Origin of the sequence: uncultured Jannaschia sp., from assembly GCF_947503795.1 — a bacterium.
Lineage (GTDB): Bacteria > Pseudomonadota > Alphaproteobacteria > Rhodobacterales > Rhodobacteraceae > Jannaschia.
Map to the genome: position 1 here is coordinate 610,794 of NZ_CANNEZ010000001.1, position 54,545 is coordinate 665,338.

Sequence of the window (54,545 nt, forward strand, 5' to 3'; positions counted from 1 at the left end):
TGAACGAGACGGGCGACGACGTGGGCGACCGGATGGTCGGCTTCGCGGGCGACGACATCTTCGTGATGGGCGACGCCGACCTCGCGGCGGGCGGGCCCGGCGCAGATATCTTCGCGGCGGGTGACTGGATCGAGACCGAGAACGCCACCACGGTGACCGATTTCGAGGCGGGCACGGACCTGATCAAGCTCTTCCATGAAGGCGGCACCGCGCCCGCCGTGACGGCCAATGTGGTCGGCGCGGACGTGCAGGTGAGCTTCGGCGATCAGGTGGTCATGACCGTTCTCGGCACGACCGACACGGCCGCGGTGCTGGCCGCGATCGAGGTGATCGACGGGACCTCGGCGGCGGCCATGCCGACCGCCACGGCCTTTGCGCCGCCAGCGCCGGTCCTGCCGCTCCCCTGACGGCCCGATCTCTGCTGCGCAGTCCACGCCCCCGGCCCATATGCCGGGGGCGTCGTGCGTTCGGGAACCGTCTGTCGCGCGGAACGTTACCGGAACATCCACATCCGAGGAGGATCCGATGACGCAGATGACCGACACCCCGAAGCAGGACGCGCCCGGCAACGCGGACAAGGATCCCGACGATTGGGTCACCGGCGACGAGGCGATGACCGGCGCGCAGGCCAGCTATCTCAAGACGCTGTCGGAAGAGGCGGGCGAGCCGTTCGATCCGGGTCTCAGCAAGGCCGATGCGTCCAAGCGGATCGACGCGCTGCAGGCCGAGACGGGGCGCGGCGCCTGACAGCCGGCCCGCGTAGCGGGGTCGGTGGGCGATGTCCTGCCGACCCGTCCGCCACCGGTCCGCGGGGGCAGCGACGCCCCTTGAACGCGCGCCTTCCGGTTCCCAGATCAGTCGCGTCGGAGGCCGGTTCCGGGTCCGACGTCGAACGCCCCGTCCGCGCATCGGAGGGGCACAACCTGTATCGCTTCACGTGAGGATGCACATGCGTACCTATGATTTCACCCCGCTCTACCGTGCCAGCGTCGGTTTCGACCGCATGGCCAATCTCGTCGACCGCGCCATGACGGCGGATACGGCGACGACCTATCCCCCCTACAATATCGAGAAGCTGGGCGACGACGCCTACCGCATCTCCATCGCCGTCGCGGGCTTCACCGCCGACGATCTGAACATCGAGGCGCGGGAAAACGCGCTGACGATCACCGCCAAGAAGGCGGGCGAGACCGATGGCCGCACCTACCTGCATCGCGGCATCGCGACGCGCGCCTTCGAGAAGACCTTCCAGCTGGCCGATCATGTCCATGTGACCGGCGCCAGCCATGCCGACGGCATGCTGCATGTCGAGCTGGAGCGTCAGGTGCCCGAGGCGCTCAAGCCGCGCCGCATCGAGATCGCGCCCGGAGCCAAGTCCGACGCGATCGAAGGGACGTCCGAGACCGTCGAGGTGTAATCCTTCCCCGAGACTGTGCCTTGAGGTTACGGACCGGCGCGCGCCCCCAGACGGGGGCGCGCGCTTTTTCATGGGATCAGGTGCGGCGGAGCATCTGCATCACGGCGACCATGACGATCCCGTAGACGACGTGCCCGACCAGCGCGACCCAGGTGATCCCCGTAAAGTTCAGGAAGAACGGCAGGCCCGCGATCGCGGTGATGCCGCCGATGGCGAAGACCCAGAGGCCGAAGCCGTAGATCGCCGACGGGACGAACCAGTGCATGTCGCCCACGATCCGCGTCCAGACCGGCTTGAAGATGAACAGCCATCCGATCGGGTAGCCGATCAGGCCGACGAGATAGAAATGCACGAAATAGCCCGCGAAGTCGCCATTGGGCAGGCCGAACGTGCCCAGGAGACTCTTGGCCAGGCCATGCGGCGACAGGTTCGCAAAGCCGAGCCCCGGACTGATGAGCTGCCCCCAGAGATCGAAGGCGCAGGTTGCGACGAACCCGGATATGAACATCAGCCCGAGGGTCTGCGCGTTCAGCCCCGGCCGGGCAGGTGTGGTGTCGGTCATGTCGTGCTCCGTGTGTTGCTGCGATCCGGGTGTGACACGTTGTCCCGCCGCGTGGCGACACACGTTCACCCCACGCGGCCTCACGAGATCGGGGGCAAATGTTTCAGTCGTTCGGCGTCAGAACCACTGGCCCGGCTCCATCAACCCGAGATCCATCATCTGCTGCGCCCGCCATTCGAAGCGGACCGATCCGTCCCAGCGAAAGCCCTTGATCGCGGCGCGCGAGCCGGGGTTCGTGGCCAGAGCCTTGGCCGCCCTGAAGGATGCGACCGTGGCCGTCATCGAATGGTGCCACGGGCAGGCATAGGTATTCATCTCCTCGACCGAAAGCGTGTGGTCGGGCCGCAGCACAAGGTCGGGCCGCGCCCGGAACAGCGCCGCACGGTCGATGCGGCGGCGGTCGGCCGGGACATGCTCGTCGAACCGCCAGCGCAGACCGCCGAAGAAGTCGAGCTGCCGCTCCTTCGGGCCGCTGTCGTCGTGGCTGTCGCGGCGGAGCGCGAAATACCCCGCCTCGTCCATCCATGCATCCTCGCGGTCCACGCCGACGGACCCTTCGTCGAGCGTGCCGCCATAGAGATCGATGACGAAGCACAGGATCGCGTCGCGCCGTTCCTCGGTGCAGAAGGCCATCGCCTCGCCGATCCGGCGTGTCTCGGCAAACGGATGGAACAGGTATTCGGCGTTGTAGGCATAGCCCGTCCAGGCCCCCGCCGGTCGCGCCCGGATCAGCGCGTTGACGCAGACCGTGGTCATCGCCGTCGGGCGGCGATCCAGCGAGAGGCGGTGAACCCCCTCCGGCAGCGGATCGGGCAGGGCGATCCCGGGGGGCACGGCCAGCACGATTGCCCCGAACCCCGCTGCGAGGTGATGCTGGATCGTACTTCCGATCTCGACCTCGTCCTCGCAGATCAGCATCAGCGCGGGGCCGGCCCCCAGCGCGCCGCCGCGCGCGGCGAGATCCTCGATCGAGGTGAAGTCCATGCGGCCCGTCCCGTGTTTCGCGGCACATTCGTGCAAGCCCCGCCCCCGCGCAACACCCCCGCGTTGTGGGCCGGGCCGCGCTGCGCTATTGCCGCCACGCATGCCCGCCCCCGGAGATCCGTGATGACCGCGCCGAAGAAGCTGCACGTCAAGACCTATGGCTGTCAGATGAATGTCTATGACAGCGAACGCATGGCCGAGGCGCTGGCCCCGTCCGGCTACGAGGTGACGGACCGGCCCGAAGATGCGGACCTGATCCTGCTGAACACCTGCCACATCCGCGAGAAGGCCGCCGAGAAGGTCTATTCCGACCTCGGCCGCCTGCGCCCGCTACGGGACGCAAAGCCCGGCCTCAAGATCGGCGTCGCGGGCTGCGTGGCTCAGGCCGAGGGCGCCGAGATCGTGGCCCGCCAGCCGCTCGTCGACCTCGTGGTCGGGCCGCAGACCTATCACCGCCTGCCGGACATGGTGCGCGCGGTCGAGGGCGGGGCGACCGCCATCGACACGGACATGCCCGAGGAGGACAAGTTCGACCACCTGCCCACGATGCGCACGCCCTCCGCACGGCCGAGCGCCTTCCTGACCGTGCAAGAGGGTTGCGACAAGTTCTGCGCCTTCTGCGTCGTGCCCTACACGCGCGGGGCCGAGGTCTCGCGCCCCGTGGACCGGCTTCTGGGCGAGGCGCGGGCCCTCGTGGCGCGCGGCGCCCGCGAGATCACGCTCTTGGGCCAGAACGTCAACGGCTACCACGGCGACGGGCCCGGCGGCGTCTGGAGCCTTGCCCGCCTGATCCGCGCGTTGGCGGGGATCGACGGGCTGGACCGCATCCGCTTCACGACCTCGCACCCGAACGACATGACGGATGACCTGATCGCGGCCCATGGCGAGGTGCCCGAGCTGATGCCTTACCTGCATCTGCCGGTGCAGTCGGGCTCGGACCGGATCCTGAAGGCGATGAACCGCAAGCATACGGCCGCGAGCTACGTCGCCATCGTCGAGCGCCTGCGCGCCGCGCGGCCGGATCTCGCGCTGTCGGGGGATTTCATCGTGGGCTTCCCTGGCGAGACTGAAGCCGATTTCGAGGCGACGCTCGATCTGGTGCGGCGCGTGCGCTACGCCGCCGCCTACACCTTCCGCTACTCGGCGCGGCCGGGCACACCCGCCGCCGAGAAGGACGCGCCCGAGCAGACCGTCGCCGTCGAGCGTCTGCACCGGCTCCAGGCCCTGATCGCCGAACAGCAGGCCGAGGCGCAGGCCGCGATGGTAGGCCGCGAGACGACGGTCCTGTTCGAGAAGGCGGGCCGCGAGCCGGGCCAGTTGGTCGGCAAGTCCGAGCACCTGATGGCCGTCCATGCCGACGCGCCGGACGCACTGCTGGGGCGGATTGCCCGCGTGCGGATCACCGAATCGAAGGCGAATTCACTGGCGGCGGTCCTCGTCTGACCTGCTCGGGGCCCGCGCCGCGTCGCGGGTTCGGAACCAATCGACGCCCGACGGCGGCAGCGTTTCGCAGATTGCGGGTTGATTAACGTTTTGTTCACACATTGCTTTCCCGGCTCGGCGAAGGCGGCCATAGTCGAACCGTTCTGTCTTGGTCCGCCCTGCCGGCGGCCTGTATCCCGTTCGGAGTCTGCCCCATGTCCGTCTGTTTTCCCGTTCCCACCCTCGCCGCGGCCATCGGTGCGCTGTGCCTGTCTTTCGCCGCCGCGCCGCAGGCCGGGGCGACGGGCCATGCCCGTGCGGCAAAGGCCCCCGTCTCGATCCAGGTCAGCTGCGCGCGCTACGCCCTGCCGGGCGTGATCTGGGACCGCCCGATGGGTGTGTTCCTCGATGACCTGACGAAGGCGGGCTACAGCTCGGACCGGGCCTGGGCGATCGGAAACCGGATCTGCCGCGACGAGCGCTATGTCGGCAACACTGCCGCGATGGGGCAGGCGATGCAGTACATCCTCGCGACCGAGCCGCCGCTGCGCCGCCGTTGATTCCGGCGCATGCGACGGGTTTTGGGGTTTGCACCCCCGGCATCTTTGCTAGTGTTTCCCAAGGGCCGCCTGCCAGCGCCCGGTATCTGCCGGATCTGCCGAAGGCTCGTGCCCGTGACCCAGGGTTTCACAAGGGGGGCCGCCGCGTGTCTCGTCACGGATCTTCAACCATCAGGACGGTCGCCGCCGTTCTCGTCGCCGCCGTCGCGACGCTCACGGCCCCGGCATCCGCACAGAATGTCGGCGACGTGGGCCAGGACGGCAGCGGCAATGTCTGGACCTTCATGCCCGGCCCCAACGGCGAAGGCATCTGGCGGCGGGGCCGCATCGCGCCCGGCGGCACCGAACGGCGCATCCTCGCGGAACGCTACACCCCGACGATCTGGATCGATCCGGACGGGTGCGAGCACTGGGTCATGGATGACGGTGTCGAGGGATACATGACGCCGCATCTGCGCGGCAACGGCAGGCCCGTCTGCGCCGGCGCGCCGAAGGGGCATTGAGCATGAAGACCACGCATTTCCTCGGGCTCGCCGCCTGTATCGGCGTCCTCGCCGCCTGCGACACCGACAACAGCCGCGACAAGACGGTCGATGGCCAGCTGATCGGCCGCTCCTCGCTGCAGGAGCTGACGCCCGGCATCTGGGTCGATCCGCGCGGCTGCCAGGCCTGGCTGATTGACGACGGGGTCGAAGGCTACCTGTCGACGCGCTACGACCCACAAACCGGCCTCCCTGTTTGCAACGAAGCCGTGGCACCCCCGGAATACGTGACCGGCCCGTTTCGGGCGGGTTCGGATATCAACGACCCGATTTGATCATGCGCCGGACGCCTGAAATCGGGGCCGCGGCGGAGACGTCGCGGCCCTGTCACGTTCGGGGTATCGGATCGCGGCGCGACACCCCATATCACCAGCCTGCCCCTGACGAGGAATGACATTTGGCCCCGACCGCCTCTCCCGAGACCGCGCTGGCGATCCAGCTCGACTTTCCCGACAATCGCCTGATGATCGACCTCGTCGGTCCCGGCGGCGCCCACCTGGCCCAGGTCGAGCAATTGCTCGGGGTCCAGATCGTCAATCGCGGCAACACGCTCGTGGTTCATGGCGAAGCCGCGTCCGAGGGCGAGCGGGTGCTCAATGCGCTCTATGCCCGGCTGGAAGCGGGCAAGCAGGTCGACATGGGGGCCATCGACGCGCTGATCCGTCTGCGGGCGGATGACGGCGAGGCCCGTCCGGGCGATCAGGAAGAGATGTTCCCGCCGACCCCCGGTCTCGAGATCCGCACTCGCAAGAAGACCATGGAGCCCCGCACCGAGGCGCAGAAGGCCTATACGCGCGCGCTTCTCGAGCATGAGCTGACCTTCGGGATCGGACCCGCGGGCACCGGCAAGACCTATATCGCGGTCGCGGTCGCGGTGTCGAAGTTCATCCAGGGCGAGGTCGACAAGATCATCCTGACCCGCCCGGCGGTCGAGGCGGGCGAGAAGCTGGGCTTCCTGCCGGGGACGCAGGACGAGAAGGTCGACCCCTACATGCAGCCGCTCTACGACGCGTTGGCCGATTTCCTGCCGGGCAAGCAGCTTCAGAAGCTGCGCGAGGAAAAGCGGGTCGAGATCGCGCCGCTGGCCTTCATGCGCGGGCGGACGCTTTCGAATGCCTTCGTGATCCTCGACGAGGCGCAGAACGCGACCACCATGCAGATGAAGATGTTCCTGACCCGACTGGGGCAGGGGAGCCGGATGGCGATCACCGGCGACCGCAGCCAGGTCGACCTGCCGCGCGGCGTCCAATCGGGTCTGCGCGACGCCGAGCACATCCTCGACGGCGTGTCCGGCATCAGCTTCAACTACTTCACCGCCACCGACGTGGTGCGCCATCCGCTCGTGGCCAAGATCATCACCGCCTACGAGGCGGATGACACCCGACGCGAGGCGGCCCGCGCCCTGCGCGAGACGTCGGGACGCGAATGATCGGCGCGCTGGTCGCCGGCGCCATCGCGGCGATCTGGGCCGCGGTCCATGTCGTGATCGGCGGGCGCCAGGTGGCACGCCCCCTGCGCGAGGATCGTACCCTGCCGCCGATCGTCCGAGAGACGATGTGGATGTGCTGGCACATGGTGACGGCGGCGCTCGTCTCGATGGCGGCGCTGCTCCTCTGGGGCGGCTGGTCGGGCCGGGCGGATCTGGTGCTGGCCGGGACGCTGCTTGCGGCGGCCGTGTCGGTGGCCGGCATTGTGGCGATACCGGTCCTGGGCACGACGATCCGCCGCCTGCCGCAAGGCCTGCTCTTCCTGCCCGTCGTGGCCCTGGGCGTACTGGCGCTCGTCGGATGAGCGGGTTCGACCCCGCCGCGCAGGACGCCGAGACCAAGCGGCAATGGGCTGCGTTCTCGGCCGACCCCCGAATGCCCGCCGCCGCGCGGCTGGATCTGCATTTCGTGCCCGGCCCGGAGGCGGATGCGACCGAATTCATCGGCTGGCTCGAGGATCGGGGCTTCGAGATCGAGCATTACGAGGCGGACGAGGACAGCGGCGAGGCCGAGGTGATCGAGGCCCAGACGCCGACAATGGACCTGACGCTGGACGCGATCCGTGCCGAGGAGGTGCGGACGACCGAGGCCGCGCTCCGCTATGGCTGGGTGCCGACGGGGTGGGGGTTCATGGTCGAATGAGCGTCGATGTGCTTGTCGAGGACCCGCGCTGGACTGATCTGGAGCGGCTGGCTGGTATCGCGGTGCCCGCAGCACTGACGGCCGGCGGCCTAGACCCCGACGCCCATGAGGTGGCCGTCCTGGGCTGCAACGACGCGCGCATCGCTGACCTCAACGCCGATTTCCGGGGCAAGCCGGTGCCGACCAACGTGCTGAGTTGGCCGTCGGAGGAGCGTCATCCCGACCGCGCGCCACGCGACCCCGAACTGGGCGATATCGCGATCGCCTTCGAGACCTGCAGGCGCGAGGCGGAGGCGCAGGGCAAGTCCTTCGACGCCCATGTCACCCATCTTCTGGTGCATGCGGTGCTGCACCTTCTGGGCCACGATCACGAGGATGACGACGAGGCCCGGCGCATGGAAGCGGCGGAGGTTCGCATCCTAGCCGAATTGGGCCTTCCCGATCCCTATGCAGACGATATATTGAACCCAGTCGGCGGTTGAGCCGACCTTGATGGAGGGCCGACGGGTCCAATGGACAACGACGGATCGTCTAGCGCCGCGCCCGGCGCGCAGGACGACACTCAGAGCGACGCCGAACCCGCCAATATGAGCGGCCGCCCCGGCTTCTTTGCCCGCGTATTCGGCGGGTTGACCCCCGATCCCCGGAGCGATGCCGACGACGGCGCGGAGGCGGCGACGCCGATGCCGGGCCTCCTCAACCTGCGTCTCAAGCGGCTGGACGACGTGCTGATCCCGCGCGCCGAAGTCGTGGCCGTGCCCGTCGATATCTCGCTGCCCGATCTGGTGGCACGGTTTCGCGACAGCGGCCTGACCCGGATTCCGGTCTTCGAGGGGACGCTGGACGACCCGGTCGGCATGATCCACCTCAAGGATCTGGCGCTGAACCACGGGTTCAACGGCGACCGCGAGAAGCCCTTCGACATGCGGCCGCTGCTGCGCACCCTGATCTACGCGCCGCCCTCGATGCCGATCGGCGTGCTGCTGACCAAGATGCAGACCCAGCGCATCCATATGGCGTTGGTGATCGACGAATACGGCGGCGTGGACGGGCTGGTGACGCTCGAGGACCTGATCGAACAGGTGCTGGGCGAGATCGAGGACGAACACGACCAGGACGAGGGCAAGTTCTGGCGGCAGGAGAAATCCGGCTGCTACCTCGCGATGGCGCGGACGCCCATCGACGACTTCCAGGACGAGATCGGCTTCAAGCTGGTCGCTCCGGAGGACGAGGAGGAGATCGACACGCTGGGGGGTCTCGTCTTCATGCTCGCCGGACGCGTGCCCGAGCGGGGCGAGGTCATTCCCCATCCCTCGGGCGCCGAGATCGAGGTGGTCGACGCCGATCCCCGCCGCATCAAGCGCCTGCGCCTTCGGATGCCCGCCGCCGCCTGATGCTCGTTCTACGCTCGATGGTGCCCGTCGCGGCTGGTCTGGTCGCGGCCCTCGGGCAGGCGCCGTGGTCACTCTGGTGGGTGGCGATCCCGGCCTATCTGCTCGGGGTGTCGGCCATCGCGCAGCTCCGCTGGCCCTTCCTTGCCGGGCTCGCCTTCGGCTCCGCGCATTTCGCCATCGCCCTTCTCTGGATCACCGAGCCATTCCAGGTGGACGCGGCGGCGACCGCTTGGCTGGCGCCGGTGGCGCTGGGTGGTGTCGCGCTTGGCTTCGGGCTGATGTGGGGCATCGCCGGCTGGTTCGGCGCGCGCGTCCTCGGCGGGCCGGTCGGCGTGGCGGTGGCGCTCGCGGCGGTCGAGCTTCTGCGGTCCTACCTCCTGACCGGATTTCCGTGGGCGCTGCCGGGCCATGTGCTGATCGGCTCGCCCGCGCTGCCCGCCGCCGCCCTGATGGGCGCGCACGGGCTGGGGATCGCCATTCTCCTCGGCGCCGGCCTGATCGCGACGCGGCGGGCGGTCGCGATCGCGCTGGGCCTGGCACTCTGGGTGCTCCCCTTCGGGGTCGCGGCGGTCCTGCCGCCCGCGCCGGAGACGGCGGCGGACGCGCCCGTTATTCGGCTGGTGCAGCCGAACGCGCCCCAACACCTGAAATGGGACCCGGACTGGGTCGGCACCTTCTTCCGCCGTGGCCTCGAGGAGACGGCATCCGCCGGCGAGATCGACGCGGTCGTCTGGCCCGAGACCGCGCTGCCGCAGCTGCTTCGCTACAGCGAGGACGTGCGCCCGATGATCGCATCGGCCGCTGGCGGCCTGCCGGTCGTGGTGGGCGCGCAGCGCTACGACGCGGACGGCGCGCCCCGCAACACCATGGTCCTGCTCGACGGGGCGGGCGAGGTGACGCTGACCTATGACAAGCACAGGCTCGTGCCGTTCGGGGAGTTCCTGCCGGCCGCCGCGCTCTTCGACGTGATCGGCATCGGGCCGCTGGCCGCGCGGCTGGCGGGGGTCTACGCGCCCGGTCCGGGTCCGATCACCTTCGATCTGCCCGGCGTCGGATCGGTCATCCCCATGATCTGCTACGAGGCGATCTTCCCGCAGGACCTTCGGCGCGTCGATCGGCCCGCCGCGATCCTGCACCTGACCAACGATGCGTGGTTCGGCACCCGCTTCGGGCCGCAGCAGCACCTGGCCCTTGCCCGGCTGCGCGCCGCCGAAAGCGGGCTGCCGTTGCTCCGGGCGGCCAATACCGGCGTCTCGGCCGCGATCGACGCGCGCGGGCGCCTGCTCGCGGCGTTGCCTCTGGGCGAGGCGGGCCATCTCGACGTGGCGCTGCCGGGCGAGCTGCCGCCGACGCCCTACATGGCCACCGGCGACTGGGCGCCGCTTCTGTTGCTCGTGGCCCTCGCGGGCGCGCTTTTCACCGTTCGACGCCGGAATGCGGTTGAACGGACGGGGGAACGCACATAGCGGTGTGCTCCACTGCCCCAACGGCTTCCTGACGGGGCGCGCCTAGAATACCGGAGCACCCCAATGTCATCGCGCAAGAACTTCTCCTTCACCTCGGAATCCGTCTCCGAGGGCCACCCGGACAAGGTCTGCGACCGGATTTCGGATGCCGTCCTCGACGCCTTCCTCGCCGAAGAGCCCGAGGCGCGCGTCGCCTGCGAGACCTTCGCCACCTCGGGCATGGTCGTGGTCGGCGGCGAGGTCGGTCTCTCGGACCAGGAGCGGCTCAAGGACTACATGGGCCGCATCTCGGGCATCGCGCGCGACTGCATCAAGGACATCGGCTACGAGCAGGAGAAGTTCCACTGGAACACCTGCCACGTCATGAACTTCCTGCACGAACAGTCCGCCCATATCGCGCAGGGCGTGGACGCGAAGGCCGACAAGGACGAGGGCGCGGGCGATCAGGGCATCATGTTCGGCTATGCCGTCGACGAGACGCCCGAGCTGATGCCAGCCCCGATCCAGTACAGCCATGCGATCCTGCGGCGGCTGGCCGAGGTCCGCAAGGACGGGACCGAGACCGCCCTGCGCCCCGACGCGAAGTCCCAGCTGACGCTCCGCTACGAGGACGGCAAGCCGGTCGAGGTCACGTCCATCGTGCTCTCGACGCAGCACGAGAGCGAGGACCAGAGCTCGGACGACATCCGGGCCATCGTCGAGCCGTATATCCGCGAAGTCCTGCCGTCGGGCTGGATCACCGAGGGGACCGAATGGTGGGTCAACCCGACCGGCACCTTCGTCATCGGCGGGCCGGATGGCGACGCGGGCCTGACGGGGCGCAAGATCATCGTCGACACATATGGCGGGGCCGCGCCCCACGGTGGCGGCGCATTCTCGGGCAAGGATCCGACCAAGGTCGACCGCTCGGCGGCCTATGCGGCGCGATACCTGGCCAAGAACGTCGTGGCCGCCGGGCTGGCCACGCGCTGCACGCTGCAGCTGAGCTATGCGATCGGGGTGGCCAAGCCGCTTTCGATCTATGTCGATACCCACGGCACCGGCGAGACGCCCGAGGCCGAGATCGAGCGCGCCGTCGCATCCGTCATGGACCTGACGCCGCGCGGCATCCGCGAGCATCTGGGTCTCAACAAGCCGATCTACCAGCGGACGGCGGCCTATGGCCATTTCGGGCGTTCGCCCGATGCCGATGGTGGCTTTTCGTGGGAGCGGGTGGACCTGGCGGATGCGCTGAAGGGCGCGCTCTGACGCACGGACCCTTCGGGCCGGATCAGGTGGCGGGCGCCGCCTGATCCCCGGCCTGCCAGCGATGTAGCACGTCCGACCCGAGCGCGCGCACGTCCCGAAGCCGCAGGCGCGGCGCATCGGCCAGCGCGCTGAGGCCCATCGCCCCGAGCGCGGGCACGCCCTCGGCGCCGATCGCGGCGCCGGCGGTGTAGACGTCCAGCCGATCCACCAGCCCGGCCGCCAGGAGCGACGCGGCGAGGGAGCCGCCCCCCTCACAATAGACGCGCGTGAGCCCCCGGTCGCCCAGCACCCGCAGCGCCGTCTCCAGCTCGATCTGCCCGCCCGCGCCGGTGGGGCAGGGCAGAAGCGTCGCCCGATCCTCAAGCGCGCGCATCGCCTCGGCGGGGGCGGCCCCGTGCAACAGCCAGACCGGCGCCCCCGTCCCGTCGAAAAGCCGCGCGCCCGCGGGCAGTGACAGCCGCCGCGACAGCACCACGCGCACCGGTTGCGGCAGGGTCCCCATGCCGCGCACGTCGAGCCTCGGGTCGTCGGCGCGCACCGTTCCCGCACCCACCAGCACGGCGTCGTGACACGCGCGCTGGGCGTGGACATGGGCGCGGGCGACCGGCCCGGTGATCCACCGGCTCTCGCCGCTGGCCGTCGCGATCCGCCCGTCGAGCGTGGCCGCGAGCTTCAGCGTCACCATCGGGCGGCCCCGCCTGATCCGGCTGAGGAACCCGGCCTGCTGGGCGGCCGCCGCGGCTTCGCGCACCCCGAGCGTCACCGCGATCCCGGCCGCGCGCAGCCGCGCGATCCCGCCACCATCTACGCGCGGATCGGGATCCTGCTGGGCGATGACGACCCGCGCGATCCCGGCGGCGATCAGGGCCTCGGCGCAAGGCGGGGTTCGGCCATGATGGGCACAGGGTTCAAGCGTCACGTAAGCCGTGGCGCCCCGCGCTTCGTCCCCGGCCTGCGCCAGCGCGACGGTTTCGCCATGGGGCCGGCCGCCATCCGCAGTGACGCCCCGACCGACGACGCGGCCCCGGGCGACGATCACGCAGCCGACCGCCGGGTTCGGCCAGACGCGCCCGAGGCCCCGCGCGGCCAGGGCCAGCGCGGCGTCCATCCAGGCGGCGTCGCCCCTCATGCGTCGGTGTCGGGCGGGCGCAGCTTCTCGACGAAATCCTCGAAATCGTCGGCGGCCTGGAAATTCTTGTAGACGCTGGCGAAGCGCACATAGGCGACGGTGTCGATCCGGGCGAGGCTCTCCATCACGATCTCGCCGATGGATTTCGACGGGATATCCGTCTCGCCCATGCTTTCCAGCCGCCGCACGATCCCCGAGATCATCTGGTCAATCCGCTCGGGGTCGACCGGGCGCTTCTGCATCGAGATGCGGATCGAGCGCTCCAGCTTGTCGCGGTCGAACTCCTCGCGCTTGCCGTTGGTCTTGATGACCACGAGGTCGCGCAGTTGCACCCGCTCGTAGGTGGTGAACCGGCCGCCGCAGGCCGGGCAGAAGCGCCGCCGCCGGATGGCGACGTGATCCTCGGCCGGGCGGGAATCCTTCACCTGGGTGTCGACATTTCCGCAGAACGGGCAGCGCATGGGCGTCTCCTTCGGCGACCCCGAGATGTGGGGGGCGCGACCAGCATTGGATGCGGCGCCACTCTGCCCCCCCATCGGTTGTGAGGCAAGGCGTCAGTCTGCCCGGAAATGCAGCACGACTTCGCGCCGATGCGGCCGGTCGCGATGTTCCCAGAGATAGATCCCCTGCCATGTCCCGAGGCGCATCCGTCCCGCCGTGACCGGGATCTGGAGCGAGACCGGCAGGAGGGACGCCTTGATATGCCCCGGCATGTCGTCGGGCCCCTCGTAGGTATGGGTCAGGTCTGCCATCGCCGGGTCGGTGGTCGGTGGCACGGTCCGGTGCAGCCAGGTCTGGAGGTCGGTCTGCACCTCGGGGTCGGCATTCTCCTGGATGAGGATCGAGCAGGAGGTGTGTCGCACGAACAGGGTCAGGAGGCCGTCACGCTCCGGAAGCCAATCCGCCACGCGGTCGGTAAACTCGGTCAGCCCGGGACCGGTCGTGGCGATCGACAGCACGGTCTGCATCAGGCGGGCGCCAAGGTGCCGTGGTACCGGATGACGCGGCCGAGACCCGGGGCGCGGCCCGAGACATCGAACCGGACGCCGTCCCCCTCGACCGTTTCCATACCCCCGCCCCGCCCGGCGAGCCATGCCGGGGCGATGACCGCCCCGAGGCCCGCGCCGACGATCCGGAGGTGCAGCCCGCCGGGGACGGGTTCGGGCCGCATCCGGACGCGGAGCGCCCCGATCCGTTCGAGCACGGTGCCGTCGGGCCCGGGGCCGAGATACGACCGAAAGACGTGGGGCCCGAAGCGCCGCGTCCAGACCTCGCCCGTCCCGTCCGGTTGGATCTCGAGGCTGAACGGGACGGTGCCGGCCTCGGACGGCAGGCCGATCGCTAAGGCCAGGCGCCGGGCGACCGCGCGCCCCGTCTCGACCGTTACCGTCCCGCGCCAGAGCCCGCCCGCGCCGTGCAGCGCGCGCAGTGGCGCCGGCAGACCGTCGAAGGCCGGTCCCATCCCGCGCGCGATCAACCCCGTCACGCGGCCCGGTCCAGGTCGAGGAACCGCGCGCGGACATCGGGCGCCGGGATCATGCACAGGTCCGTCCGTCCGAAGATGCGATACCGGTTGCGGGCGATCGCGTGGTAGAGCCCAGATCTCAGCGGCTCGGGCACGAAGCGCGCCGCCGCCAGCGCCCGCCACGGCCCGCCGAGCGCCGACATCGCGGCCGCGAAGGCGTCGAGGCGCTCGTGGATGCGCCCGTCCACGATCACGAGGTTCGTCTCGAAGGCGTCGGTCGGCAGCCCGAGGTCGCGGTAGAGCGCCTGCCCCAGCGCCGACTGCGCCGTCACGAAGTGGAAGCGCCCCGCCGCATCGTGACGCAGCACGAAGCGGAAGAACCCCGAGCAGAGCACGCAGACCCCGTCGAAGACGACCACGTCGCGGTCGCCGAGCGCCGCGCGCACCGGGGCGGAGAGGATTTGGACGTCGCGGGTCACGGAGGGCGAGCCTAGGCATCGGCGGAGCCAGGGTCCAGAACCCTCCGCCATGCCGGGCGCGTTGACGCAGCGCGGGCGAGGGCGCAGGCTGACGGCCTCCAAGAAACAAAGGACGAGTCCCATGAGCATCGCACGCGTGACCGAGATTTCCGCCACCTCCGACGTCAGCTTCGACGACGCCGTCGCCCAAGGCGTCGCCCGCGCCAACGAGACGCTGCGCAACGTGCAAAGTGCGTGGGTGAAAGAACAATATGTCCGGGTATCCGATGGCAAGGTCGATCACTACCAGGTCAACATGATGGTGACCTTCATCCTCGAGGACTGATCGTCGCAGGTCGCGCGGGCCGGGGAACCGATCCCCCGGCCCGACGGGTTGCACCCCTGACGATCGCGGCCGTGCTGGCCGTATCGAAGGGAGGACGACCATGCGGACGACCCGAACCGGCCCCACCCGCCCCAATTCCGATGACGCGCGGCCGGTCCCGGCCGAGAGCGATATCGGTACGACCTACGACCCCAATTCGGTAACCAAAGGCGCGGCGGGCGCGCCCGCGAACCGGCAATCGCCGCAGCCCGACGACGGCCCGACGACCCGGCCCGATCCCGATCCGGGTGCGCGGACGGACCCGGCCTACAAACCCGACCGCACGCCGGACCGTCGTCATGTCGGGACGCCGGATCGCTAGGGGCGCGGCCGGGGTCTAGCCCTTCGCGCGCGCCGTCTCGGTCGGTCGCTTGCCATCCGGTCGCGCGAAGATCGTATGGAAGCTTTCCCGCAGCGCGGTCATCACGGTCTGCACGCGGCGCAGTTCCACGGTGTCGGGATGAGCGTGGAGATACATCACACGGCGCAGATGCACGGCATTCGGCCCGACGCTTTCGAGTTCGGCGCAATTCTCCGCCAGGCAGATCGGCAGGATCGCACGCCCGAGGCCGGCCCGCGCGGCGTCGAGCACGTCGCGCGCATCGGTGGAGGTCAGGCGGATCCGCTCCTCGTCGGTTGCACGGATGCGCTGGTGCCACCTGAGCGGGGCACGGCGGGGACTATCCTCGTCGAAGAAGGACACCCAGGGCAGGCGGTCCGGATCGGTACCCCGTGCCGCGTAGACCGCGTAGTCGACCTCACCCAACGGGACGGCGAATTCGCCGGGCCGCGGCGCGCGCTCGAACCAGACCGCAAGCGTCGCCTCGCCGCGCATGGGCGACCGCGGCTCGTGCGCGATGAGGCGCAGGTCGATGCCCGGATTGGCCCCGAGAAGATCCGGCAGCACCGAGCGCGTCAGCGCGTTCAGAACCCACGGATTCCCGAGAAGGCGCAGTAGGCCGCGCGGCCCCGACGCGGTCTCGGCCACGTCGTCGCCAAGCCGCGCCACCCTGCGTTCGATTTCATGCGCGTGATCCAGTGCCCGTTGCCCCGCCTCGGTCGGCGAGAGGCCGCTGCGGCTGCGCACGAAAAGCGGAAGCCCGAGTTGTCCTTCCAGCATCGAGAGACGGCGGCTGGCCGTCGACTGGTCGATATCCAGAAGCAGCGCCGCCCGCGACAGCGAGCCCGTCCGCGCGATGGCGAGTGCAACCTTTAGGTTGTCCCAGACGAACATGCTGGCGTCGATCATCGCGGCCCCCATCCTGCGGTTCCCGCACCGTAGCATGATATTGGTGCCGGGTTCCCGCGTTTGCGCATAACCCTCCTGCGCGCGTTCCGGTTCGCAGGCCGTCGGTCACCCGCTAGCGAGAGCGCGACGGGCGCAGGCATGCTGATACGCGAGCTGCCGCCCCGATCGCCACGCAACGAAAGGGAAAACGATGGGACTTCAGATGAATATCGGCGGCGGGCTCGTTCTGGCCGTCGTGCTCGCGGGCTGCGCGCCGCCGCAGGTCGCGCCCCGCATCGTGGCCGAGCCGGTTTTCAGCAAGATGGGGGCCGTCGTCGGTTGCACCGATGGCCGTGACCCGACACCGGTCGCCGGGACCGCGACCGTGCCGGTGAACCCCTGCCTCCCGCCGGAAGAATGCGAGCCGGGCACCACCGCGACGGCCGCGACATTGCCCTGTACCCCGCTGCCGAGCCGTGGCGACGATCGCGATAGCGGCACGCCAGCCGGCGGTGGCGGCACGCCCGGACGCGGACGTCCCTGAGCGAGGGGCCAATCGGGAAGGGGGTGGACGGACCCAAGCCGTCCATCCCCGTCTCGCGATCTCAAAAGATGCGGTCGCCCTGTTCGTCGATGACCTGCCGCGCCTTGGCGAGCGACGCGTCGATGGCGGTCTCCCAGTCCCGGATGGTGTCGGCGCGGATCAATTCGTGCTGCTGTCCATCCTTCTCGATCAGCGCCGCGATGCGGAATCCGTCCGACGTCTTCGTCGGCTGCGGCGTGATCGTGAAGCCCTGATATTCGGTCGTCGGTGTCGCGGGCGGCGAGGCACTGCCGCCGCCGAACAGGCGGGAGAGGATGGACATGACGCGGCTCCGGTAAGGGGATCGGGTGATCCGTCGAGTATAGGACGCCGCGCTGCGATTTGAAGTCGATGCCGGGTCGGATGGCCTGGGCGGCGAGGCCCGAACGCGAGCGGGCCGCCCCGAAGGCGGCCCGTCGATCACGCGGCTGCCCGAGTCTACTGGTCCAGGAACGAACGCAGCTTCCGCGACCGGCTGGGGTGCTTGAGCTTGCGCAGCGCCTTGGCTTCGATCTGCCGGATGCGTTCGCGGGTCACCGAGAACTGCTGGCCGACCTCTTCGAGCGTGTGGTCGGTGTTCATGCCGATGCCGAAGCGCATCCGCAGGACCCGCTCCTCGCGCGGGGTCAGCGAGGCAAGGACGCGCGTCGTCGTCTCCTTCAGGTTCTCCTGAATGGCTGAATCAAGCGGCAGGACGGCGTTCTTGTCCTCGATGAAATCGCCGAGCTGCGAATCCTCCTCGTCGCCGATCGGCGTCTCGAGCGAGATCGGCTCCTTGGCGATCTTCATCACCTTGCGGACCTTCTCGAGCGGCATCTGCAGCTTGGCCGCCAATTCCTCGGGCGTGGGCTCGCGACCGATCTCGTGGAGCATCTGGCGACCGGTCCGGACCAGCTTGTTGATCGTCTCGATCATGTGGACCGGGATGCGGATCGTGCGGGCCTGGTCGGCGATCGACCGGGTGATCGCCTGCCGGATCCACCACGTCGCATAGGTCGAGAACTTGTATCCGCGGCGATACTCGAACTTGTCGACGGCCTTCATCAGGCCGATATTGCCTTCCTGAATGAGGTCAAGGAATTGCAGGCCGCGGTTCGTGTATTTCTTGGCGATCGAGATCACGAGGCGCAGGTTCGCCTCGACCATTTCCTTCTTGGCCTGCCGGGCTTCCTTCTCGCCCTTCTGGACCTGGTTCACGATGCGGCGGAATTCGTTGATGTCGACGCCGACATATTGCCCGACCTGGGCCATGTCGCCGCGCAGCTCCTCGACCTTGTCGCGGTTCCGCTCGAACAGAGCCTGCCAGCCGCGACCGGTCTTTTCGGTCATGCGGTCGACCCAGCCGGGATCGAGCTCGTGGCCGCGATATTCCTCGATGAACTCCCGGCGGTTGATGCGGGCCTGGTCGGCCAGCTTCACCATGCCCGAGTCGATCGACATGATCCGGCGGTTGATGCCGTAGAGCTGGTCGATCAGCGCCTCGATGCGGTTGTTGTGGAGGTGAAGACCGTTCACCAGTTCCACGATCTCGGAGCGGAGTTCCTGATAGGCGTCCTCGGCCTTCGACGAGAACGTGTCATCCTCGTTGAGCGTTGCGCTGATACGCAGGTCCTGCATCTCGGCCAGCTTGGCGTAGTCGCCGGCGATAACGTCCAGCGTCTCGAGCACGCGGGGCTTCAGGGCCGCCTCCATCGCGGCCAGCGACATGTTCTGGCCCTCGTCCTCGTCGTCGTCCTCGTCGTCTTCAGTCGCGATTGGATTGCCGTCCGCGTCGAGTTCGGCCTTCGTCTCGCCGCTGGACGCGTTGTCGTTCGCGGGGGCGGTGGCACCGACCACGGGCGTCTCGCCCTCTTCCTCGAGCTGATCACCGAAGGTCGTCTCGAGGTCGATCACGTCCCGCAGAAGGATGTCCTCGGACAGGAGTTCGTCGCGCCAGATCGTGATGGCCTGAAAGGTCAGCGGGCTTTCGCAGAGCCCGAGGATCATGGTGTTCCGGCCGGCCTCGATGCGCTTGGCGATCGCGATCTCGCCCTCGCGGGACAGAAGCTCGACCGAGCCCATCTCGCGCAGATACATCCGCACCGGGTCGTCGGTGCGGTCGAGCTTCTGCTCGGTCGAATCGGTCGTGGCGACGTCGCCGCCCTTCTTCGAGGCGTCGACGACGGCGGTCGAACCCTCGGGCTTCGAGTCATCCTCGTCCTCGGCCTCCTCGGCCTCGACGATATTGATGCCCATCTCCGAGAGCATCGACATGACGTCCTCGATCTGCTCGGACGAGACCTGCTCGGGCGGCAGCACCTCGTTGAGCTGGTCGTAAGTGATATATCCCCGCGTCCGCGCTTCGGAGATCATGCGTTTGACGGCCGCCTGCGACATGTCGAGCGAGATATCGCCCTCGTTGTCCTGCGCTTTCTGGTCGTCCGTGTCCTTGGCCATCGCCTCGCGCTCCTTCGGGGAGTGGTTCTTATGGGCTGTCTCGACGAATCAGTAGACCGATTCGCCGGGAGCCGCATCCCGAATCACTTCTTCTTCGTTTTCTTCCAGACTTCTGTGTCCAGCAGGCCCTGCAGGTAATCCGACATTCCCGCAGCGTCCTCTCCGGTCGCATCATCCGTGGTTCGCGCCCTCTGGGCGGCATCGTGGCGGCGCGCGGCCTCGGCCAGGCGCCATGTCAGGGCCTCACCGGCCCCATCGTTGAAATCCTCCATCGCCTCGCGGCGTTCGCGGTCCGCACCGCGCCGGGCCGCCAGCCGCGTCACCGCATCCTCGACGCAGAGGCGTGCCGGTTCGGCGCCGCGACGGACGGGCGAGATGCGGACATGGCTTTGCGCCAGAAGCGATTCAAGGGTCTCGGGGTCGAGCCGGTCCTGCAACATGTCCGAATCGATGCCCGGTGGCATCCGCAGAAGGGCCGCGGCGAGCGATCCGTGTGGTCCCGACCAACTCATGGCCTCCAGACGATCGGCGAAGGTCTCGATCAGCTCGGGATGCAACACCAGCCCCGCGAGGATGACCTGCTCCAACACGAGGTCGGGGGCTGCGCCGGAGGCGAGCACGGAGCTGCGCGCACTGGTGCTGGCGGGTCGGGGGGCGTTGCGGCGCGCGCGAAACTCGGATGCGGGCACCCACGGACGGGCGGAGCGATCCGGCACGTCCGGCGGGGCGGGGGCCATGGGCGCGTCGAGCGGCAGGCCGAAGAGTTCGGCCCGACGCCGCTTGACGTCTTCGGCGTAGTGCTTGCGCAGGCGCGTGTCCTTGATGCGGCCGATCACGGCGAGAAGGTCTCGGTCGAGCGCGGCGCGCCGTTCTGGGCTGTCGAAGGACTTCCCCTCGATCTCGCGGGCCCAGAGCAGCGCCAGCATGGGCCGCGCGTCGTCGATGACGGCCTGCATCGCGGCGCGTCCCTCGGCGCGGATCAGGTCGTCGGGGTCCTGACCCTCCGGCAGCACCGCGAAGCGCAGGGAGTGCCCCGCCTCGATGAGCGGCAGCGCGAGGTCCGCGACCCTTAGGCCCGCGCGCTGGCCCGCCGCGTCGCCGTCGAGCGCGATCAGCGGCTCGGGGGTGACGCGCCACATCAGTTGAAGCTGCCGCTCGGTGACGGCGGTCCCCAGGGGCGCGACGGCGGCCTCGAAACCGGCCTGATGCAGCGCGATCACGTCCATGTACCCCTCGGCCACGAGGAAGGGCTGGCCCTGACCTGCGGCCGTGCGGGCGGGGCCGAGATTGTAGAGGTTGGCGCCCTTGTCGAAGAGCGCCGTCTCGGGCGAGTTCAGGTACTTCGCGGGCGAATTCGGGTTCATCGCGCGCCCGCCGAAGCCGATGCAGCGGCCGCGCGCGTCGCGAATGGGGAAGATGATGCGGTTGATGAAGCGGTCACGGCGGCGGCCGTCCTCTTCGGCCACGCCAAGACCCGCGCCCTCGATCAGGTCCCAGGCGATGCCTTGGTTCTGTAGATGCTGCAGCAACGCGTCGCCAGTGTCCGGCGCGTACCCCAGCTCGAACGTCTCTTGTGATGTCTCCGTTAGCGCGCGTCCCGCGAGGTAGTCCCGTGCACCGGCGGCGGCGTTCGTGCGGAGCTGCAGGCGGAACCATTTGACTGCCAGTTCCGTGACCTCGGCCAGTCGCGTTCGCAGATCGGCCTTCTCGGCGGCGCGGGGGTCCTTGGCGGGCATCTCCATCCCGGCTTCGGCGGCGAGGATCTCGACCGCTTCCATGAAGCCCACGTTCTCGGTCTCCTGCACGAAACCGAACAGGTTGCCCTTCGCCTGGCAGCCGAAGCAGTAATAGAACCCCTTCCGGTCATCGACGTGAAAGCTGGCCGTCTTCTCCTGATGGAACGGGCAGGGCGCCCACCAGTCGCCCTTGGCCTGGTTGGTCTTCTTCATATCCCAGACGACTTTCCGCCCGACCACGGCCGATAGGCTCAGCCGGTTGCGGAGATCGTCGAGGAAACTGTCGGGCAGGCGCATGGCCTAGATATCGGGTCGCGCCGGTGGAGAGTCGAGGGGCGCTCGCGGTGCTCAGGCGTCGCGCCGCGCAGCGACACCCTTCATCGCGCGCTCGATCTCGTGAACGGCGCTGGCCGCCATCGACCGGAACACCATGATGCGAAACGTGTTCGGCCCGATGCGGTGGAACAGCGCGTTCATGTGGCCGAGCAGACTGCGCGCCGTGTGGCCGGGCTTCAGGATCGCGGGGTTCAGGTCGAGCGGCGTGAGTCGGGCGAGAACGTCTGCCGCATCCGGCCCGTCCAACCGCATCACGCACCACGCATCGGTCTGGTCGCAGCCAACCGTCCCGTTGGGTGGGTCCACGGGGCCGAAGGCCATGGCCTGTCTTCGTCCCGACCAGAGCAGCGTCGCTTCGCCCTGCGTCGCCGTCTCCCCCGGCGCGGGCAGGTCTGCGCCGTCCGACAAGGCCGAGAGCGCGGTAATCGCCTCCGGCCATTCTTCGGTCAGCGCACACTGACCGATTGTTTGGGGCAGCAATCCTTCGGCAGGCGAGCGTGCGGTGAGATCAGCCACGGGCGCGTCCTCCGTCGGGGTCGAACTGGACCGGATCGACGATCACCACCTCGCTTGAATTGTCGTTCAGGCGGTCGACCAGTTCCAGCCGCTCGCCGATCCGCGCCCGTCCGTTGCGCACGAACCCCAGCGCGATGTGCCCGCCCAGCGCGGGCGAGATGCAGGGCGAGGTGACGTAGCCCTGATCGTTGGCCGGGATGATGTCGGCGTCTTTGGTAAACAGATGCGCGCCGGCGGTGATGAAGCTGTCCTCCTCGGCCCCGCGCAGGCCGACCAGCTCCTCGCGGTCGGTCAGCATGGCCGGCCGGCGGGATGCGTCCTTGCCGATGCAGTCCTTCTTGGCGCTGATCATGCGGTCCATTCCGATGTCGAAGGCGGTGACGCGGCCCGTGATCTCGGCATGGGTGATGAAGCCCTTCTCGATCCGGAGCACGTTCAGCGCCTCCATCCCGTAGGCGCCGCCGCCGAGGGCTTCGGCGCGGGTGACCAGATCGTCGTAGAGCGCAGCACCATAGCGCGACGGCACCGCGATCTCGTAGGCATGCTCGCCCGAGAAGGAGATGCGGAAGAGACGGCCCGGCACGCCATGCACCGTGACCGGCCCGCAGCCCATGAAGGGGAAGGTCTCGTCGGTGACCGGCTCGGCCACGAGGCCCGCCACCAGCTCTCGCGCCTTCGGGCCCGCGACCGAGAACTGCGCCCAGGCTTCGGTTGCCGAGACGATGCCGACGCGCCAGTCGGGGTGCAGGCACTGCGTGACGAATTCCAGATGGCGCATGACCTGACCGGCGGCGGCGGTGGTTGTCGTCATCACGTAATGCTCGGGGCCAAGGCGCGCGGTGGTGCCGTCATCCATGACGAACCCGTCCTCGCGCAGCATCAGTCCATACCGCGCGCGGCCCTCCTTCAAGGTCGAGAACATGTTGGTGTAGACGAAATCCAGAAGGGCGGCCGCGTCCGGGCCCTGGATGTCGATCTTGCCCAGCGTGCTGACATCGGCGACACCCACCGTCTCGCGCACCATCGCGGCTTCGCGGCTGCAGGCGGCGCGCCAGTCCTCGCCGTCCTTCGGGAACCAGCCGGGGCGATACCAGAGGCCGGTCTCGATCATCGGTGCCCCGCGGGCCGCGCTGGCCGCATGGCTGGTGGTCAGCCGCTCGGGCGCGAATCCCGCGCCGGTGGCGCCCGCGCCCATCGCACCCATCGGGACGGGCACGAAGGGTGGACGGAAGGTCGTGGTGCCGGTCTCGGGGATGCTGCGCCCGGTCGCGTCCGCGAGGATCGCCAGCGCCGCGACGTTCGAGGTCTTGCCCTGATCGGTCGCCATGCCCTGCGTGGTGTAGCGCTTCATGTGCTCGACCGAGGCGAAGTTCTCGCGCGCGGCCTGGACCACGTCCTTGGTCGTGACGTCGTTCTGGAAATCGAGCCAAGCGCGGTGCCGGGCCGTCTTCGGCGCGTCCACGGCCCAGAGCGGCGCGATACCGCCCGCCGTCTGCGGCGCGTCTGGCAGGGTCACGGGCGTGATCGTGCCCGTCATCGACCCGAGGGCGCGCGCCGCCGCGTCCTGCCCACCGGACAGCGCAGCGGCGGTCGAGAAATCTCCGTTCGCGGCACCCGCGACCTCGAGCCCCGGAACCGCGTCGGGGGTGGGGCGGAAGGCGGCGATGGCATCGTCCCAGACGGGGCGGGCGCCGGTATGGCACGTCAGATGGACGGACGGGTTCCAGCCGCCGGACACCCCGAGGATGTCGCAGTCGATCCGATGCGCGCCGCCGCCCGCACGGCGAACCGTGATGCCGGTCAGCCCGAGGCGGCCATGGGCGCGGGTGACATGGCCCCGAATGACCTCGTAGTCGCCCCGCGCCTCGACCCCCTCGCGCGGATCGATCACGGCGGCGCCGCGCACGCCCGCGTCGATCAGGTCGGTCGCGGTGCGGTGGGCGTCGTCGTTGTTGGCGAAGATCGCGACGCGCGCGCCGCCGACCGCGCCCCAGCGGTTGAGATAGGCGCGGACGGCCCCCGCGAGCATCACGCCGGGCCGGTCGTTCATCGGGAAGGCGATGGACCGCTCCAGCGCGCCCGCCGCCAGCACCGCGCGCCGCGCCGAGATCCGCCAGAAGCAGTCGCGCGGCAGGTCGGGATGGGGCTGGGCGATGTGGTGCGACACCCGCTCCAGCGCGCCGAAGGTGCCGCCGTCATAGGCGCCGGTCACGGTGGTGCGGGTCATCACGCGGACGCCCGCATCCCGGAGCGCGTCCGCCTGCACGTCGATCCAGGTGGTGGCGGGTTTCCCGGCCAGCGTCTCGGTCTCGCACAGGAGGCGCCCGCCCAGCCGGTCGCCCTCGTCACAGAGGATGACGTCGGCACCTGACCGGGCCGCGGTGAGCGCGGCGACGAGGCCCGCAGGCCCACCGCCGATGACGAGGAGATCGCAATGCGCGAACGCCTTCTCGGAGCGCCACGGATCGGGCGCGCCCGAGAGCGCGCCGAGGCCCGCCGCGCGGCGGATGATCGGCTCGTAGAGCTTTTCCCAGGCCGCGCGGGGCCACATGAACGTCTTGTAGTAGAACCCGGCGCCGAGGAACGGCGCGGCGAGGTCGTTGACCTCCATCGCGTCGAATTTCAGCGAGGGCCAGGCGTTCTGGCTGCGGACCTGAAGGCCGTCGAACACCCCCTGCGTGGTGGCGCGCACGTTCGGGATGGCATGGGCGCCGGAATGGGTCGTGACCAGCGCGTTGGGCTCGGCGCTGTCATGGGTCAGGGGGCCGCGCGGGCGGTGATACTTGAAGCTTCGGCCCATGAGCCGCGTTCCCTCGGCCAGGAGCGCCGACGCGACGGTGTCGCCTGCGCGCGCCTCCACGACGCGGCCGTCGAAGGTGAAGCGCAGGCGCGCGTCGCGGTCGATCAGGCCGCCGGTCTCGGTCCTCATGCCGCGCCCTCCCGCGCGAGGTGGACAGACCGGATCTCGTGGGTGACGGTGTCGCGCTCGACCAGGAGCCATGCGCCGCACCCGGCCTCGTGCTGCCAGAGGTCGCGGGTCGGCCCGGCGGGGTTGTCGCGGTTGTGCAGGTAGTCGTCCCAGGCGGCGACAGGCGCGCCCGCCTCGGGCCGGTCGAGATAGGTCTCGTGACCGAGATAGTAGAACTCGCGGCGATCCCGGTCGCCACAGAGCGGACAGGTCAGGCGCATGGCGGAGCTCCCCTGTGTGCCGCGGACTCGCCCGCGGCGGGTCCGGAGCCGGACGCGATATGTGGACCTGTTGCCATCAATGAAGATTGTGCTGCGATCCGGTCGCTTCTTCGTCGATCATGTCGCCACGGGCGAACCGGTCGAGACGGAAGCGTGCGGCGGGCGCGTGATGATTGCCGGTGGCGATCAGGTGCGCGGTCGAGAAGCCCGAGCCGGGGACGGCCTTGAACCCGCCATAGCACCAGCCCGCATTGACGATCAGGCCGTCCACGGGTGCGTGGTCGATGATGGGCGAGCCGTCGGGCGTCATGTCCATGATCCCACCCCAACTCCGCAGCATCCGGGCCTGTCCGATCATCGGCATCATCGCGATCCCGGCCTCCATGACATGTTCGGCCATGGGCAGGTTCCCGCGGGCGGCATAGCTGGCGTAGAAGTCGAGATCGCCGCCGAAGACGAGGCCGCCCTTGTCGGACTGGCTGATGTAGAAATGACCCATGCCGAAGGTCACGACATGGTCGAGGCAGGGCTTCAGCCCCTCGGTCACGAAGGCCTGGAGGATATGGCTTTCGATCGGCAGGCGCAGCCCCGCCATCGCGGCCGTCTGGCTGGAGCGGCCGGCGGTGACCAATGCCACCTGCTTGGCCCGGATCGCCCCGCGCGAGGTCTTGACGCCGCGCACGCGCCCGCCCTCGATGTCGATGCCCGTGACCTCGCAGTTCTGGATGATGTCGACGCCGCGCATGTCGGCGCCCCGCGCGAAGCCCCAAGCCACCGCATCGTGGCGCGCGGTGCCGCCCCGCCCGTGATAGAGCGCGCCGAGAACCGGGAAGCGGGCGTTGTCGTGGTCGAGCATCGGCAGGCGGGCGCGGACGTCGTCGCGGCTGAGGAGCTCGGCGTCGTCGCCCTGGGTCACCATGGTGTTGCCACGGCGGACATAGGCGTCGCGCTGCCCGTCGGAGTGAAAGAGGTTGTAGATGCCGCGCTGGGACATCATCGCGTTGTAGTTCAGCTCCTGCTCGAGCCCCTCCCAGAGCTTGAGGGAATGGGAATAGAATTGGGAGTTGCCGGGCATCCCGTAATTGGCGCGCACGATCGTGGTGTTCCGGCCCACGTTGCCGCCGCCGATATACCCCTTCTCGAGGACGGCGACATTGGTGATGCCGTGTTCCTTGGCCAGGTAGAACGCGGTCGCGAGCCCGTGGCCGCCGCCGCCGACGATGACGACGTCATAGGCGTCCTTCGGCTCGGGCGAGCGCCAATGGGGCGTCCAGCCCGTGTTGCCGCGCAGGCCCTGGCGAAGGATTTCTAAGGCGCTGAAGCGCATCTGGCGTGATCCCCGGTCGTCCCTCGGGGCAGCCTAGCGGCAGGGCGGGTCGGGGCAAGCCCCCGGCGGCGACACGGGGCGGTCGATCTGCGACTGCGCCGGGTGTCAGGTGCGACGATATTCCGCTTCCGATGTCGCGATCTCAATCGTCGTCATCGTCATCGTCATCGTCGCCACGGTCGCGGTCACCCGTTTCGGCCGCGCCTCCGGCATCGGCGACTTGCTGGGGCTGGCTGCCGATGAAGGCGAACCACCATTCGGCGAGACGCGCCCAGAAGCCGGACTGCGTTTCGTCGCCCGCGGCAATCGCGTCCTGATAGGCCGCGTTTGCGGCCGCGATGACCTCGGCGGAGGTCTCTTCCTCGTAGGCGGCCTCGGTCGCGGCGACGACCGCGGGCGACGTGAGGTCCATGCCGCAACCGATGCCGGCGGCGGTCAGGATGCTGAAGCTGTTGCCCATGTCGGGCCCCGCCTCGGAGCAGTCTCCGCTGATGCTGACGTCGGCCACGCCGGTGGGCAGGACGGTCGGGTCCATGTCGAGCCGCGGCCAGTACCGCTGCCGGGTCGTCACGAAAGTGTCGAAGACGCGCGGCTCGATGCCCATGCCGTAGAAGGCTTCGAACTCGGTATAGGTCTCGACGGCCACGACCCGCTCGTTGGCGGCAAGCGTCGGGATGCGTGGCAGGAACTTCAGAAGACGCGTGTCGGTAAGCGCGGGGTTGCCCTCGCTGGCATAGGACCAGATGACGGCGAGCTTATCACCCTGGCGCTGGATCTCGCTGACGCGGATCCACGACTTGCCTTCCGAGAAGGTCATCGTCTCGAACATGTCGGTCATGCCCTGAAGCTGCGCCGGCGTGGTCGAGGAATTGGTGATCCGCGAGAGCACGTCGCCCAGCGCATAGGCCGCCTTCACCGTCGCGCCTTCCTTCCGGTAGGCGTCGAAATAGGAGAACCCGGCGAGGAACGCGACGATGAGAGCGGGCATCATCACGGTCGCCTCGACCGAGACGGCGCCGTCGTCGCGGCGCAGAAACGCCGGAACGGGCAGGCGATCGAACAGGCGGCGCATCACACGGGCTCCACGATGAAGGCGGTCGAGGTGACCATGCGGATGGTGCCGTCGATATCGTTCACGAGATCGGCGCCGAGGCCGAACGGAATGATGGGGTCGACGGAATAGCAGGCGCGCATCAGGATCAGCTTCTCGGCGCGGTTCGTCACGTAGGCGGCCGTTTCGGTGCCCGCGACGCTGAAGTCCTGGCAGGGCGTGTCGGAGGTCGGCATGGCCATCGTCGCGACGTTGATCTGGGTCAGCTCGACCAACAGGTTCGACTGGCAATTGGGCAGGATCCGCGCGCGCGCACAGATCTCGTCGCGCAGGTCGTCCTGGGAGATCGAGCCGACGCCGTCGAGGCGGATGTCGCGCGTGGCCATGTCGACGCCACGCTCCAGCATGACCTGCCGCGTCATCAGCATCGAGGTCTCGAAGGACGCGAGGAAGATGCCCAGGAAGACGGGCAGCAGGATCACGAACTCGACCGTGGCCCCGCCCCGTTCGCGGGCGGAATCCGGGTGGTCGTCATCGCCCAGGCCGACGCTCCGGTCGAACCGGTTCATCACCGGTGTGGCGATCAGGCTCCAGATCGCGCCGATGGTGCGTAGGATGCGGCTCGCACTCATTGCGTGAGCCTCAGGCGGTTCATTGAGGTGAAGATCTCGTCGAAGGCGCTGGCGGGATCGAGGCCGTTCACGTCGAAGTAATTGCCTGCGTAGTCGTCGCCCGCACAATCGCGCATCGCATCTTCGCCCTCCGAGGGGGCGCTGACGGCGATCGTGTAGATGATGATGCCCGCATCGCGCGCGGCCTTGCATGCCGCCGAGAGGTTGTCATCCGCGACGGTCGCGTTGGCGACGTTCTCGTAGGCATAGCGATAGGTCTGACGGTCGGACCAGGGCATTCCGTTGGTCAGTCGCGCGTAGATGTAATCCGTCGATATCAGGGAATAGAGGTCGGAATTGTCGATCTCGACAGCGTTCGAACCACCGTAGGGCGTGCTGCGATACTCGTCGTAATAGCCCTTGCGGCGGACCATGTAGCTGTTGTTGGTCGGCGACCAGATGGACAGGATCGTGTCCGACCCGAGCTTCTTGTCAAAGGACTTGGCCGGGTAGGGGCGCGGCTCGCCGTTCTTGTTCAGCCCGAAGACGAGCCCGGCATAGGGCGGGGTCGGCGGCGTGGCGTCGGGATCGACGAGACAGGTGCCGTCTTCGTTGAGGCTCGTCGTGTACGTGGTATCGCCGCCCCGTCCGTGACCATAGGCGTGTCCCGACGCGCCGATCGCGCAGTCGCCGGTCTCGTTTTCCGAGGGCCAGAAGGGGCTGTCCGAACTGATCGCCCAGTCGGGATTGTAGGCAAAGATACCCGACCCGCCGGTCCGCTGGGCGTCCTTCAGGTCGTATTGGTTCGTGTTCTTGCCGTCCGTCATCACGACCATCACCTTGCGGACGCCGGGCGTGCGGTGGTCGTACGGGCGACCGGTGAAGATCGAGGGCACATCGCCATCCGCGATCATCGACGAGGCTTCTTCGCGCAAGGTCGGGTCGAGCAGGGCCAGACCCCACTTCACGCCCAGATCCATGGCGGTATTGGAATGCGCGGTCAGGCTGTTGATATGGGCCGTGATTGCACCCACGTCGTTCGACCAAGGCAGGATCCGGCCTTCGTCGCTCGCCTGGCATTGCGGCCGTGCCACGAGGCCTGTCGCGTTGCCGTCATCGTCGTCGGTCCACGGGTCGAAATGCGCCAGACGCTGCAGGACTGTGCCCGCGGCGATGCCGGTGCTGGTGTATTCGGTTCCATCGAAGATGACGCAGTTCGAGTTCGCGTGTTCGCCCGTCAGACGAAACTTCGACGCCAGATCCTCGCCCAGATTGACGACGTGGTTATACGGCACGACCGAGATCGTCGTGACCTGTTCACGGTCCTTCAGAAGCTTGGTGACGAAGTCGTTCGCCGCCGTCTTGAGGTTGGTCAGCTTGCTGCCGCCCATCGAGCCGGACCGGTCGAGCACGAGCGCGATCTCGATCTCGGTCTGCTCTTCCTTGGCCTCGGACGAGACCGGCGTGATGATCGTGTCGACGCCCAGCATGTTCATGAAGAGGCTCTGGGTCTCGACCTCGGAGGCGACGGCGATGCGGCTGTTGAAGCCGTTATTCTCGGAGATGACGCGCACCGCGTCCTCGGGATAGCCGGCGGCGCGCAGGTAGTCCTGCACGATCTCGCGGCCGTCGCGCGTGTTGTCCAGCGAACCCGCGGCGAGCACGGCGCGATCGACGGTATATTGCAGCTCGGTGCGGTTCACCTCGGCGCGCATCAGGTCGAGCGCGATGCCGCCCCCGACCAGCATCAGGATGAAGATGAACAACCCGAAAATGGTCATCGCACCGTCTTCCGATGCGTGAAACGCGTCTTGAGGTCGGGTGGACATGGCCAAGGTCGCCTTTCCGCCGGGTATGACACCCCCGGTGCAATAGTTAACGAATCAAGGCGGACAGCGTGCCCGCGACGATTTTTATGTCAGGCCGATGCGGAGGATAGCGGGCAGATTTGTGGTGTTTCGATGGCCGGATCGGTCGAATTGAGAACAGTCCGCCGCGGAATGGTTCTGTCGTTTCCGGATCGGGCCGTTAGGGTCACCCCATTGGCGGAATGATCCGTCGAAGGGAGGACAGGAATATGGCGGACATGCACGGCGGTTTCAGCGCATCTGTTAACGCAATGTACGATCAGGCGGTGGCCCTGATGGATCTGAGCCCCGGACTCGCGCAGAAGATCCGGGTCTGCAACGCGACCTACACCGTGCGCTTCGGGGTCCGCCTCCGGGGGGCGATCCATACGTTCACCGGCTATCGCTCGGTCCATTCGGAGCACATGGAGCCCGTGAAGGGCGGCATCCGCTATTCCCTCGCGGTGCATCAGGACGAGGTCGAGGCGCTGGCCGCGCTGATGACCTACAAATGTGCCCTGGTCGAGACGCCGTTCGGCGGCTCGAAGGGCGGGCTGTGCATCGATCCGCGCGAATGGGAGCCGCATGAGCTCGAACAGATCACCCGCCGCTTCGCCTACGAGCTGATCAAGCGCGACATGATCAACCCCGCCCAGAACGTGCCCGCCCCCGATATGGGTACGGGCGAGCGCGAGATGGCGTGGATCAGCGACCAGTATCAGCGGATGAACACCACCGACATCAACGGCCGCGCCTGCGTCACCGGCAAGCCGCCCCATGCGGGCGGCATCGCCGGTCGGGTCGAGGCGACGGGCCGGGGCGTGCAATATGCCTTGCAGGAGTTCTTTCGCCATCCCGAGGACATCGCCAAGGCGGGGCTTTCGGGCACGCTCGACGGCAAGCGCGTCGTGGTGCAGGGCCTTGGCAATGTGGGCTGGCACGCGGCGCAGTTCCTCTCGACCGAGGACGGCTGCAAGATCACCGCGGTGATCGAGCGGGACGGGGCCGTCCAATCCGATGACGGCCTCGATGTCGAGGCGCTCCGCGCGCATATCCAGTCGACCGGCGGCGTGAAGGACTTCCCCGGTGCCACCTACGAGGCGGACGGCTCGAAGCTTCTGGAGGCCGAGTGCGATATCCTCATCCCGGCGGCCCTCGAGGGCACCATCCACGAGGGCAACGCCGCCCGCGTGCAGGCGCCGCTCATCATCGAGGCGGCCAACGGGCCCGTCACCGCCGAGGCGAACGCCATCCTTCTCGAGAAGGGCACGGTCATCATTCCCGACCTCTACGCCAATGCGGGCGGCGTGACGGTCAGCTATTTTGAATGGGTCAAGAACCTCAGCCATATCCGCTTCGGCCGGATGCAGCGCCGCGCCGAGGAGGCGCGCCACCACGTCCTCGTCAACGAGCTGGAGCGGCTGTCGAAGAACCGCGACGTGGCCTGGACCCTCTCGGACGACTTCAAGAAGAACTACCTGCGCGGCGCGGGCGAGCTCGAGCTCGTGCGCTCCGGCCTCGATGACACGATGCGCGGCGCCTACCAGTCGATGCGCGAGGTCTGGCATGACCGAAGCGACGTCCACGACCTGCGGACGGCCGGCTTCATCGTCGCCATCAGCCGGATCGCCGCCACCTATCAGGCCAAGGGCCTCTGACGGGCGCGCGGTCGCGGTCGCACCGCCTTCCATCCCCCCGGTCCGTCCCCTAGACCGGATGGATGGAAAGCTTTCTCGTCCAGGCGGCGATCTACCTCGCGGCGGCCACGCTCTGCGTGCCGCTTGCGGTGCGCTTCGGCTTGGGCTCCGTCCTCGGCTACCTGATGGCGGGCATCCTGATCGGCCCGGTCGCGGGTCTTGTGGGATCCGAAACCGAGAGCCTTCAGCACTTTGCCGAATTCGGCGTTGTGATGCTGCTCTTCGTGATCGGCCTCGAACTCGAACCGCGGGCGCTGTGGGACATGCGGATGCGGCTCGTCGGGCTCGGGGTGGGGCAGGTCGCGTTGACCATGGCTGCCGTCGCCGGGATCGCGGTGGCCTTCGGCTTCGCCTGGCAGACGGCGACCGCCATCGGCATGGTCTTCGCGCTCTCCTCGACGGCCATCGTGATGCAGACCTTGCAGGAGCGGAACCTGACCGCGACGCGCGGCGGCCGCTCGTCCTTTTCGGTGCTGCTCGCTCAGGACATCGCGGTGATCCCGATGCTGGCGCTGATGCCGCTGCTGGCGCTGGCACCGGCGGCGGTCGGCGGCGGCGATCATGCGGAACCGGCCATCGGCGACGGGTCGGCGGCGACCATGGCCGCGGATGTCGGCCACTGGGTGGACACGCTGCCCGCCTGGGGTCTGACCGCGCTGACGGTGGCGGCGGTCGCCTTCGTGATCGGGGCGGGTGTCTTCCTGACGCGTCCGATCTTCGCCTTCGCCGGACAGGCCCGCCTGCGCGAGATGCACACCGTCGTGTCCCTGCTCTTCGTGATCGGGGTCGCGGTCCTGATGATCCTCGTCGGGCTGTCGCCCGCGCTGGGCACTTTCCTCGCCGGCGTCGTCCTCGCCAATTCCGAGTTCCGGCACGAGCTCGAGGCCGATATCGAACCCTTCAAGGGTCTCCTTCTCGGGCTCTTCTTCATCACCGTGGGCGCGGGCATCGATTTCGGCACCTTCCTTGCGCAGCCGATCGTCATCCTCGGGGTGACGCTGGGGCTGATCGCGCTCAAGGCTATCATCCTCTTCGCGCTGGCCATCGCCGCGCGGCTGAGGGGCACCGATCGCATCCTCTTCACCCTGTCGCTGGCGCAGGCGGGCGAATTTGGCTTCGTGCTCGTCTCGGTCGGGGTGTCGGACGGGGTGTTCGGTCGCGAGCTGTCGGGCGTCCTGCTGCTGGCGATCGCGCTCTCGATGCTGGCGACGCCGCTCCTCTTCATCCTGCACCAGAAGCTCACCGAGCGGATGCAGACCGGCGAGAGCCATCCCGACGACGAGATCGACGAGGAGGGGCATTCCGTCATCATCGCCGGTGTCGGGCGCTTCGGGCAGGTCGTGCACCGGATGCTGCAGGCGGCGGGCGTCAGGGCCGTCGTGCTCGACCGCGACATCGAGACGATCCGGCTGCTGCGCAGCTTCGGGATCAAGACCTATATGGGCGACCCGACCCGGCCCGAACTGCTGGAGGCGGCGGGGCTGGCGACAGCGAAGGTGCTGGTGATCGCGCTGGACGACCGGGCCGACGCGGTGCGGCTGACCAAGCTCGCGCGGGCGTCGAACCCCGATATCCACATCGTCGCGCGGGCCTATGACCGGGTTCATGTCTACGAGCTTTGGCGGGCGGGCGCGCGGCAGATCGTCCGCGAGATGTTCGACTCGAGCCTGCGGGCCGGGCGCTACGTGCTTGAGGATCTGGGCTGGTCCGAGACCGAGGCGTTCCAGGCCCGCGAGGCGTTCTTCCGTCACGATCGCGAGGCGCTGAAGGACCTCGCCTCTCTGTGGGAGCCGGGCCTCCCGATCGACCAGAACCCGGCCTATCGGGCGCGGGCGCAGGAATACAATCGCGACCTTGAAAGCGCGCTCCTGTCGCGGTTCGGCGAGGATGCCGAGGCCGTCGCCGCCGAGGCCGAGCCGCTGCCCGAGCCGCCCGCTCCCCGCCCGTCCGGGGCCTAGATCGGCAGTGGTCCGTCGCGTTTGGGCTGAGCCATGACGATCTGGCTCTGGACCCGTGCGACGGCGGGATGGGGCAACAGGACGTTGTGCACGAGGTCGTTCAGGCTTCCGAGGTCCGGGCACCAGACCCGCAGAAGGTAGTCGGCCTCGCCCGTCAGGGTCCAGACAGAGGCCACGCGCGGCTCGGTCTCGAGTTGGCGCAGAAGGGCGCGCGCGCCTTCGGGGGCGTGGCTCGCCATCTGGACCTGCACGAAGGCCTGCACGTCGAGCCCGAGCCGCGTCGGGTCCAGCCGCGCCGTGATCGACCGGATGTAACCTTCCGCCTCCAGCCGCGCCCGCCGTCGCCGCACCTGGCTGGCCGAAAGGTTCAGCCGCTCCGCCAGACGGTCCGAGGCGAGGCTTGCGTCGCGTTGCAGAAGGTCGAGCAGGTTGCGGTCGATAGCGTCCATCACCGCAGGATGCACAGTTTGCGCAGCTATGTCCATTTACGTGCGCTGAGCGGTCGGCTTTGAGGTAGAGAATGGCACAGATTGCGCAGCCTGCGCCCGGCGGATGGCCTATATCATCCGAAAGAGGAGATGTCCCATGGGTCCGTTCCCCCACCACGCCCCGTATGCCGAGATCAGCGACGCCAATCCGGCGGGCACCGACGGGTTCGAATTCGTCGAGTTCGCGCATGAGGATCCGCAGGCCCTGCGCGATCTCTTCACGCGGCAAGGCTACGCCCATGTCGCGACCCACAAGACCCGTGCGGTCGAGGTCTGGCAGCAGGGCGACATCACCTATCTCATCAATGCCGAACCGGGCAGCCACGCGATGGATTTCGTGGCCGAGCACGGCCCCTGCGCCCCTTCGATGGGCTGGCGCGTCGCAGACGCCGACCACGCCTTCCGCCATGCCGTCGAGAAGGGTGCCGAGCCCTACGAGGGGACGGGCAAGGTGATGAACGTGCCCGCGATCGTCGGCATCGGCGGCAGCCTGATCTACTTCATCGACCAGTATCGCGACGCCTCGCCCTACAACGCCGAGTTCGAGTGGATCGCGCAGGCGCATCCCGAAGGCGTCGGCTTCCACTACCTCGATCACCTGACGCACAACGTCCACAAGGGGAACATGGATGTCTGGTTCCGCTTCTACGGCGAGCTATTCAACTTCCGCGAGATCCGGTTCTTCGATATCGAGGGCAAGTTCACCGGACTCCTGAGCCGCGCGCTGACTTCGCCTTGCGGCCGTATCCGCATCCCGATCAACGAGGACCGGGGCGAGACGGGGCAGATCGTCGAATACCTCAAGCGCTACAAGGGAGAGGGCATCCAGCACATCGCGGTTGGGGCCAAGGACATCTACGCCGCCGTCGACGCCATCGCCGAGAACGGCGTCACCTTCATGCCGAAGCCGCCCGAAACCTACTATCCGCTGTCGCGGGAGCGCGTGACGGGTCACGAGGAGCCGCTCGACGCGCTCGAGAAGCACGGCATCCTGATCGACGGCGAAGGCGTCGTCGGCGGGGGCGAGACGCGCATCCTGCTGCAAATCTTCTCCAAGACCTGCATCGGGCCGATCTTCTTCGAGTTCATCCAGCGCAAGGGCGATGACGGCTTCGGCGAGGGCAACTTCAAGGCTCTGTTCGAGGCCATCGAGCAGGACCAGATCGAGCGCGGCGTCCTGAACGGCTGAGCGCGGTCGCGGGGCGGGTGCCCGCGCGCCCGAGCCACGGCCCCGACCGCGCCGTTCGATCCGTCGAATTTGCGGGATTCCGGGTTTTCTTGGAACCTTAGACCACGCGCTCCCGTTCGTCTTGTGAACCACCGAGTCGGGGCCGCGGTGCCTCGTCACGCCCGCATCTGCCGCACCGGACCAGACCGAGATTGCGGGTCCAGTCGCGGCTCCGCTCGGTGGTTTCGACCAAGATCGGCCCCCCGGCCATCGCGTGACCCGTCGCGCCCGAGACCGGGATTCGGCCCATCGACTCCGGGCGCTTCCCGGTGGTTGTGCGGTGCGGGGAGTGTCCGTTTGAGCGGCGCCCCGGTCTGATACAGGCCGGGGCGTTTGTTCGTCCGGCCGTCCGATCCCGAACCTCCCGAGAAAAATCGTCCACCGCCGCGTAGGGCCGGGGGATCGCCTGCGTATCCCTTTGTAGCCGGCGCGCGTCATACGCGGGGCGGGACCATCCAACCGGGTCGCGGCGCGACCCCCAGGCGAGGACATGACATGTTCAGATCGACCCTCATCGCGGCCACCGCCCTTCTGATCGGTGCGGCGGCCCAGGCCCAGACCGTGACCGTAACCAACTCCAACGGCGGCAGCGTCGTCACCGACCGGAGCTGCGCCCCGAGCGGCGGCCGCACGCTCGATTGCGTGGCGACATCAACGATCACGGGCCGCGAGGGGCGCGTGTTCCTGCGCGACCGCACCTGGTCGGGCAACCGGAGCGGCGCGACCGGCAGCACGGTGCTGACCGACGCGCAGGGCCGGACCTATCTGCGCGACCGGACCCGCGTGTCCAGCCCGGCCTCCGGCACGGTCGTCACCCAGCGCACCGGACCCCGCGGCAACACCGAAACCCGGACCGTTACGCGCACGCGCTGAGCGCAGCCCGGTCGAAGACGAGGCTGGCCCCGGCGGGCGGAGCCGTGGATGCTGGGGCGAACCGGAGGGGGCGGCTTGGCAGAGGCGACCGAGACGGAGACCCGAGCCCAAGCCGCCCTCGCCGCACTTGCGGCGGGGGAGACGGGGGCGTTGGACGACTTGATGTCGCTGCTCGGGGCGCCGATGACCGGGTTCCTCGCGCGCTTTCTGGGGTCCGACGACGCGGCCCGCGACTGCACGCAGGACGTCTTCCTCGCGATCTGGAGGTCCGCCGCGCGGTACGATCCCGCGCGAGGCGGCGCGCTCTCATGGATCTACGCCATCGCGCGCAACAAGGGCCGCGACGCGCTGCGCCGCCGCCGCCTGCGACAGGTGATCGGCCTCGAGCCTCTGGGCGATGTGCTGGCCAGCGACGCGCCGGGTCCCGAGCGGGTGGCGATGGCGCGAAGCGACGTGGACAGGACGCGCGCCGTGATCCACGATCTGCCCGATCGGCAGCGCATGGCCCTTCTGATGTCGGTCGTGGCCGGGCTCAGCACGGCGGAGATCGGGTCGGCGATGGGCCTGTCGAACGGGGCGGTGGAGCAGCTTCTGGTGCGCGCGCGGCGACGCCTGCGCGACGTGCTGAGCGGGGAGGGCAAACGGGATGACGGGTGAACGGGATCGGGGAACACTTGACGGGCTGGTCCGCCGGGCAAGCGCCGCCGCGCCGCCGGATCGACCGCTTCCAAGGCCCGCGCGCCGGGGACCGGACCCGGCGGTCGCGATCACGGTCCTGCTCGTCGTGCTGCTGTTCGGAGCCGCGCTTCTGGCCGCCTACGCGCTCGACCCGGTGGACCTCCTCCAGAGCATCGCGACGGGCGCCGGGGTGATGCCATGAGGTCGGAGCGCGCCATTCGCATCGGACTGCGCGTCGTGCTGGCAGTGTCACTTCTGCTGAACGCGGCGGCGCTGGGCGCGGTCTGGGCCGTGCTGTCCTTCCGCGCCGACTATAATTTCGAGAACGTCGCCCTGCCGCGCCCCGAGCGTCGTGCCATCCGGGCCGCGATCCGGGACCGGCGGGACGAGGTGCGCGCCCCGCTAATGGCGGTGGCCGCGGCGCGCCGGGCCTTCGTGGCCGCCGCCGAGGCCGAACCCTACGATCCCGCCGCGGCGCGCGCGGCACTGGCCGAGGTGCGGCAGCGCTCCACCGAATTGCAGAGCGCGCTCCAGGGCATCATGCTCGACGCCCTGGAGGCCGACCGCTAGTCGATCTTGGGCATCAGCGTGTCGAGCGAGGCCTTGGCGTCGCCGTAGAACATCCGCGTGTTGTCCTTGTAGAAGAGCGGGTTCTCGATCCCCGAATAGCCGGTTCCCTGACCGCGCTTGGACACGAAGACCTGCTTGGCCTTCCACACCTCCAGCACCGGCATCCCCGCGATGGGAGAGTTCGGGTCGTCCTGCGCCGCCGGGTTCACGATGTCGTTCGAGCCGATGACGATCACCACGTCGGTGTCGGGGAAGTCGTCGTTGATCTCGTCCATCTCGAGCACGATGTCGTAGGGCACCTTTGCTTCGGCCAGAAGCACGTTCATGTGGCCGGGCAGGCGGCCCGCGACCGGGTGGATCGCGAAGCGCACGTTCTTGCCCTTGGCGCGCAGCTTGCGGGTCAGTTCGGCCACCGCCGACTGCGCCTGCGCCACCGCCATGCCGTAGCCCGGCACGATGACGACGCTATCGGCCTCGTTCAGCGCGGTGGCCACGCCATCGGCATCGATGGCGACCTGCTCTCCCTCGACCGCCATCTGCTCGCCCGCGGGGCCGCCGAAGCCGCCAAGGATCACGCTGACGAAGGACCGGTTCATGGCCTTGCACATGATGTAGCTGAGGATCGCGCCCGAGGAGCCGACCAGCGCGCCGACCACGATCAGGAGATCGTTGCCCAGCGAGAAGCCGATCGCGGCGGCGGCCCAGCCCGAGTAGCTGTTCAGCATCGAGACGACGACCGGCATGTCCGCGCCGCCGATCCCCATGATGAGATGGTAGCCGATGAAGAGCGCGGCCAGCGTCAGGATCGCGAGGGCCAGGGCGCTCCCCGATCCGAGATACCAGACGAGGCAGATCACCGAGATCGCCGCCGCCGCAGCGTTCAGGGCGTGGCCGCCCGGCAGCTTCTTGGCCGCCGTGTCGATCTTGAAGGGCAGGAGGCTCGAGTTGCCCGACAGCTTGCCGTAGGCCACGACCGAGCCCGTGAAGGTGATCGCGCCGATCCAGACCCCGAGGGCCAGTTCGATCTGCAGGATCGTGATCTCGACCGGGATCTTCTTGGCGACGACCGTGCCGAAGCCGCGGAATTGGTCGACCACGAGGGCCGAGGCCAGCGCCACGTCGGGCGCCTCGGCGTAGCCGCGCGGGAACGGGAGGCCGGCCTCGGCGAAGGCCGCGGCGACGCGCCCGATCTCGATATGGGCGTTGAGGCCCACGAAGACCGCCGCGAGGCCCACGAGCGAGTGCATCGCGGCCACGAGCTCGGGCATCTGGGTCATCTGGACGCGTGTGGCCAACAGGTAGCCGATCGCGCCGCCGAGCCCGATGAGGATGATCGAGAGCGGCCAGAGCCCCGCGCCGGGCCCGACGATGGTGGCGATGACGGCCAGCGCCATCCCGACGATGCCATACCAGATGGCGCGCTTGGCGCTTTCCTGGCTCGACAGACCGCCGAGCGAGAGGATGAAGAGGACGCCTGCGACGACATAGGCCGCGTTGGTGAATCCGAGTTCCATGATGCGTGCCCCTTACGACTTCTGGAACATGGCGAGCATGCGCCGTGTCACGAGGAAGCCGCCGAAGATGTTGATGCCGGCCATGAAGACCGAGAGCGCGGCGAGGATGATCACGAGCCACGAGCCGCTGCCGATCTGCAGGAGCGCGCCGAGGATGATGATCGAGGAGATAGCGTTGGTGACGGCCATCAGCGGCGTATGCAGCGAATGCGCGACGCCCCAGATCACCTGGAAGCCCACGAAGCAGGCCAGCGTGAAGACGATGAAATGCTGCATGAAGCTGGCCGGGGTGAAGAGCCCGGCCAGCAGCAGGAGCGCGCCGCCGACGGCCAGCAGGCCGACCTGGAACTTCGTCTCGGACTGGAAGGCGGCGACTTCGTTGGCGCGCTTCTCCTCGGGCGTCAGCTCCTTGGGCTTTTCCCTCTTCTGCACGGCGATCGCCGCGACCTTGGGCGGGGGCGGGGGCCATGTCGTCTCGCCGGAATGCGCGATGGTCGCGCCTCGGATGACGTCGTCTTCCATGTTGTGCACGACCTGTCCGTCCTTCTCGGGGGTCAGGTCGGCGATCATGTGGCGGATGTTGTTGCCGTAGAGCGTCGAGGATTGCGCGGCCATCCGGCTGGGGAAGTCGGTATAGCCGACGATGGTGACGCCGTTCTCGGTGACGATCTTCTCGTCCTTGACGGTCAGCTCGCAATTGCCGCCGCGCTCGGCGGCGAGGTCGACGATGACCGAGCCGGGCTTCATCGCCTTGACCATGTCCTCGGTCCACAGGACCGGCGCGGGGCGGTTGGGGATCAGCGCCGTCGTGATGACGATATCCATATCGGGCGCAAGCTCGCGGAACTTCTCGAGCTGCTTGGCCTGAAATTCGGGGCTGGAGGGCGGGGCGTAGCCGCCGGACTCGGCGCCGTCCGGCAGCTCGCTGTCCTCGAATTCGAGATAGACGAACTCGGCGCCCATCGATTCGATCTGCTCGGCCACCTCGGGGCGGACGTCGAAGGCGTAGGTGATCGCCCCCAGCGACGTCGACGTCCCGATGGCTGCAAGGCCCGCGACGCCCGCGCCGACGACCAGCACCTTGGCCGGGGGCACCTTGCCCGCCGCCGTCACCTGCCCCGTGAAGAACCGGCCGAAATTGTTGCCCGCCTCGATCACGGCGCGATAGCCCGCGATATTGGCCATCGACGAGAGCGCGTCCATCTTCTGCGCGCGGCTGATGCGGGGGACCATGTCCATCGCGACGACGCTGGCACCCTTGTCGCGCGCCAATTCCATCAGCGCCTCGTTGGAGCCAGGATAGAAGAACGAGATCAGAGTCTTGCCGTGGGTCAGGCGCTTGACCTCGGTCTCGGATGGCGGCTGCACCTTGACGATGACGTCGGCCATCTTGAAGATCTGCGCGCCGGTCTTGACGACCTCGACATCGGCCGCGCGGTAAGCGTCGTTCGTGAAGCCCGCCGCCTCGCCCGCGCCGCTCTCGATCAGCACCTCGTGGCCGAGCTTCTGGAGATGCCCCGCGCTTTCGGGCGTGATGGCGACGCGGTTCTCGCCGGGCTGGACCTCTTTCGGTGCGCCGATCTTCATTGCATGTTCTCCCCGAGGCGTGACGTGCTGTGCGTCCATATAGGCGGCTGCAACCTTCCTCAAGGCCAGCCGCCACGTCACGACATTATCTTGCGCGAAGGAGGTTGCCCTTGGGGAAGACACTGGAGGGGCGGCACGCGCTCGTTACCGGCGGGGGCACGGGCATCGGGCGCGCCATCGCCGAGGCGCTGCTGGCCGAGGGCGCGGCGGTCACGGTGACCGGCCGCCGGGCGGCGCCGCTGGCCGAGGTGCAGGGCGCGTATCCCGTCGAAATGGACGTGTCCGACGAGGCATCGGTCGTGGCCGGCATCGCCGCGGCGCGCGACCGACACGGCCCGGTGACGATCTGCGTGCCGAATGCCGGCATCGCCGAGGGCGCGACGATTCCGAAGACCGACGCCGAGATGTGGCGGCGCATCATGTCGATCAACCTCGACGGCGCGTTCCACACGATCCGCGCCTGCCTGCCCGACATGGACCCCTGGGGCCGCGTCATCGCGGTCTCGTCGATCGCTGGGCTGAAGGGCCTGAAGGGTGCGGCGGCCTATACCGCGTCGAAGCACGGCATGATCGGCCTGATCCGGGGGCTGGCGGCGGACCATCTGGGGCGCGGCGTGACGTTCAACGCGCTTTGCCCGGGCTATGTCGACACGGCCATCATCGACCAGAACGTCGATCGCATCAGCGCGCGGACGGGCATGTCGGATGCCGACGCGCGCGACGTCATGGTGGGCCTGAACCCCCATCGGCGCCTGATCGAGGTGGACGAGGTCGCGGCTGCCGCCCTATGGCTCTGCTCGGACGCGGCACGCTCGGTGAACGGGCAGGCGATCCAGATCGCCGGAGGGGAGTATTGATGGACTGGCAGGCACTTCGGGACCGCTTCGTGCTGCCCGACGGGGTAATCTATCTCGACGGCAATTCGCTGGGGCCGATGCCGAAGGGCGTGCCTGCCGCGATGGAGCGGGTGCTAGGCGAATGGTCCGAGCTTCTGATCCGGGGCTGGAACGCGGGCGCGGGCGGCGAGGGCTGGATGGGATGGCCGACACGGCTCGGCGACCGGATCGGGCGGCTGATCGGGGCCGCGCCGGGGTCGGTGACCTGCGGCGACACGCTCTCGATCCGGGTCTATCAGGCGCTGGCCTCGGCGATCCATATGGCGGGCGACGGCCGCCGCGTGATCCTGTCCGACAGCGGCAATTTTCCGACCGATCTCTACATGGCCGAGGGTCTGATCGCGACGCTGCGCGATGGCTGGATCCTGCGGGTCGTCGCGCCCGAGGACGTAGCCGATGCCCTGACGGAGGAGGTCGCCGTGCTGATGCTGACCACCGTCGACTACCGGACCGGGCGGCTGCACGACATGGCCGGGCTCGACCGTCGGGCCACGGCGGCGGGCATCGTCACGGTTTGGGATCTGGCCCATTCGGCCGGCGCGCACGAGGTGGATCTTGCCGGTGCGGGTGCCGATTTCGCCGTGGGCTGCACGTACAAGTATCTCAACGCGGGGCCGGGGGCGCCCGCCTTCGTCTATGTCCGCCCCGACCTTCAGGATGCCGTTCGGCCCGCGCTCTCGGGCTGGCTGGGCCATGACGCGCCGTTCGCCTTCGACCTCGATTACCGCCCCGGCGCGGGGATCGAGCGGATGCGCGTGGGCACGCCACCGGTCCTGCAACTCGCCGCGCTGGAGGCGGCGCTGGACGTCTGGGACGGGATCGACATGGCCGCTGTCCGGACGCGGTCGCTGGTCCTGTCGGCGCGCTTTGCCGAGGGCGTTGCGACCCGGTGCCCCGACCTCGCGCCCGCGCTTGCGATGGATATCCCGCGCGGCAGTCAGGTCAGCCTGCGCCACCCCGAGGGCTATGCCATCGTCCAGGCCCTGATCGCCCGCGGCGTGATCGGCGATTTCCGCGCGCCCGATATCCTGCGCTTCGGGTTCACGCCGCTCTTCATCGGCGAGGCCGAGGTCGACGCCGCCATCGATCACCTGGCCGCAATCATGGACCAGCGCGCCTGGGACCGGCCCGAATTCCACGCCCGGCAGGCCGTGACCTGAAAGCCGCCATGCACCGGCATACCGCGCGGGCCGCTTGGCAGCCCGGCGCGGGGTGCTAGCTGGACCTCCCATGCTGACCGATCACCCCCGTCGATACGAACTGGCCAACGAGCTGCATGCGCGGCCCTTCCCGGCGCTGATGGCCCCGTGCCGCGCGGCGTTCGTTGCCATCAAGCGCGAGACCGATGCCGCGACCCGCGACCGCGGGCTCGACCGGGCGCATCTCGACGCGCTGCTTGACCGGTTCGGGGCCCAGCGGCCGGCGCCCGGCGCCACGCACTTCTTCGGCCAGCTCGGGAAGCATCGGCTGAAATGGGAAAGCCATACGGAGTTTGTGACCTACACGCTCTTCTCGGACGGCGTGGCCGACCAGCCGTTCGACGGGCGCATGTTCGAGGTGTTCCCGGCCGACTGGTTGGCCGAAGCGCCGGGGCTGCGGGTCACCTCGGCCCTGATCCGGGTCGAGGCGGAGACGCCAAGCGAGGAGATCGCGCCGAAGCTGGACCAGTGGTTCGTGCCCGAAAGCCTGGCGTGCAGCCGGGTGCTCGATGGCTCGGCGACGATCGCCTCGGACTTTCGCATCGATACGAACGGCCATGTCCGCTTCGCCGTATTCACCACCGCCGAGACCGGCCAGCGGCGGGTTGGACGCATCGTGCAGCGCCTGACCGAGATCGAGACCTACAAGACGATGGCGATGCTGGCCCTGCCGCGGGCGCGTGCCCTTTCCGCCGATCTCGGTGTCATGGACGGCACGCTGTCCGAGCTGGTCGGCGGCCTGCGCGAGGGGCGGAGCCAGACCGAAGAGACGCTGAGCGGGCTGCTGACCATCGGGTCCGACCTCGAGACGATGCTCGCGCGCTCCTCGTTCCGCTTCGGTGCGATGGAGGCGTACGAGGCCCTCGTCCAGCAGCGCATCGAAGTCCTGCGCGAGGAGCGGTTCGGCGGGCGCCAGACCTTCGCGGAATTCATGATGCGCCGGTTCGATCCCGCGATGCGGACCTGCCGCAGCGTGCAGCGCCGGATGGAGGCGCTGGCCGAGCGGGCCAAGCGGGCAGGGGACCTTCTGTCGACGCGGGTCAATGTCGATCGTGCCGATCAGAACGCGCGGCTCCTGCGCTCGATGGACGAGCGGTCGGCGGCGCAGCTTCGTCTCCAGAAGACGGTCGAGGGCCTGTCGGTCGTTGCGATCAGCTACTACGCGCTGGGGCTGGTGGCGTCGCTGCTCTACCCGTTGGGCGTGCGGATGGGCTGGTCCAAGGAGATGGTGATGGCCGCCGTGGTGGTCCCCGTCGTCCTTGCGGTCTGGTGGGCCGTTCGCCGGGTGCGCAAGGGCATCGACCGCTGAGAGCCCGGCCCGTTCGGGGCATCGAGCCCCGTCCGTCCCGGCGAGAGGCGCTGCCTCGCGCGCTCTTCGGCATATTTCCGGACCATCGAGGGCCCGCGCGCGCCCTTAGGCCAGCCGGATCAGGCTGCCCGCGCCGTGTTCGGTGAAGAGTTCCAGCAGCACCGCGTTTGGCACCCGTCCGTCGAGGATGACCACGGCCCGCGTGCCGCCCTCGAGCGCGGCCAGCGCCGTCTCGGTCTTGGGGATCATGCCGCCCGCGATGACGCCCTCGTCCGTCAGCGCGCGCACCTGCGCCGCCGTCAGCGCGGTCAGCACGCGGCCGGTCGCGTCCTTCACCCCGGCCACATCGGTCAGGAGGAGGAGCCGGTCGGCGTTCAGCGCGGCCGCGACGGCCCCGGCCGCCGTGTCGCCGTTGATGTTGAACGTCTCGTCGTTCCGGCCCGTGCCGATGGGGGCGATGACGGGGATCATTTCGTCGCGAAAGAGACTGTGGAGCAGGCGGGCATCGACCTCGGACGGGGTGCCGACGAAGCCGAGATCGGGGTCGGTCTGCTCGCAGGTAATCATGTCGGCATCCTTGCCGGTCAGCCCGACGGCGCGCCCGCCGGCGGTGTTGATCGCCTGCACGATCCGCTTGTTGACCTCGCCCGCGAGCACCATTTCGACGACGCGCATCGTCTCGGCATCGGTAACGCGCTTGCCGCGCACGAATTCGGATTTGACGCCCAGCCGCTCCAGGAGCTGGTTGATCATCGGGCCGCCGCCATGGACGATCACCGGGTTGATGCCGACCGTGCGCATCAGCACCACGTCGCGGGCGAAGCTGGCCATGCCGTCATCCGAGCCCATGGCGTGCCCGCCGAGCTTGATGACCACGACGGCATCGTCGTAGCGGGTCAGGTAGGGCAGGGCCTCGTTGAGGGTGCGGGCGATGGCGGCGTTGTCGCGGGTCATGTCGTCTCGGGTCTTCATGGGGGCGGCTCCGGGTGTTCGGACAGCCTTATCGCAAGCGCGTCGCCGAATCCCGCGCTTTCACGCGATATGCGCGATCGTGCTGCGCAGGGTCGGGATGCCCCAACCCTTCTCGCTCGAGGTGACGATCAGTTCGGGAAAGGCCGCCGGATGCTTGGCGAGTGCCTCGCGGGTCTGGTCGAGCGCGCGGGCGCGGGCATCTTCCTTCACCTTGTCGGCCTTGGTCAGCACCGTCTGGAAGGTCACGGCGGAGGCGTCGAGCAGGGACATGATCTCCTCGTCGACGGCCTTCACGCCATGGCGCGCGTCGATCAGGACGAAGGCGCGGCGCAGGCTGGGGCGGCCCGAGAGATAAGATTTCAGCAACGCCTGCCACTTGGCGACTTCGGGCTTCGGGGCCTTCGCGAAGCCGTAGCCGGGCAGGTCGACGAGGTAATGGCTGTCCGCGAGCGTGAAGAAATTGATCTCCTGCGTGCGGCCCGGCGTGTTCGAGGCGCGGGCGAGCGACCGGCGCCCGGTCAGCGCGTTGATCAGGGTGGATTTACCGACATTCGAGCGGCCCGCGAAGCAGACCTCGACCCGGTCGGCGGGGGGCATGCCGGACATCGCGACGACGCCCTTGAGGAATTCGCCGCCGGTGGCGAAGAGCTTGCGGCCCGTCTCCTCGGCATGGGGGTCGGGCGCGTCGGCGACGGGAAAGGGCAGGCGTGTCACGTGGCGGCCTCGAGTGCGGCGATGTCGGCGCCGCGGATGGCGTCGAGGTTCCGGGTGATCCGTGCCACGTCCCAGTCCCACCACGCAACCCGCAGCAGTCGATCGACCGTGGGCGCGTCGAAGCGCCTGCGCACCTCGCGCGCGGGATTGCCCGCGACAACCGCGTAAGGCGCGACGTCCTGCGTGACCATGGACCCGGCCGCGATGATGGCGCCTGGCCCGATGGTGACGCCGGGCATGATCGTGGTGTGGTCGCCGATCCAGACATCGGCGCCGATCACCGTGTCGCCCTTCTGCCCGGCCTCCCAGCTTGCGGGATCGAAGCCGACCTCCCAGCCGTGGCCGAAGATGTTGAAGGGAAAGGTGCTGAACCCGTCCATCGCGTGGGTGCCGCCATTCATGACGATGCGCGTGCCATGGGCGAAGGCGCAGAACGGACCGATGGTCAGGTGGTCGCCGATGAAATCGTAATGGTGCAGCACGTTGCGGTCGAAGAAGTCGCGCGTCCCGTCGCGGTCGTCATAGTAGCTGTAGCGTCCGACGGTGACGTTCCCGCGGCCCCCGGCCAAAGGCCGCAGGAAGACCGTGCCGTCATAGGCGGGCGCCATGGGCGCGAGGGTGTCGGGGTCCGGCCCGGTCACGGCAAGGTCACCGTGTCGCCGACCGCAATCCGACCGCCTTCGATAACTTCGAGGGCGATGGTGAAGTCGCGGTGCCCGAATGCGTCCAGAACCGACAGGAGGTCCGCGTCGCGGCGCCCCGTCTCGGGGCTGGCCGAGGTCGCTTCGCAGCGTTCGATCCGTTCCGTTGCCCGAAGCGTCGCCGTGCCGATGCGGAGCTCGCGCCCGATCAGGTCGAACTCCTCCCACGGGGCGAGCCCGTCTACCCAGAGGTTGCAGCGCCAGCGGTGGAGCGACACGTCCCGTCCCAGCCGTTGCGCGACGATGCGGTGACTGGTCAGGTTGCCCAGCGAGATCGTGGGCTGCGGCGTATCGGTCATGCCGTGTCCGGCGGGCGCGCGGACGACGCGGGCCGGGCGCGCGCGGCCCTCGGCCACCAGCGGGTCGAGCCATGCCACCAGCGCCGCGCCATCGGTCTCCGGATTGACGGTCAGTGGGGGCCGGTCGGGATGGGTCAGATGGACCGTCGCGCCATCGGTTCGCGCCTCGATCGCCATTAGGGCGGGCGACGATCCGGCGCGGATGAAGGCGGCGCAGCGCGTCCAGGTGTCGTCCCCGGCCGGAGAGGCTTCGTGGGCCACGGCCCAGACCCGGTCGCCCGGCAGCGTGGCGCCGGCGGTCAGGGTGGCCGCGTCCACCGCCTCGCGTCCGACCGCCTTGATCGGGTGCCGCCATATGGAGGCGAGCGTCGGGGTCACTTCGGCTCCGGCTTGCGATCCTTACGCGGCCGGCTCCGGCGGGGTGTCGGGCCGGGCTTGGTGGCGGCGGGCGCCTTGGGGTCGTTCGAAGCCCCCTCGGCGATCGCCTCGGCGGCTTCGGACTTCACGGGCTTGGCCTTCGGGCCCACGCCCGGCTCGGCCGCGGGCTTCTTCTTGAAGCTCGACCGGATGTTCCCAAAGAGATCGGGCTTCGAGCCGTGGGACAGCATGATCGAATATTGCTGGATGAAGGTGATCGTGTTGTTCGCGATCCAGTAGACCACGAGGCCCGACGCGAAGCTGCCCAGCATGAACATGAAGACCCAGGGCAGCCACGCGAAGATCATCGCCTGCGTCGGATCGGTCGGCGCGGGGTTCAGCTTCTGCTGCAGCCACATCGAGATGCCGAGCAGAAGCGGCAGGATGCCGATGAACACGAGCGCCATGATGCTGCCCGGCTCGGGGCCGGCGAAGGGCAGAAGGCCAAAGAGGTTCATGATCGAGGTCGGATCGGGCGCGCTGAGGTCCTGGAACGGACCGAAGAAGGGCGCGTGGCGCAGCTCCAGCGTGACGAAGATCACCTTGTAGAGGCTGAAGAAGATCGGGATCTGCAACAGGATCGGCAGACAGCCCGCGGCCGGGTTCACCTTGTTCGTCTTGTAGAGCTCCATCATCCCCTGCTGGAGCTTCTGGCGGTCGTCGCCCGCCTTCTCCTTGAGCTTCTCCATCTCGGGCTGAAGCTCCTTCATGCGGGCCATCGAGACGTAGGACTTGTAGGCCAGCGGCAGCAGGATCGCCTTGATCCCGAGGGTCAGGACGATGATCGCGACGCCCATGTTGCCGATCACGCCGTTCAGCCAGTGGAGCGCCGCGAAGATCGGCTTGGTCAGGAAGTAGAACCAGCCCCAGTCGATCGAGTCGATGAAGCCCGCGACGCCGGTTTCGGGGTCGTTCTGGTAGGCGCGGATCGTGGCCCATTCCTTGGCCCCGGCAAAAAGACGGCTTTCCGAAACCGAGGTCTGGCCCGGCTCGACGGTGCGCGGCGGCAGGCGCGTCTCGGTCTGGTAGATATCGGCGCTGTCGACATATTTGACGACCTCGGTGAAGGGCACGCCCGCGCTCGGGATCAGGGTCGTCATCCAGTACTTGTCGGTGAAGCCGATCCAGCCATCCTCGGAGGCTTCGGTGATCTGGATGCGCCCGCCCTCGGCGGCCACGGGGTCGAGATCGGTGACATCGTCGTAATCGAGTTCGGCCAGCTCGCCATCGGACCGGGCGACGACGCCTTCGTGCAGGATGAAGAAGTTGACCGTCTCGGGCTCGCCATGCCGCGCGATCAGGCCATAGGGCGCCAGCCGCACCGGGGCGCCGGTGGTGTTTTCGACGGCCTGCGCGACACTGAACATGTAGTCGTCATCGACTGCGATCGTCTTTGTGAAGACGAGGCCGCCGCCATTGTCCCAGAGCAGCGTCACGGGCGTCTCGGGCGTCAGCACGGCCCCCGCGGGCGCGCTCCATTGCGTCGTCGCGGTCGGTACGTCGTCGAAGGTCAGCGCGCCGCCGGGCACCCAGCCGTGCAGCGCATAATAAGCGTCGCCGCTGCCCGAAGGGGTCAGGAGCGTCACGATCGGGGAATCGTCGTCCAGCGTCTCGCGATAATCCTTGAGCGCGAGGTCGTCGAGCCGCCCACCGGCCAGCGAGATCGAGCCGGTCAGTCGAGGCGTGTCGACGACGATCCGATCCGTGGCTGCCAGCGCGGCCTCGCGGCTTTCGGCGGGGGTGACGGCGACGGCGCCCGGCGTGGCGGCCAGGGGATCGCCGCTGGCCGGCGGCGGCGTCAGCGCGCCGTCGACCGGCTGCGCGATGCCGTCATTGGTGTCGACCTCCGCCACGGTCGGAGCCTGCTGCTCGGGCGGGAAGAGGAAGAACCAGACCAGGAGGACCAGCGCCGAGAGCGCGGTCGCGAGGATCAGGTTCTTGTTCTGGTCATCCATGGGAGGCCTGTCGCGCGCGATGTCGGGATTGCGGGCCGTTCAACAGAGGCGGGGCGGGACAGTCAAGGCGAAAGGGCGCCGGCATGGGGTCGGGCGGGACCGGGCCGGCCGCAACAGCGCATAGCGAGACGGCGACAGACGCGCGGGGCGGGGCGGTTGGTATCGGGGGCCGGTTCCTGCGCTGATGCCTCCGCGAAAGGCTGCGCGGTCATACGCATCCCATGTTGATGCCGATGCGACTGCCTAAGCCCGCACCGTGCGGCGATACCGCTGCCTCGGCCTGCGCCCCTGCATCGTAAGATCCCGTGCGGAGATATGCCGAGTGCTCGGGCGCCACGGATTGCCGTGATCGGCATTGGGCGCGCCGCGACCTTGCGGCGGTTGGCCGCGCCGTCTCCGTCGGCGGGCGGCCATTCGTTGCGCGCCCCGGACGGAACCCAGGTGCCAGTCTGACCTGCATCGCACTGGATCTCGGGGGATCAGGACATTGTGGGTCAGTTATCGGGGGAACATCTCCGCAGCCCCTGGGGACATGCTCAGGCCGTGCCCCGCGGCTCCATCCCGCGCAGGGCGCCGTTGCCGTCGAGCGGTCGGGCGAGCGCCCAGGTCACCGTATCCGACAGCGGCATCGGGCGGGCCACGACGTAGCCCTGGATATGCGGGCATCCGAGGCTGGCCAGGACGGCCTGCTCCTCGGTGGTTTCGACACCTTCGGCCAGCGTTTCGATGTCGAGCTGGTGCGCGAGCCCGAGGATGGCCGCGACGATCCGGCGCTTGTCCGCACTGGCATCGAGGCCCGACACGAAGCTTCGGTCGATCTTGATGCGGTGGACGCCGAAGCGCGCGATATGGGCGATCGAGGCCGCACCGGTGCCGAAATCATCGAGGTCGAGGCGGAAGCCCGTCGCGCGCAGCGTCTCGATGTTGTGGACGATGGTCTCGTCGCCTTCGCGCAAGGTGACCGTCTCGAGGATCTCGATGGCGATGCGCGTCGGTGCGATATCGTGGCGATCCAGCTGCCAGATGATGCGCTCGGCCAGACGGGGGTCCGCCAGTTCCTCGAGCGAGATGTTGACGCCGACGCAGGGCACGGCGATGCCCGCGTCGTCCCAGAGGCGAAGGGCCTCGAGGCTGGCGCGCAGGATCTGGTCGCCCATGTCTGCGGATCGGCCCGCGGCTCCGACGGCCGCGAGAAAGTCGCCCGGCGAGAGCATCCCGAGTTCGGGGTGGTCCCAACGCGCCAAGGCCTCGAACCCCGAGAGCGCCCCGGTCCGGGTGTCGATCTGGGGCTGGAACCAAGGCCTGATCTGGCCGCGATCCAACGCCTCGTCGATCTGGGTGGCGAGACGGTGATCCGTCTCGACGCGGGCCTGGATGTCGGGGGTGAAAGTTCGCACCGCGTCGCTGCCGCTGCGCCGCGCGAGGCGCAGCGCGCAATCCGCCGCCGCCAAAAGGGCCGCGCCGGTGCGGGCAGGGGCACTGGCCGCGCTGCAGATCCCGATGCAGCACTGCACCCGGATCGAGCGTCCGTCGATCGAGATCGGCTCGGCCACTGCGGCCTGGATCCGGTCCACGATGTTCATCACCACGTCGAGGTCCGCCCGCCGCGTCGGGTTCAGGACGATGGTCAGCCCGTCATCACCCGACCGGACGACGATATCCTGGCCACGCATCGCCGTCGCGACGCGCTGGATCACGCGATCCATGACCGTCTGCGCGATTTCGGCGCCCCATTCCCCATCGGTGATGTGAAGATCGTCGATCTGGACCTGGAGGACGGCCGTCGTGCGTTCGCGCCGCTCGCAATCGGCCAACACGTCTTCGACGGTGCGCTGGAGTACGCTGCGCGGGACCATGGCGCCCATCGGGTATCCGTCGTCGAGCCCGACGGGCCGGCGCGGCATCCGCTGACGGTCGAGCGCGATCAGCGTCGGCAGCACCACGGCAAAGGCGAGGACGAGCGCGTCAAGGCCGAAGCCCCACGCGATGGCGGCGACCGCCGGAAAGAGCCAGATCCAGTCGATCCGCGCCAGCCGCTTGCGAATCCGGTGACGCAGATGCGTGCGATCGGGTGCGACGGCGGGGGCGTCCGACATGGGTGTCTCCGGCTGGGGTCGGTCCAGCTAGACGCCGCGGGGTGACCGCGACCTTAACGCAGCCGTGGAATGTCCGTCGAATTGTCGCGGTCCGCCGGGATATCCCTATCCGGCACGGTCCCCGCGAGGCCCGCGAAATCGAACAGCGCCGGGTCCAGCATGTGGGACGGGCGCACTTGTCCCAGCGCCGAGAACATCTTCGCCCGACGCCCCGGCGCCTTCGCCTCCCAGCCGTCGAGCATCGCCTTGATCGCCTGCCGCTGGAGGCCGTCCTGACTGCCGCAGAGGTCGCAGGGGATGATCGGGTACCCGAGCGCGGCGGCGAAGCGTTCGCAATCGGCCTCGGCGACATGGGCCAGCGGGCGTAGCACCTGCAGGTCGCCTTCGTCATTGACCAGCTTGGGGGGCATCGTCGCGATTTTGCCGCCGTGGAACAGGTTGAGGAAGAACGTCTCGAGGATGTCGTCGCGGTGATGTCCGAGCACGACGGCCGAACAGCCTTCCTCTCGCGCGACACGGTAGAGATTCCCGCGCCGGAGCCGAGAGCAGAGCGCGCAGAAGGTGCGCCCGGCGGGGATCTTGTCGGTCACGATCGAATAGGTGTCGGCATACTCGATCCGGTGGGGCACGCCCATCCGTTCGAGAAATGCGGGCAGCACCGTGGCGGGGAAATTCGGCTGACCCTGATCGAGGTTGCAGGCCAGGATGTCGACCGGAAGAAGCCCGCGCCATTGCAGCTCGGTCAGGACCGCGAGCAGCGTGTAGCTGTCCTTGCCGCCTGACAGGCACACCAGCCAACGCGCGCGGGGGCCGGTCCGGTCGACCATGCCGTAGCGGTCGATCGCCTCGCGCGTTTCGCGGACGATGCGCTTTCGCAGCTTGCGGAACTCGGTCGTCCGGGGGGCGCCGTGGAACAGCGGATGGATGTCGTCGGCCTCGTCGAGCATGGATGCCTCCGGAAATGCGCTCCGAGCCGTCTTAGCGGCCCGGAGCGCGCGCCGCCATGGGCGCCGCATCCGCGTGGGTCACAGCGGCAGGTCGGGGCGCGACGGCGCGGGCGGCAGGGGCGGCAACCCGATATCCCGCCGCAGATGCGCGGGCAGGCGGCTCGCATCGGGTGGGCGGGCGGGCCGATGCAGCAACGCGCGCAGGGCGGCCCGCAGGACGCGGGACGCACCATGCGTGGCGATGGCGGCGTCGATCAGGTCGCGCGACGGCGGGGGCGGGATCAGGCGCAATACGGTCATGGACTTATCCCCGGTCGAAACCGGGGCCTCTTGGGTGGAGATGGTGGAGACCGGGCGCGGCGCGTGGACCGCGGCAGCGGCCATCGAGGCGGGATCGGTCAGGGGTTGGATGCAGCCGCCCGACGGGGCAGCGGAGCGTCGTCAGCCTTGGCGCAAGCCTGCGGCGACGCGTCCGGACCACGAGAGCGGGCAGCGGGCGTAACGATATACGATCATGATAGCCCTCCTGCGTTCGCGTGGCATCCACGGGCGGCATAGTCGAAACCGAGCGCATTCCAAAGCCCGAATTTCAGGCGACCGCGAATGGGTGGATTGGTGCCGTCAGTCCGGGACGTCGTCGATACCTGACCCGCCCCAGGGATGGCAGCGTGCGATGCGCCGCGCGGCCAGCCATCCGCCCTTGAGCGCGCCGTGCTTTTCAAGCGCCTGCAGCGCGTAGGCCGAGCAGGTCGGATCGAACCGGCAGGTGCGGCCGAGCCATGGCGACAGCACGAGGCGGTAGGCATGGACCGGCAGCGCGAGGAGGCGGGCGAGCGGGCTCATGACGCGGACCGCGCCGGGTGGGGGGCGGGCGGATCGACGGGCCCGAAGTTCACCGGTGGGCCTTGGCCAAGGCCGCGCGCAGATCCGAGGTCAAAGCGTCGAAGGGACGCGCGGCGGTCGCGTCCCGGCGGCCGATCAGGGCGTAGTCCCAGCCGGGTCGCGCGGCACCGGGCAGCACCAGGCGCGCCACCTCGCGCAGGCGGCGCTTGGCGCGGTTGCGGGCGACGGCGTTGCCGACCTTCTTGGAGCAGGTGAAACCAACCCCTACGGCCGGGTCGTCGTCGCGGCGATCGCGCGCCTGCAGAAGGAACGCGGGCGCGGGGACCCGGCGCGCGGCGTTGAGCGCGAGGAACTGGGGCCGCACCGTCAGCGCACGCAAAGACGCCGGAGGGGGCGACCCCTCCGGCGTCCGGCATTCGTCAACCATGGACGGCGCTCAGGCCGACAGCGACTTCCGACCGCGGGCGCGGCGGGCGTTCAGGATCTTGCGCCCGGCCTTGGTGGCCATGCGGGCACGGAAGCCGTGGCGGCGCTTGCGAACGAGATTCGAGGGCTGGAAGGTGCGCTTCATGGCCTTCACTCCGACGGGTTGGGCCGGGGATTCGCATCGGGCGACCCTGACCGGGGAAACTGGAAGCCGCCGTCTAGGTCAGCCCGTCAGGGGTGTCAACGCTCTCGGGCGGGGTTTCGGGCATGTCGGCCGGGTCCTGCAGACGCACCTGTTCGGGCACCGGGACATAGGCCGCCCCGCGCGCCCGGCCCACCCGCGCCAGACGGCGGGCGAGGCGTCGTGGCACCGGGTCGGACCAGCCGCCGGGCGCATCGAGAAAGCCCGCCGCCCGCAGCGCGCCTTCCGCGGCCGGGAAGTCCAGCTCGGCCAGCATGTGGAACATCGCGCTGCCCTCGGCGATCCGGGCGGCGGGCGCGTGGGCGCGACGGACGGCGTCGATCGCGGTGGCCTCGGCCCCGAAGGCGCGGGCCTGCAACGCGAAGGCATCGGCGAAGAACGCGCGCCGCGCGAGGATCGCCATGCGGGTGCCGGGACCGGCGGCCATCGCCGCCAGGTGAAGGGCCGAGCCGTCGACCCCGACGATCCGCCATGCCGCCCGGTAGGCCGCGACCTGATCGGACAGCGACCGGGTCTGGGGGTGGAACACGGCGTAGCCCTGCGCGGCCATGTAGCCTTCGAGCCGGTCCTCGAAGAGAAGCCCCGCCTTGCCGGGCGCGATCCCCGTCCGGCTGATATAGAGATCGGGGCCCTCCGGCGCCCCGTCGATCCGCGCAAGCCGGGCGGCCATGAAGGCGCGCCATGCGGCCGTGCCCGCGAAGAGATCCGCCGCCGTCGAGACGCCCTGCGCCGGGACGACCAGGCGCTCCACCATTTCGGGGGCGCCGACCGTGACGACCGGACAGTCGACGCCGAGCCACGACAGAAGCCTCTCGACATGGGCCGTCGCGCCGGGTCGCGTCTCGCCCCGGTCGTCGCGCGCGAGAAACAGGATGCCGTCCACATTCGTCCGGTCGAGCGCCCAGAGCCGCGCGAGCGAGAAGATCAGCGCATGACCGAAATGGCCGTAGGCGAT

59 protein-coding genes, 1 pseudogene and 1 riboswitch (2 of these 61 cut by a window edge) are annotated in these 54,545 nt (G+C 68.9%); of the genes and pseudogenes, 27 read left to right on the forward strand and 33 right to left on the reverse strand.

Going from position 1 to position 54,545, the window contains the following annotated elements:
* The 3 genes from Q0833_RS03180 to Q0833_RS03190 form a co-directional block, all read left to right on the forward strand.
* Positions 1-407: the 3' end of a calcium-binding protein gene (locus tag Q0833_RS03180; RefSeq protein WP_298430196.1), read on the forward strand. It extends 1,153 nt beyond the left edge of the window; only the last 407 of its 1,560 coding nucleotides appear in the window; the start codon falls outside the window, past its left edge; the stop codon is at positions 405-407.
* A 118-nt stretch (positions 408-525) separates the two neighbouring features.
* Positions 526-747 (forward strand): DUF3072 domain-containing protein, encoded by a 222-nt coding sequence (locus tag Q0833_RS03185; RefSeq protein ID WP_298430198.1) that lies wholly within the window; start codon positions 526-528, stop codon positions 745-747.
* A gap of 202 nt (positions 748-949) precedes the next feature.
* The gene (locus Q0833_RS03190; RefSeq protein ID WP_298430200.1) at positions 950-1,417 is read left to right on the forward strand and encodes an Hsp20 family protein; all 468 of its coding nucleotides are present in this window, start codon (positions 950-952) and stop codon (positions 1,415-1,417) included.
* Positions 1,418-1,493: 76 nt separating this feature from the next.
* Here Q0833_RS03190 and Q0833_RS03195 read toward each other — a convergent pair whose 3' ends face one another.
* A complete protein-coding gene (locus Q0833_RS03195) occupies positions 1,494-1,979 on the reverse strand; it encodes a hypothetical protein (protein WP_298430202.1) in 486 nt (161 codons plus the stop codon).
* Positions 1,980-2,096: 117 nt separating this feature from the next.
* Positions 2,097-2,963: a hypothetical protein gene (locus Q0833_RS03200; RefSeq protein ID WP_298430204.1), complete on the reverse strand. Its 867-nt coding sequence runs from the start codon at positions 2,961-2,963 to the stop codon at positions 2,097-2,099.
* Between the two features lie 123 nt (positions 2,964-3,086).
* Between Q0833_RS03200 and miaB the strand changes: the two genes are divergently transcribed.
* From miaB to metK, 11 genes and pseudogenes are all read left to right on the forward strand, one after another.
* A complete protein-coding gene (gene miaB / locus Q0833_RS03205; RefSeq protein ID WP_298430206.1) occupies positions 3,087-4,406 on the forward strand; it encodes a tRNA (N6-isopentenyl adenosine(37)-C2)-methylthiotransferase MiaB in 1,320 nt (439 codons plus the stop codon).
* 194 nt (positions 4,407-4,600) lie between these two features.
* Positions 4,601-4,945 (forward strand): hypothetical protein, encoded by a 345-nt coding sequence (locus Q0833_RS03210; protein ID WP_298430208.1) that lies wholly within the window; start codon positions 4,601-4,603, stop codon positions 4,943-4,945.
* Positions 4,946-5,289: 344 nt separating this feature from the next.
* Positions 5,290-5,424: pseudogene (locus Q0833_RS03215) on the forward strand (OmpA family protein); the annotation flags it as partial.
* Positions 5,425-5,450: 26 nt separating this feature from the next.
* Complete coding sequence (locus Q0833_RS03220; protein WP_298430210.1) at positions 5,451-5,762, forward strand: hypothetical protein; 312 nt, start codon at positions 5,451-5,453, stop codon at positions 5,760-5,762.
* 188 nt (positions 5,763-5,950) lie between these two features.
* Entirely contained in the window at positions 5,951-6,916 is a 966-nt protein-coding gene (locus Q0833_RS03225; protein ID WP_298434946.1) for a PhoH family protein, read from the forward strand.
* A complete protein-coding gene (locus tag Q0833_RS03230; RefSeq protein ID WP_298430212.1) occupies positions 6,913-7,278 on the forward strand; it encodes a hypothetical protein in 366 nt (121 codons plus the stop codon). The genes Q0833_RS03225 and Q0833_RS03230 overlap by 4 nt, the downstream gene beginning before the upstream one ends.
* Complete coding sequence (locus Q0833_RS03235) at positions 7,275-7,616, forward strand: ribonuclease E inhibitor RraB (protein WP_298430213.1); 342 nt, start codon at positions 7,275-7,277, stop codon at positions 7,614-7,616. Before Q0833_RS03230 ends, Q0833_RS03235 begins: the two co-directional genes overlap by 4 nt.
* Positions 7,613-8,098 (forward strand): rRNA maturation RNase YbeY, encoded by a 486-nt coding sequence (ybeY, locus tag Q0833_RS03240; RefSeq protein WP_298430214.1) that lies wholly within the window; start codon positions 7,613-7,615, stop codon positions 8,096-8,098. The genes Q0833_RS03235 and ybeY overlap by 4 nt, the downstream gene beginning before the upstream one ends.
* Before the next feature lie 30 nt (positions 8,099-8,128).
* Positions 8,129-9,010, forward strand: coding sequence for a hemolysin family protein (locus Q0833_RS03245; protein WP_298430215.1), 882 nt, complete (start codon positions 8,129-8,131; stop codon positions 9,008-9,010).
* Entirely contained in the window at positions 9,010-10,476 is a 1,467-nt protein-coding gene (gene lnt, locus Q0833_RS03250; RefSeq protein ID WP_298430216.1) for an apolipoprotein N-acyltransferase, read from the forward strand. The genes Q0833_RS03245 and lnt overlap by 1 nt, the downstream gene beginning before the upstream one ends.
* A gap of 9 nt (positions 10,477-10,485) precedes the next feature.
* A riboswitch (SAM-SAH riboswitch) is annotated at positions 10,486-10,534 on the forward strand.
* Between the two features lie 5 nt (positions 10,535-10,539).
* Entirely contained in the window at positions 10,540-11,724 is a 1,185-nt protein-coding gene (gene metK, locus Q0833_RS03255) for a methionine adenosyltransferase (RefSeq protein ID WP_298430217.1), read from the forward strand.
* A 22-nt stretch (positions 11,725-11,746) separates the two neighbouring features.
* On the opposite strand, the gene ribD is transcribed toward metK, so the two are convergent.
* The 5 genes from ribD to Q0833_RS03280 form a co-directional block, all read right to left on the reverse strand.
* Positions 11,747-12,853, reverse strand: coding sequence for a bifunctional diaminohydroxyphosphoribosylaminopyrimidine deaminase/5-amino-6-(5-phosphoribosylamino)uracil reductase RibD (gene ribD / locus Q0833_RS03260; RefSeq protein ID WP_298430218.1), 1,107 nt, complete (start codon positions 12,851-12,853; stop codon positions 11,747-11,749).
* On the reverse strand, positions 12,850-13,314 hold the full coding sequence (nrdR, locus tag Q0833_RS03265; protein WP_298430219.1) for a transcriptional regulator NrdR: 465 nt from the start codon (positions 13,312-13,314) through the stop codon (positions 12,850-12,852). Before nrdR ends, ribD begins: the two co-directional genes overlap by 4 nt.
* A 93-nt stretch (positions 13,315-13,407) precedes the next feature.
* On the reverse strand, positions 13,408-13,821 hold the full coding sequence (locus Q0833_RS03270; protein WP_298430220.1) for a secondary thiamine-phosphate synthase enzyme YjbQ: 414 nt from the start codon (positions 13,819-13,821) through the stop codon (positions 13,408-13,410).
* Complete coding sequence (locus Q0833_RS03275) at positions 13,821-14,339, reverse strand: DUF4166 domain-containing protein (protein ID WP_298430221.1); 519 nt, start codon at positions 14,337-14,339, stop codon at positions 13,821-13,823. Before Q0833_RS03275 ends, Q0833_RS03270 begins: the two co-directional genes overlap by 1 nt.
* Positions 14,336-14,797, reverse strand: a complete 462-nt coding sequence (locus Q0833_RS03280; protein ID WP_298430223.1) for a thiol-disulfide oxidoreductase DCC family protein — start codon at positions 14,795-14,797, stop codon at positions 14,336-14,338. The genes Q0833_RS03275 and Q0833_RS03280 overlap by 4 nt, the downstream gene beginning before the upstream one ends.
* Before the next feature lie 121 nt (positions 14,798-14,918).
* On the opposite strand from Q0833_RS03280, the gene Q0833_RS03285 reads away from it, so the two are divergent.
* Both Q0833_RS03285 and Q0833_RS03290 read left to right on the forward strand, forming a co-directional pair.
* Positions 14,919-15,122 (forward strand): dodecin family protein, encoded by a 204-nt coding sequence (locus Q0833_RS03285; RefSeq protein WP_298430225.1) that lies wholly within the window; start codon positions 14,919-14,921, stop codon positions 15,120-15,122.
* 100 nt (positions 15,123-15,222) lie between these two features.
* Complete coding sequence (locus tag Q0833_RS03290) at positions 15,223-15,483, forward strand: hypothetical protein (RefSeq protein WP_298430227.1); 261 nt, start codon at positions 15,223-15,225, stop codon at positions 15,481-15,483.
* A gap of 15 nt (positions 15,484-15,498) precedes the next feature.
* Here the strand turns inward: Q0833_RS03290 and Q0833_RS03295 are convergent, their stop codons facing one another.
* Positions 15,499-16,410, reverse strand: a complete 912-nt coding sequence (locus Q0833_RS03295; RefSeq protein WP_298430230.1) for a LysR family transcriptional regulator — start codon at positions 16,408-16,410, stop codon at positions 15,499-15,501.
* 190 nt (positions 16,411-16,600) lie between these two features.
* Here Q0833_RS03295 and Q0833_RS03300 point away from each other — a divergent pair, with 190 nt between their 5' ends.
* Positions 16,601-16,933, forward strand: a complete 333-nt coding sequence (locus tag Q0833_RS03300; protein WP_298430232.1) for a hypothetical protein — start codon at positions 16,601-16,603, stop codon at positions 16,931-16,933.
* Positions 16,934-16,994: 61 nt separating this feature from the next.
* Here Q0833_RS03300 and Q0833_RS03305 read toward each other — a convergent pair whose 3' ends face one another.
* The 10 genes from Q0833_RS03305 to Q0833_RS03350 all read right to left on the reverse strand — a co-directional run bounded on the left by Q0833_RS03305 (position 16,995) and on the right by Q0833_RS03350 (position 29,955).
* Entirely contained in the window at positions 16,995-17,255 is a 261-nt protein-coding gene (locus tag Q0833_RS03305; RefSeq protein ID WP_298430234.1) for an HlyU family transcriptional regulator, read from the reverse strand.
* Positions 17,256-17,410: 155 nt separating this feature from the next.
* Positions 17,411-19,408: an RNA polymerase sigma factor RpoD gene (gene rpoD, locus Q0833_RS03310; protein WP_298430236.1), complete on the reverse strand. Its 1,998-nt coding sequence runs from the start codon at positions 19,406-19,408 to the stop codon at positions 17,411-17,413.
* Positions 19,409-19,491: 83 nt separating this feature from the next.
* Positions 19,492-21,441 (reverse strand): DNA primase, encoded by a 1,950-nt coding sequence (gene dnaG, locus Q0833_RS03315; RefSeq protein WP_298430239.1) that lies wholly within the window; start codon positions 21,439-21,441, stop codon positions 19,492-19,494.
* Between the two features lie 51 nt (positions 21,442-21,492).
* Entirely contained in the window at positions 21,493-21,996 is a 504-nt protein-coding gene (locus Q0833_RS03320; protein ID WP_298430241.1) for a sarcosine oxidase subunit gamma, read from the reverse strand.
* Positions 21,989-24,925 carry a sarcosine oxidase subunit alpha family protein gene (locus Q0833_RS03325; protein WP_298430243.1) on the reverse strand — a complete coding sequence of 979 codons (2,937 nt, stop codon included), beginning with the start codon at positions 24,923-24,925 and terminating at the stop codon, positions 21,989-21,991. Before Q0833_RS03325 ends, Q0833_RS03320 begins: the two co-directional genes overlap by 8 nt.
* Positions 24,922-25,185 carry a sarcosine oxidase subunit delta gene (locus tag Q0833_RS03330; protein ID WP_298430245.1) on the reverse strand — a complete coding sequence of 88 codons (264 nt, stop codon included), beginning with the start codon at positions 25,183-25,185 and terminating at the stop codon, positions 24,922-24,924. The genes Q0833_RS03325 and Q0833_RS03330 overlap by 4 nt, the downstream gene beginning before the upstream one ends.
* A 76-nt stretch (positions 25,186-25,261) precedes the next feature.
* The gene (locus Q0833_RS03335) at positions 25,262-26,512 is read right to left on the reverse strand and encodes a sarcosine oxidase subunit beta family protein (protein ID WP_298430247.1); all 1,251 of its coding nucleotides are present in this window, start codon (positions 26,510-26,512) and stop codon (positions 25,262-25,264) included.
* A gap of 142 nt (positions 26,513-26,654) precedes the next feature.
* Positions 26,655-27,584 carry a hypothetical protein gene (locus Q0833_RS03340; RefSeq protein ID WP_298430249.1) on the reverse strand — a complete coding sequence of 310 codons (930 nt, stop codon included), beginning with the start codon at positions 27,582-27,584 and terminating at the stop codon, positions 26,655-26,657.
* The gene (locus tag Q0833_RS03345; RefSeq protein ID WP_298430251.1) at positions 27,584-28,195 is read right to left on the reverse strand and encodes a TadE/TadG family type IV pilus assembly protein; all 612 of its coding nucleotides are present in this window, start codon (positions 28,193-28,195) and stop codon (positions 27,584-27,586) included. Before Q0833_RS03345 ends, Q0833_RS03340 begins: the two co-directional genes overlap by 1 nt.
* The gene (locus Q0833_RS03350; RefSeq protein ID WP_298430253.1) at positions 28,192-29,955 is read right to left on the reverse strand and encodes a VWA domain-containing protein; all 1,764 of its coding nucleotides are present in this window, start codon (positions 29,953-29,955) and stop codon (positions 28,192-28,194) included. The genes Q0833_RS03345 and Q0833_RS03350 overlap by 4 nt, the downstream gene beginning before the upstream one ends.
* A 296-nt stretch (positions 29,956-30,251) precedes the next feature.
* On the opposite strand from Q0833_RS03350, the gene Q0833_RS03355 reads away from it, so the two are divergent.
* A complete protein-coding gene (locus Q0833_RS03355) occupies positions 30,252-31,679 on the forward strand; it encodes a Glu/Leu/Phe/Val dehydrogenase dimerization domain-containing protein (protein WP_298430255.1) in 1,428 nt (475 codons plus the stop codon).
* A gap of 62 nt (positions 31,680-31,741) precedes the next feature.
* The gene (locus Q0833_RS03360; protein ID WP_298430257.1) at positions 31,742-33,676 is read left to right on the forward strand and encodes a cation:proton antiporter; all 1,935 of its coding nucleotides are present in this window, start codon (positions 31,742-31,744) and stop codon (positions 33,674-33,676) included.
* On the opposite strand, the gene Q0833_RS03365 is transcribed toward Q0833_RS03360, so the two are convergent.
* Positions 33,673-34,128, reverse strand: a complete 456-nt coding sequence (locus tag Q0833_RS03365; protein WP_298430259.1) for an Lrp/AsnC family transcriptional regulator — start codon at positions 34,126-34,128, stop codon at positions 33,673-33,675. The two genes, Q0833_RS03360 and Q0833_RS03365, sit on opposite strands and share 4 nt — an antisense overlap.
* A 133-nt stretch (positions 34,129-34,261) precedes the next feature.
* Between Q0833_RS03365 and hppD the strand changes: the two genes are divergently transcribed.
* The 5 genes from hppD (at position 34,262) to Q0833_RS03390 (ending at position 37,513) form a co-directional block, all read left to right on the forward strand.
* Entirely contained in the window at positions 34,262-35,353 is a 1,092-nt protein-coding gene (gene hppD / locus Q0833_RS03370; protein ID WP_298430261.1) for a 4-hydroxyphenylpyruvate dioxygenase, read from the forward strand.
* Positions 35,354-35,887: 534 nt separating this feature from the next.
* The gene (locus tag Q0833_RS03375) at positions 35,888-36,265 is read left to right on the forward strand and encodes a hypothetical protein (protein WP_298430263.1); all 378 of its coding nucleotides are present in this window, start codon (positions 35,888-35,890) and stop codon (positions 36,263-36,265) included.
* A 75-nt stretch (positions 36,266-36,340) separates the two neighbouring features.
* Positions 36,341-36,922, forward strand: coding sequence for a sigma-70 family RNA polymerase sigma factor (locus Q0833_RS03380; protein ID WP_298430265.1), 582 nt, complete (start codon positions 36,341-36,343; stop codon positions 36,920-36,922).
* Positions 36,912-37,145 (forward strand): hypothetical protein, encoded by a 234-nt coding sequence (locus Q0833_RS03385; protein ID WP_298430267.1) that lies wholly within the window; start codon positions 36,912-36,914, stop codon positions 37,143-37,145. The genes Q0833_RS03380 and Q0833_RS03385 overlap by 11 nt, the downstream gene beginning before the upstream one ends.
* Positions 37,142-37,513, forward strand: a complete 372-nt coding sequence (locus Q0833_RS03390; RefSeq protein ID WP_298430269.1) for a periplasmic heavy metal sensor — start codon at positions 37,142-37,144, stop codon at positions 37,511-37,513. Before Q0833_RS03385 ends, Q0833_RS03390 begins: the two co-directional genes overlap by 4 nt.
* Here the strand turns inward: Q0833_RS03390 and Q0833_RS03395 are convergent.
* On the reverse strand, positions 37,510-39,027 hold the full coding sequence (locus Q0833_RS03395; protein WP_298430271.1) for an NAD(P)(+) transhydrogenase (Re/Si-specific) subunit beta: 1,518 nt from the start codon (positions 39,025-39,027) through the stop codon (positions 37,510-37,512). The genes Q0833_RS03390 and Q0833_RS03395 overlap by 4 nt on opposite strands.
* A 12-nt stretch (positions 39,028-39,039) precedes the next feature.
* Complete coding sequence (locus Q0833_RS03400; protein ID WP_298430273.1) at positions 39,040-40,614, reverse strand: Re/Si-specific NAD(P)(+) transhydrogenase subunit alpha; 1,575 nt, start codon at positions 40,612-40,614, stop codon at positions 39,040-39,042.
* 110 nt (positions 40,615-40,724) lie between these two features.
* Here Q0833_RS03400 and Q0833_RS03405 point away from each other — a divergent pair, with 110 nt between their 5' ends.
* The 3 genes from Q0833_RS03405 (at position 40,725) to Q0833_RS03415 (ending at position 44,018) form a co-directional block, all read left to right on the forward strand.
* Positions 40,725-41,471: an SDR family NAD(P)-dependent oxidoreductase gene (locus Q0833_RS03405; protein ID WP_298430275.1), complete on the forward strand. Its 747-nt coding sequence runs from the start codon at positions 40,725-40,727 to the stop codon at positions 41,469-41,471.
* Complete coding sequence (kynU, locus tag Q0833_RS03410) at positions 41,471-42,670, forward strand: kynureninase (RefSeq protein ID WP_298430277.1); 1,200 nt, start codon at positions 41,471-41,473, stop codon at positions 42,668-42,670. The genes Q0833_RS03405 and kynU overlap by 1 nt, the downstream gene beginning before the upstream one ends.
* 70 nt (positions 42,671-42,740) lie before the next feature.
* Entirely contained in the window at positions 42,741-44,018 is a 1,278-nt protein-coding gene (locus tag Q0833_RS03415) for a DUF3422 family protein (RefSeq protein WP_298430279.1), read from the forward strand.
* A 105-nt stretch (positions 44,019-44,123) separates the two neighbouring features.
* On the opposite strand, the gene argB is transcribed toward Q0833_RS03415, so the two are convergent.
* The 12 genes from argB to Q0833_RS03475 form a co-directional block, all read right to left on the reverse strand.
* The gene (gene argB, locus Q0833_RS03420; RefSeq protein ID WP_298430281.1) at positions 44,124-44,990 is read right to left on the reverse strand and encodes an acetylglutamate kinase; all 867 of its coding nucleotides are present in this window, start codon (positions 44,988-44,990) and stop codon (positions 44,124-44,126) included.
* A gap of 60 nt (positions 44,991-45,050) precedes the next feature.
* Positions 45,051-45,704: a ribosome biogenesis GTP-binding protein YihA/YsxC gene (yihA, locus tag Q0833_RS03425; RefSeq protein ID WP_298430283.1), complete on the reverse strand. Its 654-nt coding sequence runs from the start codon at positions 45,702-45,704 to the stop codon at positions 45,051-45,053.
* Positions 45,701-46,345: a CatB-related O-acetyltransferase gene (locus tag Q0833_RS03430; protein ID WP_298430285.1), complete on the reverse strand. Its 645-nt coding sequence runs from the start codon at positions 46,343-46,345 to the stop codon at positions 45,701-45,703. Before Q0833_RS03430 ends, yihA begins: the two co-directional genes overlap by 4 nt.
* Positions 46,342-47,082: an MOSC N-terminal beta barrel domain-containing protein gene (locus Q0833_RS03435; protein WP_298430287.1), complete on the reverse strand. Its 741-nt coding sequence runs from the start codon at positions 47,080-47,082 to the stop codon at positions 46,342-46,344. Before Q0833_RS03435 ends, Q0833_RS03430 begins: the two co-directional genes overlap by 4 nt.
* Positions 47,079-49,076 (reverse strand): membrane protein insertase YidC, encoded by a 1,998-nt coding sequence (gene yidC / locus Q0833_RS03440; protein ID WP_298430289.1) that lies wholly within the window; start codon positions 49,074-49,076, stop codon positions 47,079-47,081. The genes Q0833_RS03435 and yidC overlap by 4 nt, the downstream gene beginning before the upstream one ends.
* Before the next feature lie 536 nt (positions 49,077-49,612).
* Positions 49,613-51,172, reverse strand: a complete 1,560-nt coding sequence (locus Q0833_RS03445) for a bifunctional diguanylate cyclase/phosphodiesterase (RefSeq protein WP_298430291.1) — start codon at positions 51,170-51,172, stop codon at positions 49,613-49,615.
* A gap of 53 nt (positions 51,173-51,225) precedes the next feature.
* Positions 51,226-52,119, reverse strand: a complete 894-nt coding sequence (ttcA, locus tag Q0833_RS03450; RefSeq protein ID WP_298430293.1) for a tRNA 2-thiocytidine(32) synthetase TtcA — start codon at positions 52,117-52,119, stop codon at positions 51,226-51,228.
* A 78-nt stretch (positions 52,120-52,197) separates the two neighbouring features.
* Positions 52,198-52,419, reverse strand: coding sequence for a hypothetical protein (locus Q0833_RS03455; RefSeq protein WP_298430295.1), 222 nt, complete (start codon positions 52,417-52,419; stop codon positions 52,198-52,200).
* Positions 52,420-52,740: 321 nt separating this feature from the next.
* Positions 52,741-52,962 carry a membrane protein insertion efficiency factor YidD gene (yidD, locus tag Q0833_RS03460; protein ID WP_298430297.1) on the reverse strand — a complete coding sequence of 74 codons (222 nt, stop codon included), beginning with the start codon at positions 52,960-52,962 and terminating at the stop codon, positions 52,741-52,743.
* Between the two features lie 49 nt (positions 52,963-53,011).
* Positions 53,012-53,389 carry a ribonuclease P protein component gene (gene rnpA, locus Q0833_RS03465; protein ID WP_298430299.1) on the reverse strand — a complete coding sequence of 126 codons (378 nt, stop codon included), beginning with the start codon at positions 53,387-53,389 and terminating at the stop codon, positions 53,012-53,014.
* Positions 53,390-53,398: 9 nt separating this feature from the next.
* Positions 53,399-53,533, reverse strand: a complete 135-nt coding sequence (gene rpmH, locus Q0833_RS03470) for a 50S ribosomal protein L34 (RefSeq protein ID WP_012177012.1) — start codon at positions 53,531-53,533, stop codon at positions 53,399-53,401.
* 73 nt (positions 53,534-53,606) lie between these two features.
* Positions 53,607-54,545: the 3' portion of a glycosyltransferase 61 family protein gene (locus Q0833_RS03475; RefSeq protein ID WP_298430303.1), read on the reverse strand. Its footprint extends 213 nt past the window's final position; only the last 939 of its 1,152 coding nucleotides appear in the window; its start codon lies off the right edge, out of view — the gene reads right to left on this strand; the stop codon is at positions 53,607-53,609.

Coding starts and splice junctions, on each gene's coding strand:
- Q0833_RS03210 (WP_298430208.1), top strand. CDS start 4,601: ATGTCCGTCTGTTTTCCCGTTCCCACCCTCGCCGCGGCCATCGGTGCG.
- Q0833_RS03330 (WP_298430245.1), bottom strand. CDS start 25,185: ATGCGCCTGACCTGTCCGCTCTGTGGCGACCGGGATCGCCGCGAGTTC.
- Q0833_RS03335 (WP_298430247.1), bottom strand. CDS start 26,512: ATGCGCTTCAGCGCCTTAGAAATCCTTCGCCAGGGCCTGCGCGGCAAC.
- Q0833_RS03345 (WP_298430251.1), bottom strand. CDS start 28,195: ATGAGTGCGAGCCGCATCCTACGCACCATCGGCGCGATCTGGAGCCTG.
- Q0833_RS03375 (WP_298430263.1), top strand. CDS start 35,888: ATGTTCAGATCGACCCTCATCGCGGCCACCGCCCTTCTGATCGGTGCG.
- Q0833_RS03390 (WP_298430269.1), top strand. CDS start 37,142: ATGAGGTCGGAGCGCGCCATTCGCATCGGACTGCGCGTCGTGCTGGCA.
- Q0833_RS03295 (WP_298430230.1), bottom strand. CDS start 16,410: ATGATCGACGCCAGCATGTTCGTCTGGGACAACCTAAAGGTTGCACTC.
- Q0833_RS03360 (WP_298430257.1), top strand. CDS start 31,742: ATGGAAAGCTTTCTCGTCCAGGCGGCGATCTACCTCGCGGCGGCCACG.
- nrdR (WP_298430219.1), bottom strand. CDS start 13,314: ATGCGCTGCCCGTTCTGCGGAAATGTCGACACCCAGGTGAAGGATTCC.
- yidD (WP_298430297.1), bottom strand. CDS start 52,962: ATGAGCCCGCTCGCCCGCCTCCTCGCGCTGCCGGTCCATGCCTACCGC.
- Q0833_RS03305 (WP_298430234.1), bottom strand. CDS start 17,255: ATGTCCATCCTCTCCCGCCTGTTCGGCGGCGGCAGTGCCTCGCCGCCC.
- Q0833_RS03350 (WP_298430253.1), bottom strand. CDS start 29,955: ATGACCATTTTCGGGTTGTTCATCTTCATCCTGATGCTGGTCGGGGGC.
- ybeY (WP_298430214.1), top strand. CDS start 7,613: ATGAGCGTCGATGTGCTTGTCGAGGACCCGCGCTGGACTGATCTGGAG.
- Q0833_RS03285 (WP_298430225.1), top strand. CDS start 14,919: ATGAGCATCGCACGCGTGACCGAGATTTCCGCCACCTCCGACGTCAGC.
- ribD (WP_298430218.1), bottom strand. CDS start 12,853: ATGAGGGGCGACGCCGCCTGGATGGACGCCGCGCTGGCCCTGGCCGCG.
- Q0833_RS03190 (WP_298430200.1), top strand. CDS start 950: ATGCGTACCTATGATTTCACCCCGCTCTACCGTGCCAGCGTCGGTTTC.
- dnaG (WP_298430239.1), bottom strand. CDS start 21,441: ATGCGCCTGCCCGACAGTTTCCTCGACGATCTCCGCAACCGGCTGAGC.
- Q0833_RS03220 (WP_298430210.1), top strand. CDS start 5,451: ATGAAGACCACGCATTTCCTCGGGCTCGCCGCCTGTATCGGCGTCCTC.
- Q0833_RS03230 (WP_298430212.1), top strand. CDS start 6,913: ATGATCGGCGCGCTGGTCGCCGGCGCCATCGCGGCGATCTGGGCCGCG.
- Q0833_RS03325 (WP_298430243.1), bottom strand. CDS start 24,925: ATGAGGACCGAGACCGGCGGCCTGATCGACCGCGACGCGCGCCTGCGC.
- Q0833_RS03290 (WP_298430227.1), top strand. CDS start 15,223: ATGCGGACGACCCGAACCGGCCCCACCCGCCCCAATTCCGATGACGCG.
- Q0833_RS03225 (WP_298434946.1), top strand. CDS start 5,951: ATGATCGACCTCGTCGGTCCCGGCGGCGCCCACCTGGCCCAGGTCGAG.
- Q0833_RS03245 (WP_298430215.1), top strand. CDS start 8,129: ATGGACAACGACGGATCGTCTAGCGCCGCGCCCGGCGCGCAGGACGAC.
- yidC (WP_298430289.1), bottom strand. CDS start 49,076: ATGGATGACCAGAACAAGAACCTGATCCTCGCGACCGCGCTCTCGGCG.
- lnt (WP_298430216.1), top strand. CDS start 9,010: ATGCTCGTTCTACGCTCGATGGTGCCCGTCGCGGCTGGTCTGGTCGCG.
- argB (WP_298430281.1), bottom strand. CDS start 44,990: ATGAAGACCCGAGACGACATGACCCGCGACAACGCCGCCATCGCCCGC.
- Q0833_RS03395 (WP_298430271.1), bottom strand. CDS start 39,027: ATGGAACTCGGATTCACCAACGCGGCCTATGTCGTCGCAGGCGTCCTC.
- metK (WP_298430217.1), top strand. CDS start 10,540: ATGTCATCGCGCAAGAACTTCTCCTTCACCTCGGAATCCGTCTCCGAG.
- Q0833_RS03200 (WP_298430204.1), bottom strand. CDS start 2,963: ATGGACTTCACCTCGATCGAGGATCTCGCCGCGCGCGGCGGCGCGCTG.
- hppD (WP_298430261.1), top strand. CDS start 34,262: ATGGGTCCGTTCCCCCACCACGCCCCGTATGCCGAGATCAGCGACGCC.
- ttcA (WP_298430293.1), bottom strand. CDS start 52,119: ATGCTCGACGAGGCCGACGACATCCATCCGCTGTTCCACGGCGCCCCC.
- rpmH (WP_012177012.1), bottom strand. CDS start 53,533: ATGAAGCGCACCTTCCAGCCCTCGAATCTCGTTCGCAAGCGCCGCCAC.
- Q0833_RS03355 (WP_298430255.1), top strand. CDS start 30,252: ATGGCGGACATGCACGGCGGTTTCAGCGCATCTGTTAACGCAATGTAC.
- Q0833_RS03235 (WP_298430213.1), top strand. CDS start 7,275: ATGAGCGGGTTCGACCCCGCCGCGCAGGACGCCGAGACCAAGCGGCAA.
- rpoD (WP_298430236.1), bottom strand. CDS start 19,408: ATGGCCAAGGACACGGACGACCAGAAAGCGCAGGACAACGAGGGCGAT.
- miaB (WP_298430206.1), top strand. CDS start 3,087: ATGACCGCGCCGAAGAAGCTGCACGTCAAGACCTATGGCTGTCAGATG.
- rnpA (WP_298430299.1), bottom strand. CDS start 53,389: ATGGTTGACGAATGCCGGACGCCGGAGGGGTCGCCCCCTCCGGCGTCT.
- Q0833_RS03415 (WP_298430279.1), top strand. CDS start 42,741: ATGCTGACCGATCACCCCCGTCGATACGAACTGGCCAACGAGCTGCAT.
- Q0833_RS03385 (WP_298430267.1), top strand. CDS start 36,912: ATGACGGGTGAACGGGATCGGGGAACACTTGACGGGCTGGTCCGCCGG.
- Q0833_RS03340 (WP_298430249.1), bottom strand. CDS start 27,584: ATGCGCCGCCTGTTCGATCGCCTGCCCGTTCCGGCGTTTCTGCGCCGC.
- Q0833_RS03270 (WP_298430220.1), bottom strand. CDS start 13,821: ATGCAGACCGTGCTGTCGATCGCCACGACCGGTCCCGGGCTGACCGAG.
- Q0833_RS03400 (WP_298430273.1), bottom strand. CDS start 40,614: ATGAAGATCGGCGCACCGAAAGAGGTCCAGCCCGGCGAGAACCGCGTC.
- Q0833_RS03195 (WP_298430202.1), bottom strand. CDS start 1,979: ATGACCGACACCACACCTGCCCGGCCGGGGCTGAACGCGCAGACCCTC.
- Q0833_RS03185 (WP_298430198.1), top strand. CDS start 526: ATGACGCAGATGACCGACACCCCGAAGCAGGACGCGCCCGGCAACGCG.
- Q0833_RS03445 (WP_298430291.1), bottom strand. CDS start 51,172: ATGTCGGACGCCCCCGCCGTCGCACCCGATCGCACGCATCTGCGTCAC.
- Q0833_RS03455 (WP_298430295.1), bottom strand. CDS start 52,419: ATGACCGTATTGCGCCTGATCCCGCCCCCGCCGTCGCGCGACCTGATC.
- kynU (WP_298430277.1), top strand. CDS start 41,471: ATGGACTGGCAGGCACTTCGGGACCGCTTCGTGCTGCCCGACGGGGTA.
- Q0833_RS03300 (WP_298430232.1), top strand. CDS start 16,601: ATGGGACTTCAGATGAATATCGGCGGCGGGCTCGTTCTGGCCGTCGTG.